Below are 53793 nucleotides of genomic sequence, written 5' to 3'. Positions count from 1 at the left end.
CTCAAGTCGGGCGTGCGCGTGCAGGCGCTCAAGGCCCGGCCCAAGGAGGGCGGCGCCGTCATCACCCTGACCGAGGGCAAGAAGCGCGAGGTGCGCTACATGATGGCCGCCATCGGCTACCCCGTCGAGCGCCTGGTGCGGGTGAAGATGGGTCCGATCCGGCTGGGCGGGCAGAAGCCGGGGACCTGGCGCGAGCTCAGCGCCTCCGAGCTGGGGGCCCTGGACCGGGCGGCCTTCGGTCCGGAGGAGGACGAACCGCCGCCGCGCTCCGCTAAGCGATAACGATTCGCATTCTCAAATCCAAGAAATCCGACCGGCATTGACGGGATTCAGCCCCCGGGACTAGAATGCCGTTGGAACGATGCGACGCCTATCCGACCTGCCCGAAGACACCCCCGCGCGCATCCGCGCGCTGCGTACGCCGCCGCTGCTCCGGCGGCGCTTGCTGGCGCTCGGGGTGCGGCCGGGGGCGGAAGTCCGCGTGGTGCGCCGGGCCCCCCTGGGCGACCCCATGGAGATCGCCGTGGGCGATACCCTGATCGCCATCCGCCACGCCGAGGCGGCGGGTGTGGAGCTGGAGGAGTAGGCGTGGGTTGTCCCGAATGCCAAGGAGCGGTGGCCACGGCCCTGCGGACCGACGGGATGCGGGTCGTCACCGTGGGCAACCCCAACACCGGCAAGACCACGCTCATCAACGCCCTCGCGGGCTCCAACCTCAAGGTGGGCAACTGGCCGGGCACCACCGTGGACCGCCTGGAGGCGCAGCTGCGGCTTCCCGGGGGCACGGTCCGCCTCGTCGACCTGCCCGGGGCGTACAGCCTGAACCCCACCACCCCGGAGGAGGCGCTGGCCGCCCGCGAGCTGCTGGCCCATCCGCCCGACGTGGTGGTCAACGTCGTGGACGCGGGCAACCTCGAGCGCAACTTGCACCTCACCCTCGAGCTGACCGAGCTGGGGCTGCCCATGGTGGTGGCCCTGAACCTCATGGACGAGGCCGAGGCCAAGGGGTACACCCTGGACCCGGCGGCGCTGGAGCGGGCGCTGGGGGTACCGGTGGTGCCGCTCGTCGCCAGCCGCGGGCGCGGCACGGACGAGCTGCTCGCGGCGCTGGAGCGGGCGCGCGTCCCCGAGCTGCGCCTGCGCTACCCCGGAGAGCTGGACCGCGCGGCGGTGCGGCTCGCCAAGCGGATCCGCCACCCCGCGGGGCGCTGGATCGCCCTCGCCCTGCTGGCGGGCGAGGAGGTGCCGATCGAGCTGGACGGCGAGCTGCTCGAGCTGGCGCGGCAGCTGCGCGGCGAGCTCGAGCGCGTCGGCATCGACCCCTACCTCGAGATCGAAAACGCCCGCTACGTGCGGGCGCACGAGCTGGCGCAGGACGCGCTGCTGGGGTCGGAGCCGCGCCTGACGCTCACCGACCGCGTGGACCGCTGGGTGCTGCACCCGCTGTTGGGCGGGCCCATCTTCCTGCTGGGCATGCTGCTGGCGTTCCGCTTCACCTTCCTCTTTTCGACGCCCTGGGTGGACTTCATCGGCGCGGTGCAGGAGGTCCTGGCCGGCTGGATCGCCGCCCTGCCGCTGCCGCCCCTCGTCGCCTCGTTCTTCGCCGACGGCCTCGTGGGCGGGGTGGGGACGGTGATCAGCTTCGCCCCGGTCCTCTTCTTCCTCTACGTGGCCCTCGCCTTCCTGGAGACGAGCGGCTTCCTTGCCCGCGCGGCCTTCATCGCCGACAAGATGATGCTGCTCGCGGGGCTGCCGGGCCGGGCCTTCATCCCGCTGATCCTCGGTTTCGGCTGCAACGTGCCGGCCGTCTACAGCACCCGTATCCTCACCGGACGCTTTGACCGCCTGCGCGTCGGGCTCGCCATCCCCTTCATGAGCTGCAGCGCGCGGCTCGTCGTCTTTACCCTCTTCGCCGCGGTCTTCTTCCCCCGGTACGCGGCCTGGGTGGTCTTCGGCCTCTACCTGCTGGGGATGGTCGTGGGCCTGCTCACCGCCTGGTTGCTGGGCCGGGCCGCGGGGCAGCCGGCGAGCAGCGGCCTCATGGAGCTGCCGCCGTACCGCCTGCCCACGATGCAGGTGGTGCTGAAGCAGGCCTGGGCCCGCACCCGCAGCTTCCTGGAGGGCGCCGGCGGTCCCATCCTGCTGGCGGTGCTCTTCGTCTGGCTGCTGCTCAACCTGCCGCCCGGCGACCTTGAGGGCAGCCTCTACGCGCGCGTGGCCGGCTGGCTGGCCCCCCTCTTCGCGCCCCTGGGCATCGGCGACTGGCGGCTCTTGGGGGCGCTCATCCCCGGCTTCGTGGCCAAGGAGGTGGTCGTGGGCACCCTCGCGGTCAGCTACCTGGGGGCCGAGCCCACCACCGCGCTGGGGTTGGCGCAGGGCCTGGGGCAGATCCTGGCCACCTTCTGGGCCTCGCTTCTCACCACGCTGGGGGCGGTGCCCGCGCTCTTCGGCCTGCCGCAGTTGGCCCCGCCGCCGCCGGACGCGCCCACCGCGTTGCAGGCGGCGCTGCGGGCGTCGGCGGCCCCGGCGGCGGCGCTGGCCTACATGGTCTACGTGCTGCTCTACACGCCCTGCGTGGCCACGGTGACCGCGCTCAAGAACGAGTTCGGGCGCTTCTGGGCCGCGGTCGCGGTGGTCTACGAGCTGATCCTCGCCTGGGTGCTGGCCTGGGGGGTCTACCGCCTGGCGCTGTTGTGGCTCGGGGGCTAGGATGCTGCGCCGGGTTCTCGACGAGCTTTCGCGTCCGCAAACGCTGGCGCAGGTGGCCGCGCGGGTCGGCGTCGAGCCGGGCGTGCTCTGGGGAATGCTCGAGACCCTCGAGCGTAAGGGGTACGTGGGGCTGGCCTACTCCGAAAGCCCGGCCTGCGGCACCGTCTGCGGCGCCTGCACCCTGCGGAACCTCTGCCCCGCTTCGGGCAGCGAAACCCCGCCGCCCACGCCGGTCTGGCGGCTGACGCCCAAGGGCCGCCGTGCCCTAGAGCAGGGGCTCTAAGGACCTCGCGAGCGCCTCGAGGGCGCCGGGCAGGTCCCAGCGGGTCTTGTCGCGCACGCCGGCCAGGTTGGAGACCGCCCGCACTTCGGCCCAGGGCAGGCCGAACCAAAGAGCCGTCTGGGCTACCGCCGCCCCCTCCATGTTCTCCACCGCCGCACCCCAGCGGCGTTCCAGCTCGGCCGCCTCTTCGTGGGTCTCGCTCACCGCGTCGCGGGTGAGAAAGGGGCGCGGGGTCAGGCCCAGCAGCGCGTGCAGCTGGGAGGTCCAGAGGGGGTCGGCGGGCAGGTGGTTGTAGTACCGCCGCGCATCCAGCTCCAGGGCCGGCATGCCCAGGGCCTCGAGCCCTCCGACGGTGCCCAGGTCGGCCTGGATCTCCTGCGCGGCCAGGACCACGTCGCCCGCGCGCAGCCCCGCCCCCGGGTAGGCGCCGGCGACGCCCACCAGCAGCACCCGGTGCACCTCCGGGTGAGCCTCCAGAAAGGCGCCCAGCGTCATCGCGGCGTTGGCCTTGCCCAGGCCCAGCTCCAGCGCCTGCCAGTCCGGCCCCACGAGCCGCTCGCGTCCGCGCCAGCTCGTCTGCTCGAGCGCGCGTTCGCGCAGAAAACCGGCCTCGCCGCGGGTGGGGTAGACGATCAGCATGGTCAGGTGTCCTGATCGCGGTAGAGCTCGAGGTTCTCGAGCATGTAGAGCGCGTCTTCCAGGGGCCATTCGCGTCCGGTGCCGTCGCGCAGCACCCCGTCGGGCCAGGCGTAGAGGCTGCACTTGGAGTTGCCGTCGAGCCGTACCGCCTTCCCCGTGCGCCGCGCTTCGTCCAGGGCGCGTTCGATGCGGTCCTTGCGTTCGTTCACCCGCTCAGGCTACCAAACCTTGAATTGCGGTGCAGCGGCCGGGGCTGGTACACTCAGTTCGGCTGACCCGAACGACGGTTGGACCAATCACCTGGAGGTGAGCAAGGATTAGAAGAAGAGGAAGGGTACCCCCACCGACCAAGACCCAGCACCGCATCAACGAACAAATCCGCGTACGGCAGGTCCGCGTAATCGACGAATCCGGCGAACAGCTCGGCATCATGGAGACCCGGCAGGCGCTCGACCTGGCGAAGCAGAAGGACCTGGACCTCGTCCTCGTCGGTCCCACCGCCAGCCCGCCGGTGGCCAAGCTGCTCGACTACGGCAAGTGGCGCTACGAGCAGCAGCAGGCCGAGAAAGAGGCCCGCAAGAAGGCCAAGCGCCAGGAGATGAAGTCGATCAAGTTCCGCGTCAAGATCGACGAGCACGACTATCAAACCAAGCTTGGCCACGTCCGCCGCTTCCTCGAGGCCGGGCACAAGGTCAAGGTGACGATCATGTTCCGCGGTCGCGAGATGGCCCACCCCGAGCTGGGCAAGAAGATCCTCGACCGCGTCGCCGAAGACCTTTCCGAGATCGCCGTCGTCGAGATGAAGCCGCTCATGGCCGGGCGCGACATGAACATGGTGCTGGCCCCCATTCCCCCGGAAAAGCGCGGCAAGGCCCGCCCCGAGCGCGAGGAGGCGGCCTCGCCCGAGAAGGACGTTCAGCCCGCCGCCGACCCCGCGCAGGAATAGCCCGACCCTTACCCGATTCCGCGGCCCCCGGGCCGCGTTTTTCTTTGCGGCGTCCACTCTGCGGCCCGGTCGCCAGGCGGCCTTATTCGAGCTCGCTGCCGTTCTTCGGATCGTCGTTTCCCCACCGCCAGACCGCCTGTATGGGCAGCGACCAAAGATGGTCGCCGAAGGGCAAAGCTTGCGGGCCCGGGTGGAGTACGAAGCCGGCGCGGAAGCGTTCGGGTGCCGACCTCTTGAGCACCCGCAGGCCGGAAAAGTCGCCAGGCCCGACTCGGCGCTTGGATTTCACTTCGATGCCCACCAGGCCTTCGGGACCTTCCAGGACAAGGTCCACTTCGCGGCCGCTTGCGTCCCGGAAATGTGCGAGACGGTACGGCTCCGTGGTCCAGCTCAGCTGCTTGGTCAACTCCATGGTCACGAAGGTCTCCAGGAGCGCGCCTTCATTGAAGACGCGGGCCAGATGGACGGCCAAGCCGGTGTCGACCATGTGGAGCTTGGGGGAACGGGTAAGCCGTTTGGTCGGGTTCGCGGCCCAGGCGGGCAGCCGGTGCACCAGGAACAGTTTTTCAAAAAGACGCAGGTACTTGTCGGTGGTGGAACGGGGTCTGCCTAGGCTGCGGCTGAGCTCGCTGATGTTGAGCAGGCTGCCCGTCCGCTCGGCCAGGAGCGCCAGCAGCGCGTGCAGCACGGCCACCTGCTCGACGCCCGAGATGTCGCGCACGTCGCGTTCCAACAGGGTGCGCACGTACCCGGCGAACCACTCCGCCCGGTCGGCGTTTTCCAGCCGGACAGCCTCGGGAAAACCGCCGCGCCGCACCCGCTCCCAAACATCCGCGCCTTCCCATTCCGGATGAGGGCGGCCCTGAAAGGCGCGTTCGAGAAATGCCTCGCGGCGTCCTTCCAGCTCCCCCTGAGAGAAAGGGTAGAGGGTCAGCACCGCCATACGGCCCACCAAAGCCTCCGCGACCCGCGGCAACGCCAGCACGTTGGCCGAACCCGTAAGCAGGTACCGACCCGGAGCGCGTTTTCGGTCCACCCGGGCCTTGATGGCCAGCAGCAGTTCGGGTGCGCGCTGCACCTCGTCGATGACCAGCGGCTCGTCCCAGCTGGTCAGGAACCCCTCGGGGTCGGCCTGCGCGGATGTCAGCAGGTCGAGATCGTCGAGCGTCACGTAGCGCATTTCCAACTCGCGCGCGAGCTTCTTGACCAGCGTGGTTTTCCCCACCTGGCGCGCCCCTTCGAGGAAGACGGCTGGGTGGGTTTTCAAAGCGCGTTTTAAGCGGTCGGACAAATGACGCGGGCGGTAGTGGGGCATATTTGCAAAATAACACGCTGCGTGGCAAATATCAACACGCGGCGTGTCAATCTGCAGACTAAGGGTGACGGGGGCGCGGCCGGTGTGTTAGACTGGCGGTTGCTGCGTCCGGGCTCTGCAAGACCCTACGGGGCGCCCGGCCGGCGGAGGAAGAAGCATGCCGAAGATGAAGACCCATAAGGGCGCCAAGGGGCGGCTGAAAGTGACCGCCCGTGGCAAAGTACTGGCTTCCAAGCCCGGCAAGCGCCACCTGAACTGGCACAAGTCGGGGAAGAAGATCCGCAGCAAGGGCAAGAAGTTCGTGCTTGCCGAGGGCGAGGCGCGCCGCATCCGCGACCTCCTGCCCTACGACTAGGAGGCGCGCCATGCCGAGAGCGAAAACGGGCGTCGTTCGTCGCCGCAAGCACAAGAAGATCCTCAAGCAGGCCAAGGGGTACTGGGGCAGCCGCTCCAAGAACATCAAGCGTGCCAAGGAGACCTTGCTCAACGCGGCCGAGCACAGCTACGCCGACCGCCGCAAGAAGAAGCGGGTCTTCCGCCGCCTCTGGATCGCGCGCATCAACGCCGCGGCGCGCCAGAACGGCCTCAGCTACTCCAAGCTGATGCACGGCCTCAAGGCTGCGGGCATCGAGATCGACCGCAAGATGCTGGCCGACATTGCCGTGCGCGACCCCGAGGGGTTCGCGGCGCTGGTGGAGCGGGCCAAGAACGCCTGAGTGCGTAGGTATCCTTACGGCGCGGCCGCGGCCGCGCCGTTTATGCTGGAGGCCATGACGCTTTCCGAGGTATCCGCCTGGCTCTGGGTCGCCTTCGTGAGCATGCTCCCGGTGGTGGAGCTGCGCGGGGCGATTCCCCTGGGGCTGGGGCTGGGGCTTTCGCCGCTGGCGGCGCTGGTCGCGGCGCTGGTGGGCAACCTGCTGGTGGTGCCGCTGTTGCTTTGGCTGGTGCCGGGAGTGGTGGCCTGGCTCGAGCGCTTCCCCGCGTTCAAGCGCTGGTGGGACCGGCTCGAGGCGCGCGTGCGCCTGAAGAGCGAGGACACCGTGCAGCGGTTCGGGGCGCTGGGGCTCTTGCTCTTCGTGGCCGTGCCCCTGCCCGGCAGCGGCGCCTGGACGGGGGCGTTGATCGCCGTGGTGCTGGGCCTCAAGAAGCGCTTCGCCGGTCCCGCGATCGCGCTGGGGGTGCTGCTCGCGGGCGTGCTGGTCACGCTGGCGGCCACCGGCGTGCTCAAGGGGCTCGAATGGATGGCCCGCTAACCGGCCTCTTGTAAACTGGACCCGCTAGGGAGGCTCGACTTGACCTGGACCTTACTTCCCCTCGCGCTGCTCGCCTACCTGATCGGCGCCGTGCCGGTCGGCTACTGGGCGGTGCGCCGGCTGTCGGGCAAGAGCCCGCGCCTCGCCTCGGTCTACAACCTGGGCTTCGAGAGCGCCGCGCGCGTGCTGGGCGCGGGGCCGGTGCTGCTCGCCTTCGGCCTGGACGTCTTCAAGGGCTTCCTCGCGGTCTACCTGGCCCGGGGGCTGGGGCTCGAGGCGGCGCTCCTCTTCGCCGTGGCCGCCTACCTGGGCCACCTCTACCCCCCGCCCTTCCTCGCCCCCGAGCGCCCCTTCCGCCCGCGCGGCGGGGCGCTGCTCGTCGGCCTGCTTGCCGGGCTCTCGGTGACCGGCTACCCCTACCTGCAGGCCTTCCTGCCGCTCGTCTTCGCCCTCGTCGTCTACGCCCTCACCGGCTACGCCTCGCTGGCCGTGGTCACGGTCGCCTTTTCGCTGGCGCTCGTGCTCATGTTCCTGCCGGCGAGCGCGACCGCCCAGGTGCTGGCCTGGGTGCTGGCGGTGCTGGTGATCTGGCGCTACAAGGAGAACCTGGGCCGCATCCTTGAGGGCACCGAACCCAAGCTGGGCGAGCCCGCGCCGCTGCCCGGCGAGGACCAGGTCGTCTGCGCCTTCATGATCCACCCCCTCACCCTCGAGGACTTCTGGCAGAGCCCCCGCTTCGCCTGGCTGCGCCCGCTGGTGCACGCCGGCCTGGTTCGTCAGGCCTGGGTCGAGCGCATCGCCGAGTACTTCCGGCCGATGAAGGTGGGCGAGATCCGCGGGGTGCGCACCAGGGATGGGCGCGAGATTCGTTGTTACCTCATCTCGGCGCCGCTCTTGCCCCACCAGATCACCGGCAAGCCCGAGCTGGCCACCCGCCGCGCCATCCAGGGCGCGCGGCTCGCCGCCGAGCTGGGGGCCACGGTCTTCGGCCTGGGGGCCTTCTGGAGCGTGGTGGGCGAGAAGGGCCTCAGGGTTCAGGAGGCCGTGCCCGAGATCCAGGTGACCAACGGCGGGGCCTACACCGCCGGCACCGTCAAGGCGGCGATCCCGCAGATCCTCGAGCGTTTCGAGCGCGAGGGCAAGCCGCTCTCGGACGTGACCGCGGCGGTGGTGGGCGCCAACGGGGTGGTGGCCTTCGGCATCGCCCGCCAGATCGCGCCGCTGGTGGGGCGGCTGATCCTGGTGGGGCGCAACCTCGAGCGCCTCGAGAAGAGCGCCGAGACGCTGCGCCGACTGGTGGCCCGCAAGGGGGCGACGACCGAGATCGTGACGACGACCGAGATCCCCGCCATCAAGGAGGCCGACCTGGTCTTCACCGCCACCTCCGACCCGGCGGCGGTCATCTTTCCCGACTTCGTCAAGCCGGGCGCCTGGATCTACGACGAGGGCGTGCCCCCCGACGTGGACCCGGCCGTTCGGCAGCTGCCCGGGGTGCGCGTCATCCCCGGCGGTGTGGTGCGCCTCCCCGGCGAGGCCGAGGTGAACCTCGACCTGCGCTTCGGCGGGCCCGACCTGGTGCCGGCCTGCCTGGCCGAGACGATGATCCTGGCCGCCGAGGAAGCCTGGGAGCGCAAGAGCCTGGGCGGGCAGACGAAGAGCGAGAACATTCAGTTCTTCGTGGACAAGGCCGCGGAGCTGGGGTTCGAGGTGGTGGACTGAGCCGTGCGGAGCCGGGCGCGCGAAACCCGCCGATTGGCGCTAAGCTGGACGTTATGAACGTTTCTCTGGAGGAGCTGGCCGCCAGGCTGACCGCGGGCGCAGAGGAGCTGCAGCTCGAGCATCTGCCGCGGCCCGGCGTGGTGCACGAGGCCGTGGAACGGCTGCGGAGCCTGCTCTTTCCGGCGGGCGGCGCGGAGACGAACGTGCTGGCGGTGCTGCGCGAGGTGCGGGCCGAGATGGTGGTCCAGGTGGGACGGGCGCTCGACTTCGCCCGCGCCCGGGCGCTGCCGCAGACCTCGCAACCCCGTCCCCGGTACGACAACCCCGAGGCGCTCGTGGACGCCTGGCTCGAGCGCCTTCCCGAGGTGCGGCGCAGGCTCGAACTGGACGCGCAGGCCGCCTACGAGGGCGACCCCGCGGCCACGAGCCCCGAGGAGGTGGCCTGCTGCTACCCGGGCTTTTTGGCCATCGCCTACCACCGCCTTGCTCACGAGCTCTACCGCCTGGGGGTGCCGCTGGTGCCCCGGGCCATCAGCGAACGCGCCCACAGCCTGACGGGAATCGACATCCACCCGGGCGCCCAGATCGGCGAGCGCTTCTTCATCGACCACGGCACCGGCATCGTAATCGGGGAGACGGCCGTACTGGGCCGGGGTGTGAGTTTGTACCAGGGTGTGACCCTGGGGGCCAAGAAGTTCGAGCTCGACGAGTACGGCAACCCCGTCAAGGGCGTGCCCCGCCACCCCATCCTGGAGGACGGGGTGATCGTCTACGCCGGGGCGACGATCCTGGGCCGGGTCACGATCGGCCGCGGCTCCGTCATCGGCGGCAACGTCTGGCTTACCGAGAGCGTGCCGCCGGGCAGCAAGATCACCCACAGCAGCGAGAAGATCTAGCGCCGCGCCCGCGTACGCCCGCGGCTTCAGAGCGTCCCGGGGGTAGAATCGGGGGCAGATGGGCGAAAAGAGGTTTCATCGGGTTTGGATCACCGGCGGCTCGAGCGGCATCGGGCGGGCCCTGGCCCGGCACTACGCCCGCCAGGGGGCGTACGTGCTGGTCTCGGGGCGCAACGTCGAGCGGCTGGAAGCGGTGGCGCGCGAAACCGGCGGCGCCGCCTACCCCCTCGACGTCACCGACGCCGAGGCGGTGGAGCGGACGGTGGCCGCCGTCTGGGAGGACACGGGCCCTCTGGACCTCGCCGTCCTGAACGCGGGCGCGGCGTTCAAGCGCGCGGGCCGCGACGACACCGCGGCGAACCTGAAAAAGCACCTTGAGGTCAACCTGCTGGGCGTGGCCTACGCCCTCGACGCCCTCAGGCCGCGCATGCGCGCCGCCGGCGGCGGTACCATCGCGCTGGTGGGCTCGCTGGCCGGCTACGCGGGGCTGCCGCGCACCAGCGGCTACGGCACCAGCAAGGCGGCGCTCGCCTACTACGCCGAGGCGCTCTGGGCCGAGCTGCAGCGCGAGAAGATCGACCTGAAGCTCATCAGTCCCGGCTTCGTGAAGACGCCGATCATCGCCGCCAACGAGTTCCCCATGCCCTTCATGCTCGAGGCCGACGCGGCCGCGCGCATCATCGCCCGTGGGCTTGCGGGCCGCGCCTTCGAGGTCGCCTTCCCGAGGCGGCTGGCCTGGCCCTTGCGCCTTTTGCGGGCGCTCCCTGCGGGCTGGCGGGTGCGCCTCTTCGCCTACGGGGAGCGCCGGATGAGGCGACGCTAGCTAAGGCGCGTAGACGACGACCTGCACGAAAGGCTTGTCGCTGCCGGCGTCGGTGGTGGTCAGCCAGTAGCCATCCTCGCTTCCGTCGCCGTTGTTGTCGGAGCTCAGGCGGATCTGGAAGCGGATGCGGCCGGCGTTCAGGTCTTCCTGGAGCCAGCCGCGTTCGTCGGCTCGCAACCAGCCGTCGTCGGGCGGGAAGACCGGCTCGCTGGCGAGGGCCGTGAGGCCGTAGTCGGCCGCGTCCAGGCGGTCGCCGTAGTCGACGTGCTCCAGGCGATAGTGAAGCGCGTCGCCGTTATTTTCTTTCTTGCTGTAGAGGTTGATCCGGGCCCGCTCCACCGACTCGACGTTCGCGGGCAGGCTGCTCAGCGGGAAGGAGAAGAAGGCGCGGACGTAGAAGTCCGATGGGCCGTCGCCCACGAAGGTGTTTGAGAGGTTGTCGTAGACGCCCCCGTTCGAGTAAACGGACCCGTCGAGCTCCGCTTCCCCCTCCAGGGTGAACCCCAGCCGGCGCATGGTGCTGAACGTCGCCTCGTAGGCCGCGGCCAGGTGGTTGCCGGCGCTGTCGGCGGCGCCGGTACCGACGCGGTAGGTGTAGCTTTGGTAGCTGGCGTCGGAACTGTAGGCGAGCGGGGCGCTGGGTACGGCCACGAGGCGCTTGCCTTCGTCGGCCCAGCTCAGCGTGACCGCCACCGGCGAACCGCCGGCGTCCTCCAGCACGAAGGCCGCTTCGGTGGCCGCCTCGTTCATCGGCTCGCTGAAGGCGACGGAGATGACGGCGTTCTTGGTGGCCCCGTGGGAGCCGTCGGCCGGGGAGCTGGAGCGCACCTCGGGCGGCGTGGTGTCGGGCGCGGTGCCGGTGCCGGCGCAGCTGGCGAGGACGAGGAGCAGTGCGGTGAAGGTGTAGGTCCAGGTGTGGTTCACGGTCGTCTCCTAACGACCGGAGCCTAGCGGCCGCACCGTCACATAACCGTCACAAGCCGTCCGGTCAGGGGCCGTAGTAGGTAAGGCGCAGCACCGGAAGGTACTCGGGGCCGATGGCTTCGGGTACTTCCTCGGCGTCCTGAGCCACGAGAAAGAGGGCGTCGGTAGAGCCGTCGTGGTCGGTCTCGGCGTCGAAGCGGAGCCGGACTTCCAGGCGACCTCGCCCTTCGTTCCAGGCGGCGATGGCCCAGTCGCTCACGCCGTAGGTGCGGTAGCTGCCGTCGGTCCAGCCGGTGCCGGCGTCGGTGATGGGGGTCGCGAGCGCCGAGACGTAGTAGTCGGTGGCGTCCAGCGCGTCACCCAGGGTTACCGGCTCGAGGCTCAACCGGCCCAGATCGGCGAAGGGGGTTCCGCTGATGTGGTGGACGAAGAAGCGCAGCTCGGCCGCCAGCACCCCGCCAGCGTCTTCGGGAAAGGCGAAGCTGAAGAAGCCACGGATGCCCGCGTCGGTGGCGCCGTCGCCAACGGAAAGGAGCGCCTGGTCGCTTACGGCGGCGGTGGGCGAGGCGCTGCCGTCGAAGGCGCGTTCTGAGGGCAGGTTGGCGGTGAGCGTGCGCATGGTGCTAAAGCTTACGCGCAGGGGCTGGGCCAGGGGGTTGCCGGAGCGGTCGCTGACCTCAGGGCCGAGCTCGAAGGCGTAGTAGAGGTAGGCGTCGGTGGGGCTGTAGAGCAGCGGCTGGACCGGTTGGATGTACACCTTCTTGCCACCGTCGGCGAAGGCGAAGGTCACTTGGTCGGGCTTCAGCCCTTCGTCGTCCGAACGGTAGGCTTCCATGACGCTGATCGGGTCGACGGGTTCGTTGAAGGTAATCGTAATCGCCTCGCCCCGTTTGAAGCCGTGGAAGCCGTCGGCGGGGTAGACCGAAACCACGGTAGGCGCGGTGGCGTCGGCGGGTTGGCTGCCGCCGCAGGCGGCGAGCAGGAGGAGTCCGAACAGCGATAAGATAGTTCGTCTTGCCAACATCAACATCACCTTTTAGGGCGCGTAGTAACCAACGGTCAGCCGTGGCGGGTGGTTCGTGTCTTCCCCGGTGGCGGGGTTGACGCTGTCTTCTGAGCCGTCGCCGTTGCTCTCGTTTTCAAAGCGCAGTCGCAGTTGCAGGTAGGCGCCGCTGGCGTCCAGCGCGTCTTTCAAGCCCTCGTCCACATCGAGGTTGACGTGGACACCACTTCCCCACGACGCCACCGTGCCCAGGATGCGGCCCGCCGCGAGGGCGTAGTCGCCCGCGTCGAGTTGATCGTCGTCCAGGTAGTCCACGGTTTCGGTGACCAGGTTGCCGAGGTTCCCGGGGCCGAAGGGAGCGCCCCGGAGCGCGGTGTTGTAGAGGTCCAGCCGGGCGAAGGCGACGTCTTCGGCGGCGACGTCGAGCCCGCTCAGGTCGAAGGCGAAGAAGCTGCGCAGGCCCTTATCGGCCACGGTGTCGCCGGTTCGGGCGGTCGTGTAGGCGCTGGGGTCGTTGGGGTCGTTGTATACGAAACCGGCTGAGGAAACCGCGCCGTCCAGCGCCGCGACCGCGTCGCGCACTTCGGTGAGGGTGCGCATCGTCGTAAAGGAGACGTCGAGGTCGCTTTCCAACGGCGTTCCCCTTTGCGAGCGTGCCCCGGTGGAGAGCAGGTAGCGGTAGCTTTGGTAGCTGCTGTCGGGGCTGTAGGCGAGCGGGTTGGCCGGCGTAATCTTGAGTCGGCGGCCGCCGTCTTCCCAGGTAAAGCTCACCGCTACCGGAGCGCCGGCCGGGCCCAGCAACTGGAAGGCGGCCTCGGTGGTGGCCGGGTCCATGGGTTCGTTGAAGGCGATGCGGAGCGACTCGTCTTTCTTGAAACCGTGGTAGCCGTCCGGAGGGTAGAAAGCGTTCACCTGGGGAGCCGGTGGTTCTTGTGTCCCACAGGCGGTGAGGAAGAGGGTGAGCAGCATCCACCAACGTATGCGCATCGTTTCATCACCTCGCCTCAGGGGTAGCGCGGTCGCGTCACAAAACCGTCACAAAACCGATTTGCGTAGACTGGAGCATGGACGTTTCCCGGTACCGGATCGAACCCGGCGCCCCCGTCGACCTCATGCGGTGGCCTACGCGCGAGGACGACGGCTTCGGCGGCGGTAAGAAAACGGCGCGCAAGCAGCTGGTCGAACTCTCGCGGCGGCTGGGTGAACTGCAAGCCCGCCTCTACGCCGAGGGCCGCCAGGCCCTCCTGATCGTGCTGCAGGGCATGGACACCGCCGGCAAGGACGGCACCATCCGCCACGTCTTCCGCGCGGTCAATCCCCAGGGGGTGCGGGTCACCACGTTCAAGAAACCGACCGCGCTCGAGCTGGCGCACGACTACCTCTGGCGGGTGCACCGGCACGCGCCGGCGCGGGGCGAGATCGGCATCTTCAACCGCAGCCACTACGAGGACGTGCTGGTGGTGCGGGTGCACGGGCTGGTGCCGCGCGAGGTGTGGGAGCGGCGCTACGACCACATCAACGCCTTCGAGCAGCTGCTGGCCGACGAGGGCACGCGCATCGTCAAGTTCTTTCTACATATCTCCAAGGAAGAGCAGAAGGAGCGGCTCGAGGCGCGGCTCGCCAACCCCGAGAAGAACTGGAAGTTCAACCCCGCCGATTTGGCGGAGCGCAAGCTCTGGGACGCCTACACCGAGGCCTACCGGGTCATGCTCGAGCGCACCTCCACCGCCGCGGCCCCCTGGTACGCGGTGCCCGCCGACCGCAAGTGGCAGCGTAACCTGATCGTGGCGCGGGTGCTCGTGGAGACGCTCGAGGCCATGGACCCGCGCTTCCCCAAGGTCGATTTCGACCCGCGGACGATCCGCGTGGACTGACCCGCTCCACGGAAATACGGGTAGTCTGGGTGTATGGGCAGCGAACGGGTCGTCACCAAGGACATCGGGCGGGTGCGCGTGCTCACCCTCTCCGACCCCGAGCGCCGCAACCCCCTTTCGGACGCACTGGCGCGGGCGTTGCACCAGGCCCTGGACGCGGCCGAGGCGGCGGAGGAGGTGCGGGCGCTGGTGATCACGGGCGCGGGCCGGGCCTTCTCGGCCGGGGCCGACCTGGACTTCCTCCGGCGGGTACGCAGCGAGTCCGCCGAGGCCAACCTGGCCCACTCGGGGCGGCTGCGCGACCTCTTCCTGCGGGTCTACACCTTCCCCAAGCCGGTGGTGGCGGCGGTGAACGGCCCCGCGGTCGCCGGCGGCGCCGGGCTGGCCACCGCCTGCGACCTGATCGTGATGGACGAGGAGGCGCGCATCGGCTACACCGAGGTGAAGATCGGCTTCGTAGCCGCGCTGGTGGGGGTGCTGCTGGTGCGCGCGGTAGGCGAGAAGCACGCCCGCGAGTTGCTGCTCACCGGCGACCTGGTGGACGCGCCGACCGCCTACCGGATGGGGCTCGCGGGCCGCGTGGCGGCGGCGGGTACCAGCGTAGACGAAGCCGTGGCCTGGGCCGGCCGCATCGCCGAGAACGCCCCCGCTTCGCTGGCGCTCACCAAGGAGCTGCTGGCTTCGTTCTACGGGATGGGGCTCGAGGACGCGCTGCGCTACGCCGCCGCCGCCGGCGCCTGGATCCGCCAGAGCGCCGACCTGGAGGAGGGGCTTGCGGCCTTCTTCGAAAAGCGCAAGCCCAGGTTCTAGGCATCCGGGCGGGCCAGCGCCTCGAGATCGAAGCGGGTCTTGATGATGGGCGAGGCCAGCGCCACCGAGGTGCGGGTGCTGCCGTAGACGCTCAACTCCTCGATGATCCGCCGCAGGTTGTCGATCGAGCGCGCCACCACGCGCACGATGAACGACGCGCCGCCGGTGACGAAGTGGCACTCCTGCACCTCGGGCGTGCGCGCGGCGTAGCGGTTCACCTCGTCGTAGTGGGCGGGGGTGGTGGTCAGCTCGATCAGGGCGATGACCGAGAAGCCCAGCGCCGCGGGGTTGATCTGGGCGCGGTAGCCCTCGATCACCCCCGCCTCCTCGAGCTTGCGCACGCGCTCGGCCACCGCGGGGGCGCTGCGCCCCACGCGGCGCGCCAACTCGCTGATCGAGATGCGGGCGTCCGCCTGCAGCTCGGTGAGGATGGCCAGGTCCACCCGGTCCAGGCGGTTTTTGTTTCGTAAAGCCATGGCCCCAGTATGGCTTACGTTCGTTAACAAATCCAGCCGGAACGCTTTGGGTTTGCCCTTCCATTCGGGAATGCGCTTGGCGTAGCCTCGAATCAAGGAGGCCCGCTATGAAGATCGGAGTACCCAAGGAGATCAAGACGCTGGAAAACCGCGTGGCCATGACGCCGGGCGGGGTCGAGAGCCTGACCAAGCGCGGGCACGAGGTCTGGGTCGAGCGGGGCGCCGGAGCGGGTTCGGGCCTCGCCGACGCCGAGTACGAGGCGGCGGGGGCGCGGCTGGTGAGCGCCGAGGAAGCCTGGAGCGCCGAGATGGTGGTCAAGGTCAAGGAGCCGCTACCCGCCGAGTACGCCTACCTGCGCCCGGATCTGATCCTCTTCACCTACCTGCACCTGGCCGCGAGCGAGGAGCTGACCCGGGCGATGCTCGAGTCGGGCGTGATCGGCATCGCCTACGAAACCGTGCAGACCGCGGACGGCGCGCTGCCGCTCCTGGTGCCGATGAGCGAGGTGGCCGGACGCATGGCCACCCAGGAGGGCGCGAAGTACCTGGAGAAGTCGTACGGCGGCCGCGGGGTGCTGCTCGGGGGCGTGCCCGGCGTGGCGCCTGCGGACGTGGTCATCCTCGGCGGCGGCACCGTGGGCATCAACGCCGCCAAGATCGCCGTGGGGATGGGCGCGCACGTGACGATCCTCGACGTCAACCACGCCCGCCTGCAGTACCTGGACGACGTCTTCGCGGGCCGCCTGACCACGCTCACCTCGACCGAGGCCAACATCAAAAAGGCGGTGCGTTATGCCGACGTGCTGATCGGCGCCGTGCTCATCCCCGGGGCCAAGGCGCCCCACCTGGTGACCCGCGAGATGCTGCCCACCATGAAGGAGGGCTCGGTGATCGTGGACGTGGCCGTGGACCAGGGCGGCTGCGTGGAGACGATCAAGCCCACCACGCATGCCGAGCCCACCTACGTGATCGACGGGGTGGTGCACTACGGCGTGGCCAACATGCCCGGCGCGGTACCGCGCACCAGCACCTTCGCCCTCACCAACCAGACGCTGCCCTACGCGATGAAGCTGGCCGAGAAGGGCGTGGCGGCGCTGGCGGAGGACCCGGCGCTCCTGAAGGGGTTGAACACCTACCACGGCAAGCTCACCTACGCCGCCGTGGCCGAGGCCTTCGGCCTGCCCTACACCCCGCCCGAGGACGCGCTGCGCAGCTGACGCCTCCCCCCTCCCGCCGCCCCGGCGCCGCGCGCGCCGGGGCGGTCCCGTTAGAGTGGGGGTATGCGCCGTACCGTGGTGGGGCTGGCGCTCGCGCTGGCCGCCTTCGCCGCGGCCGGGTCCGATCTGCCGGAGACGCCGCCCGTCCCCTGGCCCAACGGCGAGCGGCTCGTCTACGTGTTGCGCTGGAAGGGGCTGGTCGTGGGGCACCAGGCCATCGAGGCCGTACGCACCGGGAGCGGCTGGCACTACGCCGGACGGGTGCGTGGCGGCGGGCTCGCGCAGCTGGTGGGGTTCGATCTGGTTTCGGACTCGTACACCCGGCGCGACCTCTTCACCCGCCGGTTCCAGCGGGACCTGACCGTGCCCGGCGAGGGGCGGCGCGTCCTCACCGCCGTGGTGGGCCAGGAGACCGCGGTGCGCTTCGTCTGGGTCACCGGTCAGGTGTACACCTTTCGCGAGCCGCAGACCGACGTGCTGGACGATTTGTCGGTCCTGTATTATGTCAGGGTGCACCCCGAGCCGAAGCCGCTTTGGTTGATCAACTACCCCCGCCTGGTTCGGGCCCCGCTCGCGTTCTTGGGGGTACGGCGGCTCTCGTCGCCCACCGGCCGCATAGAGGCCGAGGGCTACCGTTTCGAAGGCGAGGGGGCGCAGATCGAGGTGTGGTACGGGCGCAACGAAGCGCGCTGGCCGCTGCGAATTTACTTCGGGCAGTCTTGGGGAGGACTCTCCGCCGAGCTCGTCCGGGTGGAACGCATCCGTTGAAGCGAACGGGGAAGGAGACGCCATGAAGGGGAACATCACCGTAACCGAACAGGCCCTGGCGGCCATCGTGGGGCTGGCGGCCCACGAGGTCCCGGGCGTGGTGGGCATGAGCCCGGTGGGCATCCGCGACGGCCTCAGCCGCATCCTGGGCCGCAGCGAGGCCAGCCAGGGGGTCGTCATCAAGGCCGACCCCGCCAAGCCCGGCAGCTACCAGGCCGACCTCTACGTCGTCGTGGCCTTCGGGGTCAAGGTGCCGACGGTGGTCGAGGGCATCGCCGAGCGCGCCGAGTGGGCGGCCGAGAAGCTGGCCGGGGTGAAGCTCGAGCGCGTGCACGTCCATGTCGTGGGGGTCAGCCGTGGATAAGTGGTCGCCCGAGGCGCTGGCCGACGCCTTCCGCTTCGCCACCGACTGGTTCGCCGTCTACGTCGAGGAGGTCAACGCCCTCAACGTCTATCCCGTTCCCGACGGCGACACCGGCACCAACATGCACCTCACCCTGCAGTCGGTGCGCCGCGAACTCGACCTCTGCGACAACACCAAGATGCGCGAGGTGGCGCGGGCGCTCGCCTACGGCAGCCTCCTGGGCGCGCGGGGCAACTCGGGCGTCATCCTCTCGCAGCTGCTCAAGGGCTTTTCCGAGGCGATCAAGCGCAGCCCCGCGGTGACCCCCGAACTGCTCGCCGAGGCCCTCGAGGCCGGGGCGCAGTCGGCCTACCGCGCGGTGATGAAGCCGGTCGAGGGCACGATCCTCACCGTGGCGCGGGGCGTGGCCGAGGGCGCGCAGCAGGCCGTGGAGGAGGGTGCTGCGACGATCGAAGCGGTGCTGGCGGGGGCGATCCGGCGCGGCGGCGAGCTGTTGGAACAGACCCCCGAGATGCTGCCGGTGCTGAAGACCGCGGGCGTCGTCGACGCCGGCGGCAAGGGCTACCTCTACCTCGTCGAGGGGCTCGAGGGGTTCGTGCTGGAAAAGCCCCTGCCCGAGCCCCCCAAGATCGAGAAGTACGCCCAGGAGGCCTTCGAAGAAGAAGAATACGGCTACTGCACCGAGTTCCTGATGGAGGACGTCAAGGAGCCCGTCGAGAAGATCCGCGAGCTCGTCGCCCCCTTCGGCGACTCGCTCCTCGTCGTGGGGGCCGAGGGCTACGTCAAGGGGCACATCCACACCAACGAGCCCGACGCGCTGCTGGCTACGGTGGCCCGCTACGGCAGGATGAAGCGCACCAAAGTGGAGGACATGTCCGAGCAGCACTCGGAGATCCTCTCGGCCGTGGGCGCCGCCGACGAGGCCCCGCCGCCCACCGGCCTGGTGGCCGTGGCCAGCGGTTGGGGCGTGATCAAGGCCTTCCGCGGCCTGGGGGCGCGCATCGTCGCCGGAGGGCAGACGCAGAACCCCAGCGTGCAGGACATCCTCGACGCCATCAAGAGCCTGCCCAACCCCGAGGTGATCGTGCTGCCCAACAACAAGAACGTGATCCTCGCCGCCGAGAAGGCCGCTGAGCTGGCCGAGAAGGAGGGCAAGAAGGTCTACGTCGTGCCCACCCGCACCCTGGGTCAGGGGCTGGCCGCGGCGGTGCTCTACGCCCCCGAGTCGGACGCCGCCGGGCTGACCGAGGAGATGAAGGAAGCGGCCGCGCACGCCGTCACCTTCGAGGTAACCCGCGCCAGCCGCGACGCGGTCGTCGAGGAGGTGGGCGAGGTCAGCGAGGGGCAGGTGATCGGGCTGCGCGACGGCAAGCTGACCGTGGTGGCCGACGATCCCGAAGAGGCGCTGCTCAACCTGCTCAAGCTGACGCTGGACGACGCCGACGACTACGAGATCCTCACCCTCTTCCACAGCCCCGCCGTCGAGGCCGAGCGGGTACAGGCACTGGTGCGGAAGATCGAGGCCGCCTACGAGGACCTCGACGTCGAGGTGCACGCGGGCGGGCCCGACCTGTACGACTACCTGGCGGTGCTCGAGTAAGGCCGCCGCATTTAGGTCTTCTTAATCGTTTCCAAAGGAAGGCCTTGGGACCTGCGCTAGAATGGAACAAAGGAGGGGTTCGATGAAGAAGTGGATGCTGGGGGCGTTGCTCCTGGGGTTTTTGTCCGCCTGCAACATCAACATCATCCTGCCGGGGACGCCCATCGTCGTGGACGGCCCGGCGGTCGAGTCGAACGTGCTGGGCGAGGGCGAGTCCGCCCGCTTCGAGCTGCTGGTGGGTGCGGATCCGGTGCGCATCGACGCCACCGACGTGACCAACGCCGCCGCCGGTTCGCTGCGCCTGCGCGTCTTCGACGCCAACGACGCCGTCTACGCCCAGACGGTGAGCCGGCAGTACTTCACCGCGCCGCAGCCGGAGGTGCTGGGATCGGGCGCGGTGGGGCTCGGCATCACCCCAAACGGGGTCTACTCGGTCAACCTGCCCGCGAACTTCGGCAAGGCCTACGTCGAGGTTACCAACCTGGCGGGCGACCCCACCATGGTCCGGGTCAGCGCGGTCACCCGGCAGGGCGACATCGCGAAGGACAACGCCTATAGCTTCGACGCCACCGCTACCGGCGCCCTGCTCTACCTGGGCCAGCTCGACACCTGGACCTACACCGGGACCGGTCCGGCGACGCTCGAGCTCGCCGGCGGCACCACCGTGCACGCCCGGGCCAAGGTCGTGCGCGGCATCGACACCCAGACGGTCCTCGAGCCGGGCGAGGAGTTCACCGACCTGCAAAACGGCGACTTCGTCTACGTCCAGGCGCAGGGCAGCGGCGCGCTCGCGGGCTTTTGCAACACCCTTCCGGGGTGCGCCGACGGCATCACCAGCGGCGAGTACACCCTGCAGGTGATCATCCCCTGACCTTTTCGATCACCTGCACGATCTCGGCGGCGCGTTCGGCGCCGCCTTTTTCCAGGCAGCCCGCCACGAGCTTGGGGTTTCGGGGGTCGTCCAGCGCGGCCAGGCAGCCCAGCTCGGCGTCGGAGAGCACCTCGGTGTTGACGGTGCCCAGCTCGGCGGCGCGGAGGCTGCGCCAGCGGGCCAGGGCGCGGAAGACCGCCGCGCCTGTTCGCGCCGCGGCCGCAGGAGCCGGCGCCGGCGGCCGCAGCAGCAGGTAGGCTCCGAAGGCCAGCAGCGCCAGGGCCACGAACAGCCCTCCGGGGGACTCCCAGAAGAAGACCAGCGCCCCCGCGGCGAGGAGGGCTCCGCCGCCCCAGGTCGCGAGCTCCCGCCGCTCGAGGCCGCCCCAGAGCCCCAGCCCCAGCCCCGCCCCCACCAGCTTGAGGGACTCGAGGCCGGTGGCGTCGGCGGCCAGCGCCCCCAGCGCCCAGCCGACCAGGAGGCTGCCGAGGCCCGCGGCTTCGGCCGGGGCGCCGCGCCGGGCCAGCAGCAGGAAGAGGCCGCCGCCCAGCAGGCCCCACAGCCAGCCCGGGCCCCCGGGCGGCCGCCCCACCAGGTAGAGCACCCCCAGCGCCACCAGGGCGAGTCCGAGCCAGCCGTGCCGCGACGTCTTCATGAGAATGCGCGCCTCCTCCTTAACCTAGCCGCAGTCTAGCATGGCCGGTGAGCACCGTCGGGGACGCGTCCGCCGCGGCCGGCCCGGAGGAGGACCGCGCCGAAACCGCCAAGATGAGAAAATCTGCGTCCGGCTCTTAAACAATTTATTTGTTTTTTTCTACACTTTCGTTTGGAGGTGAGGGGTATGCGGTGGATACGAACGCTGGCTCTGCTTGCGCTCGCCGTGGCGTTGCCGCTGGGCGTGCAGGCGTCGGGGCCCGAAGTGCTCGTGCTTAAGGCGACCGCGTACACCTCGTCGGTGCGCGAGACCGACTCGACCCCGTTCGTCACCGCCACCGGGGCGCGGACGCGCTTCGGCATCATCGCGGTGAGCCGCGACCTGCTCGGTTCCGACCTCCCCTACGGCTCCAAGGTCAAGATCGAGGACCTGGGCGAATGGCGCACCGGCCGCGGCAAGGGCCGTTTCGACGCCATGCTCAAGGACGTCGTCTTCGTCGTCGAGGACACCATGCACAAGCGCAAGCGGCAGCAGATCGACGTCTGGATGCCCGACCGCTCGCTCGCGCTCAAGTGGGGGGTGCGGCGGGTCCGCATCACCGTGCTCCAGCGCGGGCGGTAGAGTGAGGGCGTGCGTTTCGCCTGGTTCCTGGCCCTCAAGCACCTGACCTACCGAAAAACCCAGAGTCTGATCACGGTGCTGGGGGTGGCCGCGGGCGTGGCCGTGCTGACCACGGCGCTCTCGCTCACCAACGGCTTCACCGCGGGGTTGATCGAGGCGACCCTGCGCGCGGTGCCGCACGTGACCCTGACGGCGCTCGACCCCGAGGACGCGCCCCGCCCCGAACACCCCGAGATCGTCGCGGAAACGCCGGTGCTGATCGCCAAGGCGCTGCTCACCCGCCGCGCCGGCGAGGGGCGGCGCGCCGGCGTCGACTTCGGGACCCTGATCGGCGTGGGTCCGGGGGCGGCGCAGGTCTACCCGGGGCTGGGGCTCGAGGCGCTGTCGCCGGGCGGCGTGGTCCTCGGCTCGGCGCTGGCCCGCTCGCTCGGGGCCTGGCCCGGCGACACCGTCTACGCCCTGTCGGTCAACCAGCAGCGGCGGCCGTTCCGCGTGATCGGCCGCTTCGTGACCGGCAACTACCTGATCGACTCGGTCTTCGCCTTCGCGCCGATCGCCGACGTGCAGGCCCTGCTGGAGACGCCGGGGGCCATCGGCGGCTGGCACCTGCGCCTCGCCGACCCCGAGAAGGCTCAGGAGGTGGCGCGGGCGCTGGAGGCGGACGGCCGCTACCTGGCCCAGACCTGGCAGGACGCCAACCGCACCCTGATCGAGCAGCTCGCCCTGCAGAAAAGGGTCATCGGCATCGTCGTCTTCCTCATCGTCGTCGTGGCGGCGCTGGGCATCGCCAACGTGCTCGTCCTGGTCGTCCTCGAGAAGAAGGCGGACATCGCCATCCTGCGCGTCCTCGGCGCCGGCGCGGGCCAGGTGGCCGGGGCCTTCGCGCTCGAGGCGGTGCTGCTGGGCGGGGCCGGGGTGGTCCTGGGCGACCTGCTGGGCTGGGCGCTTTCGAGCTACTTCGCCCTGCGGCCGGTGACGATTCCCGGCGAGCTCTACTTCATCACCCAGTTGCCGGTGCAGATTCAGCCCGCCGACTTCGTCTGGGTCAGCGGGCTCGCGTTCGGGACCGTGCTTATTTCGGCGTGGTTGCCGCTTCGTCGGGCTCTAAGCGTGAAGCCGGGGCAGGTGCTGCGTTGACCCCGGGCTCGGCGGCCACCGCCTCGCGCAGGAAGGCGAGGAAGACGGCGAGCATCAGCGTGAGCACGGCGGCGAGCGCGGTGTTGAGCAGCACCCGGGGGGCGACGGGCTCCTTGGGAACGGCCGGCGGGCTGAGCACGTTCACCTGAGCGACCTGCTCGCTGAGCCGCCGCAGCTGGGCCGGGTCGCCCGCCAGGGCCTCGAGCGAGGCGATCTCGGCGTTGAGGTTGGCGAGCTGCGCCTGCTGCTTGGCGAGCTCGAGCCCCAGGTAGGCGAGCGCCGGGTTGCTGGCGCGGGCCACGTTGGGGGGGACCCCCGCGGACTCGAGCGCGGTCTGGGTGTCGGTTCCGGCGTTCACGCGCGGCACCTTGTCCAGCGAGGCCTCGAGCTCGCTGATCTGCGACTGCACCGAGGCGAGCTTGAGCCGCGACTGCGCCAGCGCGCCGGCCAGGTTGGCCCCGGCGCTTTGGAAGACGCGGTCCTTGACGTAGTCGTCGAAGGCGCTGAGCAGGTCGAGGGCGAACTGCCAGGCCTCCTCGGGGTCGCCGCCGCGCACCGTGATCGTGAGCAGGTTCTTCTTGTCGTCGAAGCGGGCCTTGGCTTCGATGGGGGCGTTGCCCACGACCCGGGCCACGTAGGGGCCCTTGGTCTCGATCTGTTTGTTGAAGCCGACCCCCAGCGCGGGGCCGGCGGGCAGGGTGCGGAAGACGTAGGCCGCCGCGGGAAAGCCGAGGTCGTTGCCGTCCTGGTTGAGCACCAGCGCCTGGGCCACGGCCTCGCTCTCGTAGGTGGGCGGCCAGAGGCTGCTCACGGCGAAGACCGCCACCGTCACGAGGACGGTCACCGCCAGGATCCAGCGGCTCTGCCGCTTGAGCATCAGGTAAAGGTCGCGCAAGCTGATTTCGTCTTCCATGCTGCGCTCAGTATAGGGCCTTTTTCGGGAGTAAAGGATGAAAAACTCGAAACGGTATAGTTAAGGATGGTAACGCCGTGACGGACGACACGCTGCAAACCCTCGACTTCGAACGCATCCGCCGGGCGCTGGCGGAGCGGGTCGCCACGCGCATGGGGGAGGACCGGGTGCGCGCCTGGGGGCCGCTGCCCACCCCCGAGGAGGCCGCGCGCTTCCGCCGGGCCACCCAGGAGGCGGTCGCGCTGGGCTACCGCCTGGGCGGGGTCTTCGACCCCCGGCCGCTGCTCGAGCGGATCCGCCGCGGCGAGCGGCCCGAGGGGGCCGAGCTGGTGGAGGCCGCGGCCACGCTGGAACGCGCCGCCGAGCTCAAGCGCGAGATCCTCGCCGCCGGCGAGGGCGAGCTGGCGCGCGTCGCCGCCGGCATCGGGGAGCACGCGCTCTTCCGCCGGCGGGTGGCCGAGTCGCTCGACGAGGCCGGCGAGGTGAAGGACGACGCCACCCCCAAGCTGAAGCGCATCCGCCGCAGCCTGAACCCCTTGCGCGAGCGCATCATCAAGCGGCTCGAGGCGGTGATGGACGCCCACCCCGAGGCCGTGCAGGAGCGCTACGTGACGCTGCGGCGCGACCGCTACGTCATCCCCGTGCGCGCCCAGCAGCAGCGCCAGATCGGGGGAATCGTGCTGGCCCAGTCCGACACCGGGGCGACCGTCTTCATGGAGCCGGCCTCGGTGGTGCCGCTGAACAACGAGCTCGCGCAGCTGCGGCTGGAGGAGGAGGCCGAGGTCCTCAAGGTGCTGGCCGAGCTGGCGGGCCTCCTCGCCGGCGACGCCGAGCTCGAGGCCACGCTCGAGGCGCTGGCCTGGCTGGACGCGGTGCGCGCCGCCGCCCTGCTGGCCGAGGACTGGGGGCTGGCGCCGGCACAGGACGGTCCGCCCGGCCGCTACCACCTCGTGGGGGCGCGCCACCCGCTGCTCGAGGACCCGGTGCCCAACGACCTGCACCTGGACGAGCGCACCCGCATCCTCCTCGTCACCGGCCCCAACATGGGGGGCAAGACCGTGCTGCTCAAGACCCTGGGCCTGGCGGTGCTCATGCATCAGGCGGGGCTGTTCGTCGCCGCCGAGGCGGCCGAGCTGGGTTGGGTGCGCCGGCTCGAGGTCGACATCGGCGACGAGCAGAGCCTCGAGGGCGGGCTCTCCACCTTCGCCGCCCACCTGAAGAAGCTCGACCGCATCCTCGGGTCCGCCGCCCCCGACGCCCTGGTGCTCGTCGACGAGCTGGGGTCGGGCACCGACCCCGAGGAAGGCGCGGCGCTGGCCCAGGCGGTGATCCTGCGGCTGCTCGAGAAGGGGGCGCGGGGCATCGTCACCACCCACCTGACGCCGCTCAAGGCGCTGGCGGGCCGGGCTGGGGGGCTCGAGAACGCCAGCATGGGGTTCGTGCTCGAAGAGTTCCGCCCCACCTTCCGCCTGCAGGTCGGCCTGCCGGGGCGCAGCTACGCGCTGGCCGTTGCCCGTCGCCTGGGGCTCGACGAGGAGGTGCTGCGCGCCGCCGAACGCTTCCTGGGCGAGGGCGGGGCGCGGGTGGAGGAGCTGCTCGAGCGCCTGGAGCGGCAGCAGACCGAGCTGGAAGCGCGTCTGGCCGCGGCCGAGCGGACGCGGCGCGAGGCCGAGACCGCCCGCGGCGAGCTGCAAGCGCGCCTCGAGGGGATCGAGCGCGAGCGCGCGGCGCTGCTCGCCGCGGCCCGCGCCGAGGTGGACCGCATGCTCGAGGAGGCCCACCGCCAGATCCGCGAGCTGCGGGCAAAGGCGCGCAAGGGCGGGTCGCAGAAGCGCGACGCCCTGCGCGAGGTGATGAAGATTCGCGAGCGCACCAAGCCGCGCCCGGCGGCGGGGACGAACCCGCTGCCGGGGCTGGAGCCGGGGATGCTCGTCGAGGTGCCCAGCTACCGCCAGAAGGGGCGGGTGGTGCGCGTCGAGGGCGAGGAGACGCTGGTGCAGATCGGCCAGGTCAAGATCCGCGTGCCCACCGCGGAGCTGCGGCCCCGCGGCGAGGGCGCGCCCCGCCCCAAGCAGGCGGTCGTCGTCGAGTCGGGGTTCGAAACCGAGCTGAACGTGCGCGGCCTGACCGCAGCCGAGGCGGTCGAGGCCGTCCACGACTTCCTTGCCGAGGCCGTGGCCACCGGCAACTCCCCGGTGCGCATCCTGCACGGCAAGGGCACCGGGGTGCTGCGCCGCGAGATCCAAAACTTCCTGCGTCATGACAAGCGCGTCGAGCGCTTCCACGACGCCATGCCGAACGAGGGCGGCCACGGCGTCACCGTGGTGCACCTGCGGGTCTGAGGCTCAGTCGACGCGCAGCTCGACCGCGGCCAGGTCCTCGCCGCCACCGCCGATCAGCCAGAGGACCGCGCGGTAGAAGCCGGGGCGCTCGTAGACGTGGCGGACGTCCAGCTGCGCGGGGCAGCCCTCCGGCCAGCTGCGCGGCGGGCTGCCGTCGCCGAAGTCCAGCGCGCAGGCGGTGGCTGCGCCGGGGGGCGCCCGCACACCCAGCCGGAAGGTGACGGCCAGCGAAGCCGCCCCCCCGTTGCGGTCGACCTCGAGCCAGGGAACGGCCCGCGGCCCCGGCTCGCAGACGACGTCGACGGGCACGACGACGGCAGGCAGCTCCGGGTCGTTGGTGTACAGGGGCAGCGCGGCCGCGAAGCGGCCGGCGGCTTCCGGGCAGTCGGCGCTGAGCCGCTGGTACCCCCATAGCCCCGCGGCGAGGGCCAGCTTGCGCGGCTGCGCCCGCACCACCCCTTCGCGGGGCGTCCAGACCCAGAGGGTGCTGGTGAGTTGGGCCGGCGTCCCGTCCGGGAAGACGCCGCCGAGGGCGGCGTTGCGGTAGCGCAGCACCCCCGTCGCCGTTCCGCCGGGCGCGCCGTGCAGCTCGAGCGCGAGCGGCAGCCCCTGGAGGTCGGGGCTCTGCACCAGGAGCCAGGGGTCCGGCGGCCGCCCCGCGTAGGGGTGCCGCGCCCCCACCGCCCCCAGGCGGTAGCGGAAGAAGACCTCGTACACCCCGCGGTCGTCCTTTTCGGGGCGCCAGACGAGCGGTCCGTCGGGTTCGTCGGTCACGGCGACGGGCTCGAGCGGCCCTGAAAAGCAGTCGGCGGGATCGTCGCAGGCCCCGCCCCGCAGCCAGACCTCCACCCGGCCGGGCTCGGGAGGGTCGGCCTCGAAGCTGAAGCGGGCCGCGGGCTCGGCGGCGGCCTCGCCCAGGTCGAGCCGCCGTACCCCGCCGGTGTCGAGGTGCCCCCAGACCCGCGGCGGTCCGGCCAGCCGCAGCGGCGCGGCTGTGGAGCCGGCGGGCGCGGGCGCGCGCACTCCGGCCACCGCGGCGAGCAGGGTCTCCAGGTCGCCGGCCTCGGCGGCGGCCTCGGGGGCCCAGCTGAGCTCCCAGTCGGGACCGCGGTAGTCGGGGTCGGCGGGGTCGAGCGGCCCCTCAAGCGCGGCCGTGAGGAGGAGGGCGTCCCCCGGCTCGGCCAGCGTTCCCTCGCCGAGCGGGGTGCCCTGGGCCCGCACCTCGCCGCTGAGCCGCAGCCGCCGCTCGAGGCGCAGCCGCAGGCGGCCGGGAGCGGCGAAGCCGATCCCGGGTTCGCCCTCCAGCTCCGGAGGGTCGACGGCCAGCGGGCCGCGGGGCGGCGCCGGGGCGGCCGTCCAGGCACGCTCGGCGTGGAAGCGGGCCCGCTGGGCGGGCCAGACCAGGCGCGCGGGCGCGGGGTCGGGGTCCAGGGCGCTTTGGGCCTCGAGCCGGGCGCGCAGCCGCAGCGAGAAGAGCAGCCACGAGAGCGGGGGCAGCCGGGTCTGCAGCCGCGCCAGGGCGCAGCCCGCTGCGCCGGCTTGGGTGTCCAGGGTGAACCCCCCGTCCTCGAGCTCGCCCGCGAGGGCCAGGCGCCAGCGCGCGGCTTCGAGCGCGCCGTCGACGACGCGCAGCTCCAAAAAGGCGCGCGCCTCGATCCGACCGCCCGCATCCGCGCCGCGTTCCAGCCCCGGACAGGGTTCGCCGGGGGCCAGGCGTTCCCCGCCGTCGGCGCCCCGGGCCAACCGCACCCCCTCACCGGCGGCGCTCAGCGTCACCGGGTAGGGGGGCAGCTCCGCTTGGTAGTCGAGGTTCCAGAAGACGTCGCTCAGCCCCGCGGGGCCCAGCTCCAGCGCCACCCGCCCCCCCTCGGTGCGGACCGCTTCGACGCGCCCCCAGACGCCGGCGCGGTCGCCGCTGAAGACGACCTGGCCCGGGCGCAGGGCCTCGGTCTCCGGGGTCCGCTCGAGGACGATCTCCGTCCAGGCGAGGGCATCGGGGTCCCAGGTCGCGCCCAGGATCCAGCCGTCCTCGAGCCGCACCGCCTCGGGCCGCAGCTCCGCCGTCACCGCCCAGGCGTAGGCTTCGGCGTCCTGCGCGCGGATCCGCAGCCGCACCGTGCCCGGTTCGTTCACCAGCGCGCGCACCCGCGCGGTCTGCGGGCCCGTCGCCTCCACGGTCACCCGGTCGGGGTCGTCGCTGCTGAACTGGACCGCGGCCTCGGGGTCGGGCCGGCCGGCGGCGTCGTAGACCACCACCGCCAGCTCGCGCTCCTCCCCGGCGCGCGTGAAGAGGAGGGCGAGGTCGCTGCGGACGCGGACGCGCGGCGCGAGGACGCCCGAACCGCGCACGTGCACCTGCACCTCCATGCGTTCGCGGGGGTTGGAGCCGCGCACGACCTCGATCCGGTCGTCCACCGGGTAGTCGGGGGCGCGGTAGCGGGCCTGCGCCCCTTCGGGGATCAGGGTCCCGTACTCGGCGGTCCAGACCAGGTCGTCGGGGTCGGCGCCGTCGGCGGTGAGGACCAGCTCCTCCCCGGGCTCGAGCGTCGCCTCCACAGGGCTGACGCGCAGCCCCGCCGGGGGGGCGGAACAGGCCGCGAACAGCCCGAGCGCCAGCAGCAGCCAAAGCCAACGTCGCAACGCCTACCTCCCGTGTAAACCGTAGTCTACGCAACCGCGCCGCGCCGCGGGTGAGGCCTCAGCGGCGCCCGCAGGCGTCGAAGAAGGTCACCGTGGCCGGCCAGTCGGAGAAGATCGCGTAGACGCCGATCTGGTTCACCAGCACGTCGAGCACCCGGTAGACGTCGCCGTCCGAGCGGATGGCCGGCCGCACGCTCCGGTAGTACCAGCCCCCGCCCCCGGTGAGCGGACCCGAGCGCTCGAGCGTCCAGGGGATCAGCTCGAGCCCCGCGGCGCGCGCCGCGCCGGCGTAGGCCGAGGGCACGATCCCGCCGTCTTCGTCCAGCGCCAGCAGCACCCATAGCGGCGGGCTCAAGAAGCGCAGCCCCTCCGCGGCCAGCGCCGCCATGCTCGGCTTCAGCCGCTCGGGATGTGCGGGGTCGAAGCCCCGCTCCCTGTAGCGGCCGTCGAGCCAGACGGCGTTCTTCGCGTATTCGGGGGCGTAGCGGCGCCAAAAACGCAAGTCTTCCAGGTCGAAGCTCTGCAGGTAGACCCGCTCGGGGGGCACGCCCAGCTCGCGGTAGTCGTCCACGATCCGCCGTCGGTAGGCCTCCAGGCTCATCCCCGGCGGCGGGTCCGCCTTCTTGAGTTCGGGGATGAAGTTGACCCCGGTGGGCTTGAGCAGCTCGATGTACCGACGGTGGCTCATCACCGTGCCCGGGGCGTAGGCCAGGGTGCGCCAGGCGGGGGCGGCGCGGTAGTAGTCTTCGGGCTTCCGGGCGGCCTCGTTGCGGCCTTCGGGCCAGCCCTCGAGCGACAAAAACTCGGCCAGGGTCAGGTCGGTGGTGCGGCAGTCGGGCTTGCGCCCGGGCCGGAAGGGCTTGCGGCACTTCGCGGCCAGCGGGGTGCTGAGGATACTGGTGGTCTCGGCCAAATCACGGTCGGAGTGGCGGCAGACGAGCGCGCCGTCCGCGGTGGGCACCGCGTCGCACTCCACGAAGCCCGCGCCCTGGCGGACCGCCGCCAGGTAGCCCTCGCGGGTGTGCTCGGGGAAGAAGAGCGCCGCACCGCGGTGACCGACGGCCAAAGGCGAGCGCGGGTAGGCCTCCGTGCGGGCGGCGCAGGCGGCCAGCCGCTGGTGGAGCGGGCCGGGCTCCAGGCGGTCGAGCAGGAAGAAGGGGCGGGGGCCCAGCTGGGCGGGCTGGGCGAGGGTCAAACCCAGGAGGAGCAGGATCCCCAGCGGCCACGGGCGCATACCCCACTCTAGCGCCAAGAAGAGGGGCGGCCCGCAGGCCGCCCGGCGGTGCCGCGGACAAAGGTTAGAAGAAGGCGACCTTGAGGACCAGCCGTTCGAAACGGTAGCTCACCGTGGCCGTTCCGCTGGCCGTGCCGGCGATGCGGGCGCCCACCGTGAGCGTGCCCGACATCAGCGTGTCGATCTGCTCGGGGCTGAGCTCCAGGCTGCCCGAGAGGGTGGTGGAGGTCTGGCTGAGGTCCACCGCGATTGGGTCGCCGACCTGCTCCGCGGCGTTCCAGAGGTCGGCTCCTGTGGGGGCCAGGTAGAAGCGCAGTTCCGCGCTTCCGCTCAGTCCGCCGTCCTGTTCGAGCACCAGGGTGTACTCGAGCCTGACCTGGTTCGGGCGCAGCGAGGGCACCTCGTAACCGCTAACCCCGTAGCCGGAGCGGTCGGGGAGCCTCAGGTCGAGGGCGCCTGCGGCGGTGACCGTCTGGGTGCCGGCGTCGGCGCCGTTCTGCTGGAGGGTGGGCATTAGGTCGATCGTGATCGGCGCCAGGCTGCAGGCGGCGAGCGTCAGGCTGAGGCCCAGGAAGAGCAGGATCCGTTTCATGCCCTCAGGCTAGGCTGCCAGGCGCGCCTGCGGTACCCCAAACTGGGTGTGCTACACTGTCCGCCGGTATGGGAGACTGGCCGACCGACTTCGTCTGGATGGACCCGGTGCCGCCGCCCGAGCGCTGGGACAAGCCCGGCATCGTAATGTTCTTCAACCTCGAGTGCCCGGGCTGCATCGCCCGCGGCATCCCCTTCCTCAAGCAGCTCGTCCGCGAGTACGGCGACCGGCTGCAGGTCCTGACGGTGCACACCGCCTACGGGCACAAGCGCTTCGAGCGCGACGAGGTCGTGCCCCAGCTCGAGTACTTCGCGCGCGACTTCGCCAAGCTGCCCTTCCCGGTGGCGCTCGACCTCACGGGCGAGCTGGCCCGGGGCTGGGGAGTGGAAGGCACGCCCCACTGGCTCGTCTTCGCGCCGGGCGGCGAGTTGCTGCGCAGCATCTACGGCTCGCAGGACAACGCGCGGATGCGGCTCGAGTACCTGATGGAAGAGCTGGCGGGCGAACCGGCGGGCGAGTAACCGCGGCCGCTCCCTTTCTCTCGGCCGCCACGCGGCCGGGTTTTACCGCGGCTTTACACCTCTCGGGCCACCCGGGCGTAGCCTGGGCCTTGGGAGGTAGCAACCGTGACCAACGCAGAGCTGCTGTCCAAGACCCTGGAAGCCGTCAGGAAGTACGACCCCAAGCCCGACGAGGCCCTGCTCGCCGCCCTGGTCAAGAACTACGCCCTGGTGATGCGGAGGCCCGATACCGCGCTCGTTTCCTGCTCCGACCCCAAGGAGCTGGCGACGGTGAAGAAGAACTTCCTGATCAAGAAGCTGGGGCTGAAGGACGGCCCCGGGCTCGACGCCGCCGTCAAGAAGGTCTGCGAGCGGATGAAGGCCGAGCGCCGCAAGTCGCGCGCGGTCTTCTACTACCTGCTGGTCAAGGACCTGGGCAGGGAACGCGTTTTCGCCTAGCCTCGCGTCCAGAGCCGACCTGCACCGAACCGGCCCCCCTCCGGTAGATTGGGGCCATGGCCTACCTTTACCTGGCCCTGGCGATCCTGGCCGAGGTGGTCGGCACCAGCGCCCTCAAGGCCGCCGAGGGTTTCGCCCGTCCGCTGCCCACCCTGATCGTGGCCCTGGGCTACGGCGCCGCCTTCTACTTCATGAGCCTGACCCTCAAGACCATTCCCCTGGGCGTCACCTACGCGGTCTGGTCGGGCGTGGGCATCGTTCTCATCACCCTCGCCGGTTGGCGGCTCTACGGTCAGGCGCCCGACGCGGCGGCGGTGGCGGGGATGGCGCTGATCGTGCTGGGCGTGGTGGTCATCTTCGCCTTCTCCAGGACCGTGCCGCACGCCTGAGCCCGGGGCTCGCGCTTGCTGCGCCCACGCGGTAGACTGTTCCGATGGACGCCCGCGCCCCGGGCGCGGCGGCCGTCTACCGCCGACGATGAACGAACGCCCTACCTTCCGCACCGAACGAGACGAACCCCCGACCGACGGGGGGGCTTGCTACGTGCCCGCGCAGGCGCCCGAGGCGGCGGTGGTGCCCGACGAGCGCAGGCCTATTCTGCTGCCCGAGCCGCCGGACGAGCTGCCCGGCAAGGGCTACCGCAAGAACCAGATCGCCAGCTGGCTTTACAAGAAGGGGGCGCGCGAGTTCGACGAGATGACCGACCTGCCGCGCCGCCTGCGCGGGGCCCTGCCCGCCGAGTGGCGCATCAGCGAGTTCGCCCTGGTGCAGGCCTTTCCTTCGGCCGACGGCTCGGTAAAGTACCTGTTCACCCTGCACGACGGCCAGCGCACCGAGGCCGTTTTCCTGCCCTACGCCGACCGCAAGACCGTCTGCATCTCCAGTCAGGTGGGCTGCCCCGCCGGCTGCAGCTTCTGCGCCACCGGCAAGATGGGCTTTGGCCGCAACCTGACGGGCCCCGAGATCCTCGACCAGATCCTGGCCGTGGCCTACCACCAGGGCCTTTCTCCCCGTGAAATTCGCAACGTGGTGCTGATGGGCATGGGCGAGCCGCTGCTCAATTACGAGAACGTCGCCTGGGCGGTGCGGCGGATGCTGAACAAGCGCGCCCTGGCCATGAGCCCCCGCCGCGTCACCCTCTCGACCGTGGGTATTCCCCGCGGCATCCGGCGCCTGGCCGCGGACGACCTGGGGGTCAAGCTGGCGCTCAGCCTGCACGCCCCCGACGACGAGACACGGAAGAAGATCATCCCCACGGCTCACCGCTACACGATCGCCGAGATCATGGACGCCGTTCGGGCCTACTTCGACCGCACCAAGCGGCGGGTGACGATCGAGTACACCATGCTGCGGGGCGTCAACGACCGCGAGGAGCAGGCCCGCGAGCTGGCCCGGATTCTGAAGGGCCTGGTGGCCCACGTCAACCTGATTCCCTTCAACCCCTGGGAGGGCGCGCCGGTGGAAGGCAGCGGCCGGAAGCGGATCCAGCGCTTCGCCCACGCACTCGAAGAGGCGGGGGTTCCGGTTTCGGTCCGCTGGAGCCGCGGCGTGGACGTGGGCGCGGCCTGTGGGCAGCTGGCGCTGAAGGAAAGCTAGGCGTCAGTCCAGGGATCGAAGACTTCCAGGCCCGGCACCCGGAAGTGGCGGGTGTTCCGGGTGACCAAGACGAGGTTGTGCGTAAGCGCACTGGCCGCCAGAAGCGCGTCCACCGCCGGCAGTGGAGCCCCATCCAGTTCCGCACGAGCCAAGAGCAACCCCCAGCGCTCGGCGACCTCCAGGTCCACTGCCAGGACGCGACCCGCGAACCAACCCTTCAAGTCGTTCTCGACCCAGGCCAGCAGCCGACGGCGCTTGCCCCCAATGGCCAGCCTCTCGATGCCCTTGGCCAGCTCGCCAAAGGTAATGACCGACAAGTACAGCGAGGTGGGTTCAGCGCGACGAACCCACCCCGCCACCCGTGCCTCGGGCTGGGGTCGCACCAGCTCGGAAATGACCGGGGTGTCGAGTAGGTAGCGCACTAGAGTTCCAGTTCGCGTGCGGGCGAGGCGTCGCGCTCAATCTCCAACCCCTCACCGACCAGCGGCGAATGCGCTAAAAAGCTGACCAAGTCTTCCCGCGGAGCCGTCAGGCGCCGGAACTCGGCTGCGGAAACCACCACCACGGCTTCACGTCCGTGCCGGGTGACGAACTGGGGACCCTCGACCTCAGCGCGGCGGGCCAGCTCACTGAACTTGTTCTTGGCGTCCTGAAGCGACCAGCTTCTCATGATGTTCCTCACCTCTACACCCAGTCTAGCCAGGCTAGCGTGTTTTGGGATGAGAAGGGGAGATCTCCACGACCGTTCGCCGGGACCAAGGTATGGACGTGGGCGCGGCCTGCGGGCAGCTGACGCTGAAGGAAGGCTAAAACCCGCCGGGCGGTATACTGGTCCAAAGGAGCCAAGATGCCCCACCCCCGCGGCAAACTCACGCTCGATGCCCTGGCCGGCCTGGTGGCCGAGGGCGAGATCGACACCGTCATCGTCGCTTTCCCCGACCTCTATGGACGCCTGATGGGCAAACGCTTCGACGCCGAGTTCTTCCTCGAGGCCGCCGCCCGCGCCGGTACCCACGCCTGCGACTACCTGCTCACCGTGGACATGGAGATGAACCCGGTGCCCGGCTACGCCTTCGCCAACTGGGAGCGCGGCTACGGCGACGTCCACCTGGTGCCCGACCTCGACACCCTGCGCCCCGCCACCTGGCACCGGACCTCCAGCAGCGCAATCGTCCTCGCCGACGTGCTGAGCACCGCGAACCACGAGCCCGTGCCCGTGGCCCCGCGCAACCTGCTGAGGGCGCAGCTGGCGCGCACCGCCGAGGCGGGGTTCGCCGTCATGGCGGCCTCCGAGCTCGAGTACTACCTCTTCGAGACCCCTTACCGTGAGTTTGCCGATCGCGGCTTCGCCGCCCTTCGGCCCGCGGGCTGGTACCTGGAGGACTACCACGTCTTCCAGGGTTCGCGCACCGAGGCCTTCCACTCCGCCGCCCGGCGCGACCTGCGCGACGCCGGCATCCCCGTCGAGAGCACCAAGGGCGAGTGGGGCCGGGGCCAGCACGAGCTCAACCTGCGCTACACCGAAGCCCTGGAGATGGCCGACCGCCACGTGCTCATGAAGGAGGCGCTCAAGGAGATCGCCGACCAGCAGGAGATGAGCGTCACCTTCATGGCCAAGCCCGCCGGTGGCCAGGCGGGCTCGAGCAGCCACATCCACATGAGCCTCTGGGCCGAGGCGCAGAACGCCTTTGCCGGCGAGCGGTCCATCGGCCGCGTCCAGGCCTCCGAGATCTTCCTGCACTTCCTCGGCGGGCTGATCCGTTTCGCCCCCGACTGGATGGTCTTCTACGCCCCCACCGTGAACAGCTACAAGCGCTACGAGGACGCCTCCTGGGCCCCCACGCGGCTGGCCTGGAGCTACGACAACCGCACTGCGGGCTTCCGGGTCGTCGGCGCGGGCGCTTCGTTGCGTGTGGAAAACCGCATCCCCGGAGCCGACACGAACCCCTACCTGGCCTACACCGCCATGCTGGCCAGCGGCCTCGCGGGCATCGAGCAGCGGATCGAGCCGCCGCCGATCTTCGAGGGCGACGTCTACGCTGCGGCCGAGCTGCCGCGGGTGCCCTACAGCCTGCGCGAGGCCGCCGACCTCTTCGAAGCCAGCGAGCTCGCCCGCCGGGTGCTGGGCGAGGAGGTGCACGCCCACTACCTGCACTTCTTCCGCACCGAGTGGAAGGCCTACGAGCAGGCGGTGACCGACTGGGACCGCAAGCGTTACTTCGAGCGGATTTAGTTATCACTGGACCCCAAAGGGGCTTTGCTGATGTAACCTCCCAACACGTTGTTCACTGGAACCCCGTACCCTGGTGCCTGTGAAGGAATGGCTTTTGGCACGAGAGGAGGGGCCCCCGCCTTCGCGGGGACAAGCCCCAGTGAACAGCCACAAGAACGCGCGACTAACGTTCGAGGGAAGACGCATCCTTGTGTCTCGTATTATCCACGAGGGCCTGCCGGTAAGGGAAGTTGCCAAGGCCCAGGGGGTGAGCCCGAGGACGGCCTACAAGTGGCTCAGGCGTTTTCGTGAAGAAGGCGAAGCAGGTCTCTACGACCGCAGTTCACGTCCCTGCCGCAGTCCAAGAAGAACCCATGAGGGTCTACGCCGCCGGGTCGTCGAGCTCCGCAGGCGCCGCTGGACCTACCACGCCATCGCTTTCAAGCTGAACCTTTCCAAGAGTACGGTGGCTCGTGTCCTCAAGGCCCGGGGGCTGAACCGCCTTTCTGTTTTGGAACCCAAGCCCCTGCCCAAGCGCTTCGAGGTAAAGGCTCCCGGCGTGCTCCTGCACCTGGACACCAAGAAGCTGGCCCGCTTCCGTAGCCCCGGGCACCGGGTGACGGGGGACAGGAGGCAGGCTTCACCAAAGGCCGGCTACGCCTTCGTCTTCGCCGCGGTGGACGCCCACAGCCGGCTGGCCTACGTGGAGACGAAGGAGAACGAGCGAAAAGAGAGCGCCGTCGCCTTTCTGCTTTCTGCCCTCCGCCACTACCGGAGGTTGGGCATCCGGGTGCAGGCGGTGATGACCGACAACGCCCGGATCTTCCAATCCAAGCGTTTCCAAAGGGTGCTCCGGTGGCTGGGCATCCGGCACAGGACCACGCCGCCCTATACGCCGAGGGTGAACGGGAAGGTGGAACGCTTCATCCGCACCCTGCTGAGTGAGTGGGCTTATGCTCACGTCTACCAGAGCTCGGAGGAGCGGGCAGCCCGCCTTCCCCGGTGGCTTCACTACTACAACTGGCACCGCCCCCACAGCAGCCTGGGCTACCAGGCGCCGATCTCACGCTTGGGGGTTAGTGTGAACAACGTGGTCGGACTACACAGCTAGAGGAGTGATATGCATCAAGGTTGAGTGTATTCAACCTTGGTATCGCAGTCGCCGTCCTACTCATAGAACCCACGAGCCAACAAGAATGCACCGTGTCGTATTTGTGATACATCAAAGTTTGGTTTTGATATGCTGTCAAAATATGTTGTGATAACCAAAATTATACGTGCCTTGAATACTTCTACCGCTATCATCCGGGGATTGTCCATCCGTAATAAGTTCCGCATTGTAATTGCGCCGGTATGGTTCAAATTTCGCGACTTGCCTCGCTGTTTTTGAGCAATACTGAAGTGATGGCAAATATAAAACCCAATGCCATTCTCAGGGTATGGCTCTATCATGATGAGACTAAGAAAGCCGAGTTGCCTGAGGGCAAGCGACATGCCCACGGCATCCTGGTTGTGCCTGAGACCTTGACTCTTGAGTGGCCGCCTGAAGATTCACCTTTGTTCGGAGAAGTTATTACACCCGCTCAACAGCTTTTACCCAGAGAGGGGTTCCTATCTCAGGTTCAGGCGATACGCACAGAGATCAAGTACGATGGCGAGCTCCACACCTCGGAGATGACGGGCAAGGAGTGGAGCAAGCGAGAAGCATACGGAAGACGGGTTCTTGACCTTTCCTGCGATTCTCTCCGGCAAAAGGGACCAAGAGGTGAGCTCCCCTACCCATTCTTTCGCTTTGGAGCACTCTTTTTTCCGCCTAACACACCGTATTTGAGGGAGTTTTATTCAGGGGACGATCCTGAGAGGAAGCTCAAATACTTCGAGACTCTCATGCGGATGGCCATCAAAGGTGTGTTGCACTACGGATACACAGGACTTGACCATGTTTTTGCCAGCGTTGAGGTGGAAGTACTTGGGTTGGTTCTGGACGGGGACGAGCACCTTCGTAGGCCCATTGACGAGATGCGCGTGATAGAGCGCCTCAAGCCAGAGCTTCGTCCCGGGTTCTCCATCGCCCCGGGGTTTGAGATCCGTGCGGTAGACTCCAATCCGAGCAGATGTGAGGCAGACATACGCGAGCGCGGGGACAGCGAGCTTCTGCAGGCGACAGACCTCCTACTCGGTGCGACCCGATTCGTTGCGGACGGAACCTACAGGGGCCTGTGCTCCCCCGTCGGTGTGGCCCCGGTGCTGCGCACGAAATTTGGCTCTCGCAATGAAAAGATGGCTCATGTATACCAGCCTTTCTGTAGCGTGTTGAGAAAGAGTGCGGAGCGACGTCAACAAAGCTTCGCATCCTGGAAGAACAGCGGCCACTACCGGAGCTTCTCAGCGAGCCAGGCTGAGCCACTGGGAGAAGGGTGGAAGTTTCCGAACATCGAGTGGGAGATCGATGAGGAAGGGCAATTGCTGATCCCGCTTTTCCCGGGATCATGAGTCGTGAATGTATCCCTGCGCCGTTCGAGTTTGTAATGAAGGTTTGCGAGGAAGCGATCGCCAATTAGGGCCACAAGCGTTACTTCGAGCGGATCTAGCTCACCAGATCACGGAAACAGGGTAGCGTTGCACGGCTTCGTCGCCGCTTATGAGCACCAGCTCCTCATGCCGTGCTTGGGCTACGAGGAGGCGGTCGAAGGGGTCTTTGTGCACGTCGGGAAGGTGGCGCACCGCCAGCGCGTGGGGCAGGGTCATGGCCAGGGGGCGAAAACCGTTGGCTTGCAGCTGGCGGGCCAGGAAGGACTCGAGGTCTTCCGGAAGCTCCAGCCGGCCGAGGCCCATCTTGATCACCATCTCCCAGACGCTGACGGCGCTCAGGTAGACCTCGCTGGCCCCGTCGGCGATGGCCTCGCGCGCGGCGGGGGAAAGGCGCGGGTCGTCGGAAATCCACCAGAGAAAGGCGTGGGTGTCGAGAAGGAGGCGACTCACGGCCCAAAGGCCTCCGCGAGGTCTGCAGGGAGCGGCGCGTCGAAGTCGTCCGCCATGCGCACGAGGCCACGGGCCGTGCCCGGGGTACGCCGGGAAGGAGTTTCCTGTACAGGCACCAGACGGGCTACGGGCTTGCCGCTGCGGGCGATTACGACCTCTTCCCCAAGGAGCACCACTTCGAGGAGCCGGGACAGATGGGTCTTGGCCATGTGCACGTTGACCTGTTTGTCCATAAAGTCAATGTAAACTAAGTTCTTAGCTAAGTCAAGTTAGTTCACGCCGTATCCGCGTGGGAGCGGGCCCGTTGCGGGTGTGGCCTGAAGGGCATGCGGCGGATCGTTCTTTGGCTTGGGCTGCTGCTGCTTGCCGCACCCCACGCGCACGCCGGGGCACCCGTGAGCCCCCGCAGCTACCAGCGCCTCCTGGGGGTCGGCGTCGACGTGGACTGGGCCAAGACGCCCCGGGGCATGCGCCTCTACCGGCGGGACGAGGCTCGGGCCTTCAAGCGGATGGGTTTCGACCACGTGCGCATCCGCGTGCGCGAGGACGCCACCCGAGCTGCTGGATCATCTGGAGCGGGTGGTGAGCGATGCCCTCGAGCTGGGCTTGCCGCCGATCGTCGCCTACCAGGCGGCCTGCTTCAAGGAAGACCCCAGCCCGCAAAACCACGACCGGGTCGTCCTGGTGGCGTGCCGTCGCCGGACGCTTCCGGGGCTATCCGCCCGAGCTTTCCTTCGACCCGATCATCGAGGTCACCGACCGGTTGAACCGCGAGCCTGGGAAGCTGCTCGACCTCTACCGCCGCACCCTGGCCGCCGTGCGCGCCAGCAACCCCACCCGCATCGTCTTCGTCTCGCCGCGGCTGCGCTCGGCGCCCGAGTACCTGCACGAGCTCGACCCCCTGTTCGAGCGTGACCCCTACCTGATGGTCGAGTGGCACTTCTACGCCGCCGGGACTTCCAAAGACAACCCCAAGAAGAAGTGGACCGGTGGCACGCCTGAGGATGAACAGCTAGTTTTCGACAAGATAGCCCTCGCCCTGGCGTGGCAGCGCGCCACCGGCCACTACATCTGGGTGGGCGCCTGGATGCCCGGCAACTACAACAAGGGCGACGACTACACCGTTCCCGAACAGGTCGCCTTCGCCACATTCGTGAGCTGCGCGCTGAGGGAGGCCGGCATCCCCTTTGCCGTCAACCAGGCCAACAAGTTTTACGACGAGGCGGCGGGGCGCTGGCGGGAGGCGATGCTGCCCATGGTCCGGGCCATCTTGCAGCCGGATTGCCATCCCTGAGCTGGACAGGTCTCCGACGCAGGGACCTCGTGCATAAGTAGGAAAACGCGCCAAACCCCCCGCTACACGATCCGACGTGGGAGCGGATTATCTGCAACGAGAAGCGGGCCCAGGAAAGAACGTCCTATTCCGCGGCGCTTCCGGCGGTTTCGAACACGCGGAGACTTCGGCACCACATGCGCAAATACAAGGCATAGAATGCAAGGCAACATATGCCTTACAATAAGAGCATGCCTACGACTACCGTAACCAGCCGCTACCAGATCACCCTCCCCGCCGAGGTGCGCAGGGCGCTGGGCATCAAACCAGGGGACGTGCTGGAGGTTGGGGTCGAGGAAGGGCGGATCGTCCTCAAGATCACCCGTCCGCCGGTGCGGGAGGTGCTCGCGCGGTTGGCCAGGGAAACTCGCGGGGAGCTCGAGACCCTTGGCGAAGCCGCAGGGACCGACGCCGCTGCCTACGTGCGCGAGCTTCGGGGGAACGACGATGACCTATGAAGTCATCAGCCTCGACACCAACGTGGTGATCGCTGCCCTGAACCGTAACGACGTCCACCACGAGGCGGCGTTGGATTTTCTCGAGGCGCGCGGCTCCGACCCCCTGGTCCTTCCGGCGGCCGTGTACGCCGAGCTCCTCGCCCTGCCCGGGGCCGGGGCGGTAAAGCAATTCATAGAACAGTACCGGCTCCGGCCGGTCTTTTCCTCGCTGGACACCCCCAGGGTCTGGGAGCTGGCCGCCGAACGCTTCGCGCGGTACGTGGAGCGCCGGAGGAGGTCGGGCGGGGGAAGACCCAGGCGGATCCTCGCGGACTTCCTGATCGGGGCACAGGCACTTGCACAAGTGGGGCAGGGGTACACTCCGGTCTTTACAACCCTGGACGCGCGGTTTTTTAGGCGGTACTTCCCCGAGCTCAATGTCCTGGACCTGGCGTAGCCTAGGGCGAAACACCCCGATTCGTCGGTGTAGCCTGAGGCGTGGAGGTGCGTATGCGACTCAAGGACAAGGTAGCCCTCATTACCGGCGCGGGCAGCGGTATCGGCAAGGAGTCGGCGTTGCTGTTTGCCCGCGAAGGCGCGGCCGTGGCCGTGGTGGATATCGACGAAACGTCGGGCGAGGCGGTGGCCGAGCAGATACGCCAGCAAGGCGGGCAGGCCATCTTCGTCAAGGCCGACGTCTCCAAGGCCGCCGACGCCGAGCGGATGGTGGCCGAGACGGAAAAGGCCTTCGGCCGGCTGAACGTGCTCTTTAACAACGCCGGGGTGATGATCTCCTCCGATGGCGACGCCATCAGCACCCCCGAGGACGTCTGGGACCTGACGCTGGCCATCAACGCCAAGGGCGTCTTCCTGGGCTGCAAGTACGGCATCCCGGCGCTCAGGCGCGCGGGCGGCGGCTCGGTGATCAACACCGCCTCCTTCGTGGCCACCCTGGGTGCGGCGACCCCTCAGGTCGCCTACACCGCCAGCAAGGGCGCGGTGCTCTCGATGACCCGCGAGCTGGCGGTCGTCCACGCGCGCGAGAACATCCGCGTCAACGCCCTTAGCCCCGGCCCCCTGCGCACCGAGCTCTTGATGAAGTTCCTCGACACCGAGGAGAAGAAGCAGCGGCGGCTGGTGCACATTCCCATGGGCCGTTTCGGCGAAGCCAGCGAGATGGCGGGGGCCGCGCTCTTTCTGGCCTCCGACGAGTCGAGCTACATGACCGGAGCCGACCTGCGCGTGGACGGCGGCATCACCGCCGCCTACGTCACGCCGGAGTAGGAGCGAGCCATGCCCAAGTTCAAGACGATCAGCCCGGTGGACGGTTCGGTCTACGTCGAGCGCGAGGTTGCGAGCGAGGCGCAGATCGAAGCCGCGCTCGAGCGGGCGGCGCGGGCCCGCGCAGGCTGGCGCGCCCTGCCGCTGGAGGAGCGCCAGGCGCTGGTGCAGCGGGCCGTGGACTACCTGGTCCAGCGCGCGGACCTGCTCGCCGAGGAGCTCACCTGGCAGATGGGCCGCCCCATCGCCCACACCCCCTTCGAGATCACCCGCGGCTTCAAGGAGCGCGCCGAATACATGATCCGCATCGCCCCCAAGGCTCTGGCCGACCTGGTACCGGAACCGCTGGAGGGGTTCACCCGCTTCATCCGGCGCGAGCCGCTGGGCACGGTGCTGGTGCTGGCGCCCTGGAACAACCCCTGGCTTACCTCGGTCAACAGCGTGGTGCCGGCGCTGGTGGCGGGGAACACGGTCATCCTCAAGATGTCCACCCAGACGCCGCTGGTGGCCGAGCGCTACCAGGAGGCCTTCGACGCCGCGGGGCTGCCGGAGGGGGTTTTCCAGTACCTGCACACCGGGCACAAAGCGGTGGCGCGGATGATCGCCGACGAACGCATCGACTTCGTGGCCTTCACCGGTTCCGTGCCGGGGGGGCACGCGGTCGTGAAGGAGGCCTCGGACCGCTTTATCGGTACGGGGCTCGAGCTCGGCGGCAAGGACCCGGCCTACGTCATGGAGGACGCCGACCTCGACTTCACGGTGGAGAACACCGTGGACGGCGCCTTCTTCAACGCCGGCCAGTCGTGCTGCGCCATCGAGCGCATCTACGTCCACGAGAAGGTCTACGACGCCTTCGTCGAGCGCTACGTCGAGCTGGTCAAGCAGTACAAGCTGGGCGACCCCACCGACCCCGAGACCACCCTGGGCCCGCTGGTGCGCACCTCGGCGGCCGACTGGGTGCGCGAGCAGATTGCGGAGGCTGTCAGCAAGGGGGCGAAGGCGCTCATCGACCCCGGCCTCTTCCCGGCGGCCAAAGCGGGCACGCCTTACCTGGCTCCGCAGGTGCTGGTGGGCGTCAACCATCAGATGAGCGTGATGACCGAAGAAACCTTCGGCCCGGTGGTGGGCATCATGAAGGTCGGCGGCGACGAGGAAGCGCTCGAGCTGATGAACGACAGCAAGTACGGCCTCACCGCCTCGCTGTGGACGCGTGACCTGGAGCGGGCCGAGCGGCTGGGGGCAAGGATCGAGACCGGAACGGTCTTCATGAACCGGGCCGACTACCTCGACCCCGCCCTGGCCTGGACCGGCGTCAAGGACACCGGCCGCGGCATCACCCTCTCGGAGCTCGGCTACCACCAGCTGACCCGGGTGAAGTCGTATCACCTGCGGCACCGTTAGCTGCGTAGGGCCACCGCCCCCGGGAGGATGCTCCCGGGGGCTGTTTACTTTGGGCATACATGGCGGCCGCATGGTGCGATTTCCTACCGGCACACTGCCCGTTCAAGAATCGCGCGTAGCGCGTATGGGCGTCGTCACTGCAGGCGATTTACAGAAACGCATATTCAATACAACAATGCCTAAAGGGGCGTTGTTGGTCCGGATCGGGAGCAAAACGCCAAGATAATCTATTAGGAACTTCTAGAGCTCGTTCTCACGGTTACTTAATTGGCTACCCTTTGCAGAAGCTTTGATTGTTACTTCTCTAAGTGAATTCGAATAAGTTTGGTATAGGTTGCCATACCACTTCTCTTGCGGAGTAGGCTACCAACGGCTGGGGGTTAGGGAGAAGGGAGGGGAATCGAGTATTGGGCCAGTACTTCTTCTTTTACCACCCAACGGTATTTTCGGTCGTCCATTCCGAAGATGGGGTGTTGGGAGCGGAGCAATATTACGTGCGGCACAAGCGCGGGATTTACCTCAAGGCTTTCCGCGAAGTCTCGATTCCGTCTCGCCAGTTCCTTTGTTAGGGTTTGCGAAAGGTGCTCACGCAAGGATTCGTCAACGGATGAGGCTCCTTCAACTTCAATAAGAATAACGAAATGAGGAGGGATTTCTCGGCGCAGCATTTTGAAGCGGTTAACCTCGGGCACCCCGGACAGAATGTCCTCAATCTGGTTGGGTTGGACGTTTGCGCCGTCGAAGCTGAGCGCGCCGTCGCTTCTACCTTCAACGATAAGGAACGGTAATCTCAGGTGGCTCTCTTCAAACAGCACCTTGAGTGCGGGCGCTTGTGAAACAACGAGCGCACGCAGTTCTTGGTAGGTAAAGACTTTACCCTCATCGTGGATGTTATACCTTACGATTGGGTGAGCTTTAAGGGGGGTCAAGTAAGTCATTACGAGTTCTCGTTCGTTTTGTTCTACTAGAATATTTAAGGGATTATATTGAAAGATCATTGGAGCTTCCCCGTACCAGCTGAGCCGGTGACGCAGCTTTTCTTCATGAAGAAGGGCTGAACGAATGGCATGGGTCAAGGGCGTTTGAACACCTAGGCCAACATTAATGTCGCTTGCGCCATATGCTGAGACCACCCGTCCGTTAATTTGCCTTTCTACTTGTTGTTGCCACCCTATACTATGAGCATCCCCGCCGGTAATCAGATCAATCCGGTAATTGTTCCAAGGAAAGTCTCTTTTGAGGATTTCAGATAGGAAAAGCGGATAGCCGGAGATAATGTACTGATATTTCGTCCCGAACGACCGTAAGGTTTGAAGAACTCCTTCAATATCGGTGCCGACGGTTTTGACCAGCATGTCGTTGCGAAGGAGCAGGGTTAGCGTGACACCGCCGCTCCAGGGCCCGCAGCTAAAGGCATTGACCAGGATGATTTCCCTCGCATCTGGCCACCAGATTTTTCGGTAAAGCCCGATGGTTTCCAATAGCGGGCCTTCTTCTTCCAGGGAGTGGACCCATTCGGTAGGTTGCCCAGAGGCCCCGCCACTCTCGTCTATCTTTCCGCGCATTGGTAGGTTGCCGTTTAGGCAGCGGTGCTCTAGTGGGTACTTGCGAATATAAGTGTCTTTATCCGTGATGGGGAGTTGGTCCCATTGCGACCATGAGATCTCCTCAACATCTTTGGGCTCCAAGCCCTGAGTTTTCAAGAACTCCCGATAGGCTGGCACTTCACGTGTCGCTTTCCGCGCAACCACCAGAGCCTTTTTTCGCTGTAAACTTGTCAAAACGGGTGCTGGGTCGAACCTTCTGAGGACTTGTAGAGCAAGATCGAGCTTCGTACTGGATTTTGCCATAGGTAGGTTCATTATATGTGGATGCACGTAATAAGGGTAGCCAATAGTCCGTTGCCAGACGAGGCAACGAGGAGTACAGCCATGTTTGACCCCGGGAGTCGCCGTCCCCGTCACCGCGAACTGTACATCCAACCATCGCCCCACCGCTACGATCCGCAAGGCCGTTCCCGGCTTCGACGCCGACCGGGTGATCCGGGTCGCGTACGGGGATCCGGGTCGCGTCACCGGCGAGGCTGACGACCCCGGCGGCTCCGCGTCATTTCAGCAAAGGCCGGAAGGTCTGCACCACCCTGCTCACCTTGGGGGCGATCACCGCCTGGCAGTAGGGGTCCTGCGGGTACTTGTCGTAGTAGCGGTGGTGCTCCGGCTCGGCGGGCCAGAAGCGCTCGAGCAGCACCACCTCGGTGACGACGCGCGGCTTGAAGAGACCCGAGAGCGCCTTGATCTTGCGCCGGGCCGCTTCTTTCTGCGCCTCGTTCTCGTACAGGATGATCGAGCGGTACTGGGGTCCCACGTCGTAGCCCTGGCGGTCCTTGGTCGTGGGGTCGTGCACCGCGAAGAAGACGTCGAGCAGTTGTTCGTAGCCGATCACTTCCGGGTCGAAGGCGACCCGCACCACCTCGGCGTGGCCGGTGGCGCCGCCGGACACCTCTTCGTAGGTCGGGTGCGGGGTGCGGCCGCCGGCGTAGCCGGGGGTGACCTCGAGCACGCCCCTCAAGGGGCGGAAGGCCGCTTCCAGACACCAGAAGCAGCCTCCGCCCAGCGTCGCAGAGGCGCTCACGCCCCCGCTTCGGCCCCGCCCTCGCCGGCGTGCGGCGTGGGCAGGTAGTCCTGCGCCTGGAAGAGGTTGATGCCGCTCTGCACCAGGTCGAGCAGCTTGCCCATTGTGGCCTCCTCCTCGATCTGCTCGTTCAGGAACCACTGCAGAAGCGGCACCGCGCGGTAGTCGTTCTCCTGGTGGGCGATGGCCATCATGGCCTCGAACTGGGTCGTGACCGTACGCTCGGCCTTGACCGCGCTGGCCACGGCTTCCACCGCGTCGGCGAAGGCCGGCTTTGCCTCCGCCGCCTGGGGGATGCGCGGGGCCACGTCGTTGTCGAGCAGGAAGTGCAGGATCTTCATCGCGTGGCCGCGTTCCTCCTCGGCCTGGCGGAAGAAGAAGTCCGCCCAGCCGTCGAGCGAGCGGTGCGCGAAGTAGACCGCGATGGCCAGGTAGTGGTTGTGGGCGCTGAGTTCGTGCCCGATCTGTTCGTTGAGGGCGTTCGAAAGGGTGCTGCTGATCATAAGGGCCTCCTCGTACGCCCGCAGTATCCGCGAATTCCAGGTGAGGATCGTTATTGAAACAGGTTATCAGCAAGCGTAGAATGCCGTCTATGAGCCCGATGGCGCTCCTCTTCCTCACCCTCTTCAACAGCATGCTCGGCCTCTCGGTGCTGTTTCCCATCGTGGCGCCGCTGGCGCGCGAGCTGGGGCTCAGCGAGTTCCAGGTCGGCACCTTCTCCACCGCCTACGCGCTGATGCAGTTTCTGCTGGCGCCCTACTGGGGGCGGCTCAGCGAGGTGAAGGGGCGCAAGCCCATCCTGCTCATGGGCATCCTCGGGTTTTCGATCTCGTTCTTCGCCTTCGCCTTCGTGGCCCAGCTGGGGCTCGCGGGCGCGCTCGGCACCGGCCTGATCTACGGCCTGATGCTCGCGGCGCGCTTGTTCGGCGGCACCTTCTCCTCGGCCACGCTGCCCACCGCCCAGGCCTACGTGGCCGACGTGACCGGCAAGGCCGACCGCACCGCGGGGATGGCCGTGATCGGCGCGGCCTTCGGGCTGGGGGTGATCTTCGGACCGGCCATCGGCGCCGCCCTCGCGGGGATCAGCCTGCTGGTGCCCGTCTACTTCTCGGCCACGCTGGCCCTCTTCAACGCGATCTTCGTCTGGTTCATGCTGCCCGAGCCCGCGCGCCACGTGCACCTGCACAAGCCGCCCTCGCTCAGCTTTCTCGACCCGCGGGTGCTGCCGCTCCTGGTCGTGGGCCTCGCCGTGAGCCTGAGCTCGGTGGCCATGGAGACCACGGTGGCCTTTTACTTCCAGGACCGCCTGGGGCTGACCCCCGAGGGCACGGCGCGGGCCGTGGGCATCGCGCTGGTGATCTACGGGCTGGTGGCCGTCTTCGTGCAGGGCTTCTTGATCCGCAAGTTCAAGTGGCCGGCGATGGGGATGCTGAAAAGCGGCATCCCCATCGCGGCCGTGGGCTTCTTGATCTTCGTCTTCGCCTCGGGCTTTTCCTGGCTCACGCTGGCGCTGGTGCTGCAGGGACTGGGCCAGGGGCTGGCGGCCCCGGCGGTGACCGCGGCCCTCAGCCTCTCGGTGGGCGAGGGGCTGCAGGGGGCGGTGGCGGGGCTCAACTCGAGCGCCCAGGCGTTGGGGCGGATGCTGGGGCCGCTGGCGGGCACCTGGCTTTACCAGAACGTCGCCCACACCGCCCCCTACGTCTTCAGCGCGGGGCTGCTGGTCGTGGCCTGGATCTTCGTGATGTGGGGGCGGGCCTCGCGGCTGCAGGTGGACGCCGGCGAATGAAGCGCCCCCGGCCGGGGGCCGGGGGCCGGAAGGTCGCGGCCGCTACTTCACGAAGGTCAGCCACTTGCGGTACTCGGGCCGCTTCCCGGTGACCGCTTCGAGGTAGACCTTGCGCAGCTGCATCGTCAGCTCGCCGGCGCTGCCGGTGCCGATGGGGCGGTGGTCGATCATCGAGACCGGGGTCACCTCGGCGGCGGTGCCGGTCATGAAGACCTCGTCGGCGGTGAAGAGGATCTCGCGGGTCACGCGGTAGGCCTCCTTGACCGCGTAGCCCAGGTCCTCGGCGATCTCGATGACCGAGTCGCGGGTGATGCCGGGCAGGTTGACCGAGTGTTCGATCGCGTGGATCACGCCGTTCTTGACGAAGAAGAGGTTCTCGCCCGAACCCTCGGCGACGTAGCCCTCCTTGTCGAGCAGAAGCGCCTCGTCGGCTCCGGCGGCCAGCGCGTCCATCTTGGCCAGGGCGCTGTTGACGTAGTTGCCACCGGCCTTGGCCTTGCCGGGCATCACGTCGCCGGGGAAGCGCCGCCAGGAGCTGGCGACCAGCTTCGCGCCCTTGCGGACGGCCTCCTCGCCCAAGTAGGCGCCCCACTCCCAGGTGGCGATCATCACGTCGGCGGGGTTGTTGGGCAGCGGGTTGACCCCCAGCGAGGTGGCTCCGAACCAGGCGAGCGGGCGGATGTAGCACGACTTCCAGCCGTTGGTGCGCACCGTCTCGACGATCGCGTTCGCAATCTGCTCCGGGGTGTAGGGGATCTCGAGGCGCAGGATCTTCGCGGAGTGGAAGAGGCGTTCGACGTGCTCCTCTAGTCGGAAGATGGCCGGACCCTCGTCGGTTTCGTAGGCGCGGATGCCCTCGAAGACGCTGGTGCCGTAGTGCAGGGCGTGGGCCAGCACGCTCACCCTGGCCTCTTCCTGCGGCACCAGCTCGCCGTTGAGCCAGATCTTGCCAGCGTGGATGCGGGTGTCACCGCCTTTTCCCATGGTGTCCTCCCCTGGCCGCGCGCGGCGGCCCTTGGTTTCAGGATACTCGGGACTAGCGCGGCTTTGCCAGGGAACGGGCGGCGGGGGAGAGGCGCGACAGCCGCTCGGCGGGGGTCGCGCCCGCGACCGGGACCCGCGCGAAGCGCTCGACGCGGTCTTGGAAGAGCGGCCCCAGCCGCGGCTCCCGGGTCACCTGGGGGGCGAGCTCCTCGATCTGCCCGCGCAGGCGCTCGGCGGCCAGCCAGCGGGCGGCGGCGAGCAGATCGCCGGCGAGCGGCTCGGCCTCGGGCTCGCGTTCGATCCGGCGGGCCGCCCGCCGCACCAGCGGGTCTTCCAAGAGCGCCGCGCAGAAGCGGCAGGGGGTCGCCTCGCCGCTGCGGCCGCAGACGGCGCAGGCGTCGCCCTCCCGCTGCAGCTGCGCCGCCAGCACCGCCCGTCCGGCGCGCTCGACCGCCTGCTGCAGCTCTTCGGGGACGGAGCGCGTCCAGCGCTCCAGCTTACGGGCCAGCTCGAGCGGCAGCGCCACAGGCTCCGGCGCGGGCGGCGGCTCGGCGACGGCCGCGGGCACCTGGGGCCGTCCGGTCACGAAGCGCACGTTCGTCACCGTGCCCTCGCCCAGCCGGGCGGCGTAGCGGCGCACGAACTCCTCGCGCTGGTAGGTGAGCTGGTGCGCCAGCGCCGCACTCTCGGCGCGCACCAGCAGCTCGCCGCGCTCGAGCCGGATCGGCTCGGTCAGCCGCGCCAGCATCTCGCCGGCGATCTCGGGCCACAGCGCCAGCACCCGCCCGCGGCGCAGCCCGGCCTCGAGCTTGTAGCGCTTCAGCAGCTGGCCCAGCAGTTCTCCGGCGCGGTTTTCGCCCACGCCCCCATGCTAGCAGGCGAGGCTAGAATGAAGGCGTGGCGCTGATTCGCATAGCCAAGGGGGACATCACCACGTTCGATGGCGACGCCATCGTCAACGCCGCCAACGACCGGCTGATCCTCGGCTCCGGCGTGGCCGGGGCGATCCGCAGCAAGGGCGGACCCGCGATCCAGGAGGAGTGCGACCGCCACGGCCCCATCCGCGTGGGCGAGGCGGCGGTCACGGGCGCGGGGCGGCTGCCGGTGAAGTACGTCATCCACGCCGCGGTGCTGGGTTCCGAGCCCGCCAGCTACGACAGCGTGCGGCGGGCCACCCGCGCCGCTTTGGAGAAGGCCCGCGAGCTGGGTCTGGCCACCGTCGCCTTTCCGCTCCTCGGCACCGGGGTGGGCGGCCTCGACGCTGGTGAGGTGGCCCGCATCATGATCGAGGAGTTCAAGCGCGCCCCCGACGACCTCGAGGTCACCCTCTACGGCTACACCGACGTGGACGTGGAGGCCATCCGCCGCGCCCTATGATCCTCACCCGGCTGCGCCAGCAGAACTTCCGCAACCTCGCGAGCCTGGAGCTGGTGCTGCCGCCGGGCCCGCTGGCGCTGGTGGGCCCCAACGCCAGCGGCAAGACCAACCTGCTCGAGGCCATCTTCCTGGCCCTCGGCGGCGAGGTGCGGGGGGCGCTGGCCGACCGGGTGCGCTTCGGCGCGCCCGAGGCGCGGCTCTTCGCCGAGGTGGAGACCCAGCTGGGGGTGGTGCGCTTCGAGCAGCGCTTCGGCCGCGGCGGCCGCGAGATCCGCCTCAACGAGGCCCCCGCGAGTCTGCGCGAACTCTCCGAGTACGCCGGGGCGGTCTGGATCCGCCCCGAGGACATCGCCCTGGTGCGCGGCGGTCCCGAAGAACGCCGCCGCTGGCTGGATCTGGCGCTGATGCGCTTCTCGCCCCGCTACCGGGCGCTGCTCTCGGCCTACGAGAAGACGCTGCGCCAGCGCAACGCCGCCCTGCGGACGAGCCCCCGCGGCCTGGGGGTCTGGAACGAGCGGCTGGCCGGCTACGGCGAGCAGGTGCTCCACTGGCGCCGGCGCATCCTCGAGCGCCTGGCCCCGCTGGCGGCCGCGGCCTACCGCGAGCTCGACGCCGCGCCGCTGGAGCTTGAGCTGCGTGAGACCGCCCCACCCGAACGGCTCGCCGAGGTGCTGGAGGCCAACCTGCAGGAAGAGCTGGAACGCGGCGTCACCCTGGCGGGGCCCCACCGCGACGACGTGCGGCTGCTGCTGGGCAGCCTCGACGCGGTCAAGTTCGCGAGCCGCGGCGAGGCGCGCAGCGTGGCCCTGGCGCTGCGCCTGGCCGAGCACCGGCTGCTGGCCGAGCACCACGGCGAGCCGCCGCTGCTTTTGGTCGACGACTTCGCGGCCGAGCTCGATGCCCGCCGCCAGGCGGCGCTGCTGGCCTACGCCGCCCAGCTGCCGCAGGCGGTGCTCAGCGGCACCCACGCCCCGGAGGGCTGGACCCGGACGCTGCGCATCGAGGCCGGGGTCTGGAACCTGGAAGCCTAGCCCGCGCGCGGCGCGGAGACGTTCACGTTCACGCCCAGCTCCGCCAGCGCTCGCCGAATCCCGGCGGCGTCGATGCCGGCTCGGGCGTGCAGGCTTTCGACCTTGCCCTGATCGGTGAAGCGGTCGGGCAGGCCGAGGCGGCGCACCTCGGGGCGGAGGCCCAGCTCCTCCAGGGCCTCGAGCACCGCGGCGCCGAAGCCGCCGGCGAGCTGGTGGTCCTCGACGGTCACGAGCGCGCGACCGGCCGCCAGCTCGGCCAGGGTTTCGCGGTCGAGCGGCTTGAGGAAGCGGGCGTTCACCACCCCCACGCGGGGGTCGGCGGCGGCCGCCTCCAGGGCGTAGCCGAGCGTCTTGCCGAAGGCGAGCAGGTAGACCTCGCTACCGGGCTTGAGCACCTCCCAGCGGCCCCAGGCGCACTCGGGCCAGGCCCCCTCGGGGGCGGGCTCCACCGCCCCGCGCGGCCAGCGCAGCGCCACCGGCCCGTTTTGCTCGAGCGCGGCCGCGAGCATGGCCCGCAGCTCGAGGGCGTCCTTGGGGGCGGCGATCTGCATTCCCGGCACCGTGCGTAAAAAGGCGAGGTCGAAGACGCCGTGGTGGGTGGGGCCGTCGGCGCCCACCAGCCCGGCGCGGTCGATGGCGAAGACGACGTTCAGCTTCTCGATGGCCACGTCGTGGATCACTTGGTCCACGGCCCGCTGCAGGAAGGTCGAGTAGATGGCCACCACCGGCTTCATCCCCGCCAGCGCCAGGCCGGCGGCGGTGGTCACGGCCACGTCCTCGGCGATGCCCACGTCGAGGTAGCGGTCGGGCCAGGTCTGGGCGTAGCGCACCAGCCCCGAACCCTCGCGCATCGCCGGCGTGAGCACGACCAGCTTCTCCTCGCGCTCGGCCAGTTCGGTGACCGCGTCGCCGAAGGCGAGCGACCAGGTGTGGCTGCCCTTCTTTTTCTGCGGTGCGTCAGGATTGAAGGGGCTGGCCCCGTGCCAGTGGGTGGGGTCCTCCTCGGCCACCTTGTACCCCTTGCCCTTCTTGGTGACGATGTGCAGCAGGGTGGGGCCGGAAAGGTCCTTCAGCTTTTCCAGCAGGTAGACGAGCCCCTTCAGGTCGTGCCCGTCCACCGGGCCGACGTAGCGGAGGTTCCAGGCGTAGAAGGGGTTTTCCTGGTGGAGGATCATCTTGGTGGCTTCCTTGGCGCGGTCGGCCAGCTCGAAGAGCCGCGGCGAGATGCGCTCGAGGAAGCCCTTGCCCAGCTTCTCGGCGTCCTGCACCCACTTCTGCACCTGCAGCGTCTTGAAGTAGCCCGCGAGCGCGCCCACGTTGGGGCTGATCGACATCTCGTTGTCGTTGAGTACGATGAGCATGTCTTTGCCCATCTCGCCGATCTTGTTGAGCGCGGCCAGGGCCATGCCCCCGGTGAGGGCGCCGTCGCCGATGACGGCCACGATCTTGTGATCCTGCCCCTGGAGGTCGCGCGCCACCGCCATGCCCAGGGCGTTGGCCAGGCTGGTGGAGGCGTGACCTACGGTGATGGCGTCGTGTTCCGACTCGCTCACCTTGGTGAAGCCCGAGAGCCCGCCTTCCTGACGCAGGGTGTGAAAGCGGTCCTGGCGGCCGGTGAGCAGCTTGTGGGCGTAGGCCTGGTGGCCCACGTCGAAGAGGATGCGGTCGCGTGGCGAGTCGAAGACGCGGTGCAGCGCCACGATCAGCTCCACCGCCCCCAGGCTGCTGGCCAGGTGGCCGCCGGTCTCGGCGGTGACGCGGATGATCTCGCTGCGCAGCTCCTCGACGAGCTCGTGGAGTTCTTCCTCGGACAGCGTCTTCAGGTCCTCGGGACCGCGGATACGGCTAAGCAGCATCGCCCCTCCTAGAAGTTCTTCTCGATGAGGACCAGGCCCTCGCGGGTGCGCACCTCGCCCACGTGGGGCACGAACCAGATCTCCTGCACGGTCTGGTTGCCCTTCTCGTCGGTCACGGTCAGTTCGATCACGAAGGCCTCGAACAACCCCGCGGGCACCTCGACCCGGCTCTTGCCCTTGACCTCGTAGCTGTACTCGAGTTGCAGAGTGGCCTGCTCCTGTGCGCCGGTCGGCAGCAGGAAGACGCTTTGGGTCACGGTGCGCCCGCCCCAGCGGTACCCCGGACGCAGCAGCTCTTCGGGCGGGTACTCAAGCATCGGGGGGTCGAAGGAGACCCGCGTCAGGGTGATCTGCTCCTTGAAGCCCAGCAGCTCCACCCCCGCCTCGCTAAAGCGGCGGAAGTAGACGCGCTCCTGGCCGCGCCCCACGAACCGCATCTGGGTGGCGGGCTCCTGGTCCCACTGTCCCGGGCCCAGCACGCTCAGCTTGAAGCTGGGGTAGTCGGGAGGGTCGGTCTGGGGTAGGTAGACCCAGTAGAGCCCGATGTTGTGGGGGTAGAACTCCACGGGTCCCTGCTCCCGGGCGAAGGGTTCCGGGGCGGGGGTCTGGGTTTGCGGCGTGCAGGCGGCCACCAGCACGAGCAGGGCCAGCACGAAGGTAAGGCGCTTCATCGGCATCAGTTTACCCCTTCTTTTTCTTTGGGCGATTCGAGGGCCTTCTGCAGGCCCAGCCGGGTTTGGCTCAGCCGGGCCGCGGTCGCGGGGAGGTCCAGGGGTTCGCGCGCCCAAAGCTCGGCGGCCAGGCGCTCAAGCAGGGCCGCTCCGGACTCGAGCTGCGCCTCCATCTCCGCGAGGCGCCCCTCCATCCGCCTGCGCGCAAGCGCGTCCAGGTCGCGCGCCGCGAGAAAGCGGCGCAGCTCGCGGGCCTTGGCGTCGAGGCGCTCCAGGGCCGCGGTCAGCCTCCGGGCCTCGTCGAGCAGCGCCTTCTCTTCCGGCCGCAGCCGCCGGCCGCGGCGCAGCACCTCGCCGAGGGCGCGCCGCACCCGCCGCACGAAGCGGGCGTCGGGGTTCGGGGCCGTCGCCTGCAGCAAGAGCAGGACGAGCGCCGCGAGGAGCGCCAGGAGGAAGAGCCAGCGGAGCAGGACCACCCTCCTATTCTGCCACCTTTCCAGGCGCGCGTGGGCGCCCCGCCCCCCTTGACTCCCCCTCCCCCCTTTGATATCTTGAGTCTTGCGCCCAGTAAGGACCACGGTCCTCTACCCGGCGCACGGATCTTGAAAGGTGGCGTGACGTAAGTACCGTCC

Annotated in this window: 60 protein-coding genes (1 of these 60 only partly in view); 36 read left to right on the top strand and 24 right to left on the bottom strand. The window is 69.0% G+C overall.

Annotated elements, in window-relative coordinates:
• The 4 genes from HNQ05_RS11270 to HNQ05_RS11255 form a co-directional block, all read left to right on the top strand.
• Positions 1–282 carry the 3' portion of a pseudouridine synthase gene (locus tag HNQ05_RS11270; protein WP_183677821.1) on the top strand. 471 nt of this gene lie to the left of the window's left edge, so 282 of the gene's 753 nt are visible here — the last part of the coding sequence; the start codon falls outside the window, past its left edge; it ends in the stop codon at positions 280–282.
• A gap of 79 nt (positions 283–361) precedes the next feature.
• Positions 362–586 (top strand): FeoA family protein, encoded by a 225-nt coding sequence (locus HNQ05_RS11265; protein ID WP_013458632.1) that lies wholly within the window; start codon positions 362–364, stop codon positions 584–586.
• Between the two features lie 29 nt (positions 587–615).
• A complete protein-coding gene (gene feoB, locus HNQ05_RS11260; protein WP_311539072.1) occupies positions 616–2709 on the top strand; it encodes a ferrous iron transport protein B in 2094 nt (697 codons plus the stop codon).
• A gap of 1 nt (position 2710) precedes the next feature.
• On the top strand, positions 2711–2992 hold the full coding sequence (locus tag HNQ05_RS11255) for a winged helix DNA-binding protein (RefSeq protein WP_147148397.1): 282 nt from the start codon (positions 2711–2713) through the stop codon (positions 2990–2992).
• Here HNQ05_RS11255 and mqnB read toward each other — a convergent pair.
• Together mqnB and HNQ05_RS11245 are read right to left on the bottom strand one after the other, a co-directional pair.
• Positions 2975–3631 (bottom strand): futalosine hydrolase, encoded by a 657-nt coding sequence (gene mqnB / locus HNQ05_RS11250; RefSeq protein ID WP_147148399.1) that lies wholly within the window; start codon positions 3629–3631, stop codon positions 2975–2977. The two genes, HNQ05_RS11255 and mqnB, sit on opposite strands and share 18 nt — an antisense overlap.
• A 2-nt stretch (positions 3632–3633) precedes the next feature.
• Positions 3634–3840, bottom strand: coding sequence for a hypothetical protein (locus HNQ05_RS11245; RefSeq protein WP_147148401.1), 207 nt, complete (start codon positions 3838–3840; stop codon positions 3634–3636).
• Positions 3841–3947: 107 nt separating this feature from the next.
• On the opposite strand from HNQ05_RS11245, the gene infC reads away from it, so the two are divergent.
• A complete protein-coding gene (gene infC / locus HNQ05_RS11240; protein WP_147148403.1) occupies positions 3948–4577 on the top strand; it encodes a translation initiation factor IF-3 in 630 nt (209 codons plus the stop codon).
• Positions 4578–4659: 82 nt separating this feature from the next.
• Here infC and HNQ05_RS11235 read toward each other — a convergent pair whose 3' ends face one another.
• On the bottom strand, positions 4660–5844 hold the full coding sequence (locus HNQ05_RS11235) for an ATP-binding protein (RefSeq protein ID WP_246104131.1): 1185 nt from the start codon (positions 5842–5844) through the stop codon (positions 4660–4662).
• 205 nt (positions 5845–6049) lie between these two features.
• Here HNQ05_RS11235 and rpmI point away from each other — a divergent pair, with 205 nt between their 5' ends.
• Genes rpmI through HNQ05_RS11205 form a run of 6 tightly spaced genes read left to right on the top strand, consistent with a single transcriptional unit; the run spans position 6050 to position 10583 of the window.
• Positions 6050–6247 (top strand): 50S ribosomal protein L35, encoded by a 198-nt coding sequence (gene rpmI, locus HNQ05_RS11230; protein WP_147148408.1) that lies wholly within the window; start codon positions 6050–6052, stop codon positions 6245–6247.
• A gap of 10 nt (positions 6248–6257) precedes the next feature.
• Entirely contained in the window at positions 6258–6608 is a 351-nt protein-coding gene (gene rplT, locus HNQ05_RS11225) for a 50S ribosomal protein L20 (protein WP_147148410.1), read from the top strand.
• A 54-nt stretch (positions 6609–6662) separates the two neighbouring features.
• Positions 6663–7145 (top strand): COG2426 family protein, encoded by a 483-nt coding sequence (locus tag HNQ05_RS11220; protein ID WP_147148412.1) that lies wholly within the window; start codon positions 6663–6665, stop codon positions 7143–7145.
• 39 nt (positions 7146–7184) lie between these two features.
• Entirely contained in the window at positions 7185–8864 is a 1680-nt protein-coding gene (locus HNQ05_RS11215) for a glycerol-3-phosphate acyltransferase (RefSeq protein ID WP_147148414.1), read from the top strand.
• A gap of 53 nt (positions 8865–8917) precedes the next feature.
• Entirely contained in the window at positions 8918–9760 is an 843-nt protein-coding gene (gene epsC, locus HNQ05_RS11210; protein WP_147148416.1) for a serine O-acetyltransferase EpsC, read from the top strand.
• A 58-nt stretch (positions 9761–9818) separates the two neighbouring features.
• Complete coding sequence (locus tag HNQ05_RS11205; protein ID WP_147148418.1) at positions 9819–10583, top strand: SDR family NAD(P)-dependent oxidoreductase; 765 nt, start codon at positions 9819–9821, stop codon at positions 10581–10583.
• Here HNQ05_RS11205 and HNQ05_RS11200 read toward each other — a convergent pair whose 3' ends face one another.
• The 3 genes from HNQ05_RS11200 to HNQ05_RS11190 all read right to left on the bottom strand — a co-directional run bounded on the left by HNQ05_RS11200 (position 10584) and on the right by HNQ05_RS11190 (position 13497).
• Complete coding sequence (locus HNQ05_RS11200; RefSeq protein ID WP_147148420.1) at positions 10584–11507, bottom strand: Ig-like domain-containing domain; 924 nt, start codon at positions 11505–11507, stop codon at positions 10584–10586.
• Positions 11508–11571: 64 nt separating this feature from the next.
• Positions 11572–12528, bottom strand: a complete 957-nt coding sequence (locus tag HNQ05_RS11195) for an Ig-like domain-containing domain (RefSeq protein ID WP_183677819.1) — start codon at positions 12526–12528, stop codon at positions 11572–11574.
• A 15-nt stretch (positions 12529–12543) separates the two neighbouring features.
• On the bottom strand, positions 12544–13497 hold the full coding sequence (locus tag HNQ05_RS11190; RefSeq protein ID WP_147148425.1) for an Ig-like domain-containing domain: 954 nt from the start codon (positions 13495–13497) through the stop codon (positions 12544–12546).
• Positions 13498–13574: 77 nt separating this feature from the next.
• Here HNQ05_RS11190 and HNQ05_RS11185 point away from each other — a divergent pair, with 77 nt between their 5' ends.
• Positions 13575–14384 carry a polyphosphate kinase 2 family protein gene (locus tag HNQ05_RS11185; RefSeq protein ID WP_147148427.1) on the top strand — a complete coding sequence of 270 codons (810 nt, stop codon included), beginning with the start codon at positions 13575–13577 and terminating at the stop codon, positions 14382–14384.
• A 33-nt stretch (positions 14385–14417) separates the two neighbouring features.
• Entirely contained in the window at positions 14418–15194 is a 777-nt protein-coding gene (locus HNQ05_RS11180) for an enoyl-CoA hydratase/isomerase family protein (RefSeq protein WP_147148429.1), read from the top strand.
• Here the strand turns inward: HNQ05_RS11180 and HNQ05_RS11175 are convergent.
• The gene (locus HNQ05_RS11175) at positions 15191–15670 is read right to left on the bottom strand and encodes an Lrp/AsnC family transcriptional regulator (protein ID WP_147148431.1); all 480 of its coding nucleotides are present in this window, start codon (positions 15668–15670) and stop codon (positions 15191–15193) included. The genes HNQ05_RS11180 and HNQ05_RS11175 overlap by 4 nt on opposite strands.
• A 107-nt stretch (positions 15671–15777) precedes the next feature.
• On the opposite strand from HNQ05_RS11175, the gene ald reads away from it, so the two are divergent.
• From ald to HNQ05_RS11150, 5 genes are all read left to right on the top strand, one after another.
• Positions 15778–16887 (top strand): alanine dehydrogenase, encoded by a 1110-nt coding sequence (gene ald, locus HNQ05_RS11170; protein ID WP_147148433.1) that lies wholly within the window; start codon positions 15778–15780, stop codon positions 16885–16887.
• Between the two features lie 63 nt (positions 16888–16950).
• On the top strand, positions 16951–17655 hold the full coding sequence (locus HNQ05_RS11165; protein WP_147148435.1) for a DUF3108 domain-containing protein: 705 nt from the start codon (positions 16951–16953) through the stop codon (positions 17653–17655).
• A 22-nt stretch (positions 17656–17677) separates the two neighbouring features.
• Entirely contained in the window at positions 17678–18019 is a 342-nt protein-coding gene (locus tag HNQ05_RS11160) for an Asp23/Gls24 family envelope stress response protein (protein ID WP_147148437.1), read from the top strand.
• A complete protein-coding gene (locus HNQ05_RS11155; RefSeq protein WP_147148439.1) occupies positions 18012–19619 on the top strand; it encodes a fatty acid kinase ATP-binding subunit FakA in 1608 nt (535 codons plus the stop codon). The genes HNQ05_RS11160 and HNQ05_RS11155 overlap by 8 nt, the downstream gene beginning before the upstream one ends.
• A gap of 82 nt (positions 19620–19701) precedes the next feature.
• Positions 19702–20490 carry a hypothetical protein gene (locus HNQ05_RS11150; protein WP_147148441.1) on the top strand — a complete coding sequence of 263 codons (789 nt, stop codon included), beginning with the start codon at positions 19702–19704 and terminating at the stop codon, positions 20488–20490.
• Here the strand turns inward: HNQ05_RS11150 and HNQ05_RS11145 are convergent.
• Positions 20480–21145, bottom strand: coding sequence for a hypothetical protein (locus HNQ05_RS11145; protein ID WP_147148443.1), 666 nt, complete (start codon positions 21143–21145; stop codon positions 20480–20482). The two genes, HNQ05_RS11150 and HNQ05_RS11145, sit on opposite strands and share 11 nt — an antisense overlap.
• A 186-nt stretch (positions 21146–21331) precedes the next feature.
• On the opposite strand from HNQ05_RS11145, the gene HNQ05_RS11140 reads away from it, so the two are divergent.
• Both HNQ05_RS11140 and HNQ05_RS11135 read left to right on the top strand, forming a co-directional pair.
• On the top strand, positions 21332–21766 hold the full coding sequence (locus HNQ05_RS11140) for a 3D domain-containing protein (protein ID WP_147148445.1): 435 nt from the start codon (positions 21332–21334) through the stop codon (positions 21764–21766).
• Between the two features lie 9 nt (positions 21767–21775).
• Complete coding sequence (locus tag HNQ05_RS11135) at positions 21776–22903, top strand: FtsX-like permease family protein (RefSeq protein WP_147148447.1); 1128 nt, start codon at positions 21776–21778, stop codon at positions 22901–22903.
• On the opposite strand, the gene HNQ05_RS11130 is transcribed toward HNQ05_RS11135, so the two are convergent.
• Positions 22839–23816, bottom strand: a complete 978-nt coding sequence (locus HNQ05_RS11130; RefSeq protein WP_147148449.1) for a Wzz/FepE/Etk N-terminal domain-containing protein — start codon at positions 23814–23816, stop codon at positions 22839–22841. The genes HNQ05_RS11135 and HNQ05_RS11130 overlap by 65 nt on opposite strands.
• A 77-nt stretch (positions 23817–23893) precedes the next feature.
• Here HNQ05_RS11130 and HNQ05_RS11125 point away from each other — a divergent pair, with 77 nt between their 5' ends.
• Entirely contained in the window at positions 23894–26158 is a 2265-nt protein-coding gene (locus HNQ05_RS11125) for an endonuclease MutS2 (protein WP_147148451.1), read from the top strand.
• 3 nt (positions 26159–26161) lie between these two features.
• Here HNQ05_RS11125 and HNQ05_RS11120 read toward each other — a convergent pair whose 3' ends face one another.
• The 3 genes from HNQ05_RS11120 to HNQ05_RS11110 form a co-directional block, all read right to left on the bottom strand.
• Positions 26162–28798, bottom strand: a complete 2637-nt coding sequence (locus HNQ05_RS11120) for a hypothetical protein (RefSeq protein ID WP_147148453.1) — start codon at positions 28796–28798, stop codon at positions 26162–26164.
• Positions 28799–28856: 58 nt separating this feature from the next.
• Entirely contained in the window at positions 28857–30032 is a 1176-nt protein-coding gene (locus HNQ05_RS11115; RefSeq protein WP_147148455.1) for a glycerophosphodiester phosphodiesterase family protein, read from the bottom strand.
• A 64-nt stretch (positions 30033–30096) separates the two neighbouring features.
• On the bottom strand, positions 30097–30624 hold the full coding sequence (locus HNQ05_RS11110) for a lipoprotein (RefSeq protein WP_147148457.1): 528 nt from the start codon (positions 30622–30624) through the stop codon (positions 30097–30099).
• Positions 30625–30692: 68 nt separating this feature from the next.
• On the opposite strand from HNQ05_RS11110, the gene HNQ05_RS11105 reads away from it, so the two are divergent.
• The 4 genes from HNQ05_RS11105 (at position 30693) to rlmN (ending at position 33179) form a co-directional block, all read left to right on the top strand.
• Complete coding sequence (locus HNQ05_RS11105; protein ID WP_147148458.1) at positions 30693–31145, top strand: TlpA family protein disulfide reductase; 453 nt, start codon at positions 30693–30695, stop codon at positions 31143–31145.
• A 105-nt stretch (positions 31146–31250) separates the two neighbouring features.
• Positions 31251–31583 carry a DUF2853 family protein gene (locus tag HNQ05_RS11100; protein ID WP_221266985.1) on the top strand — a complete coding sequence of 111 codons (333 nt, stop codon included), beginning with the start codon at positions 31251–31253 and terminating at the stop codon, positions 31581–31583.
• Positions 31584–31639: 56 nt separating this feature from the next.
• Entirely contained in the window at positions 31640–31972 is a 333-nt protein-coding gene (locus HNQ05_RS11095; protein WP_147148460.1) for a DMT family transporter, read from the top strand.
• Positions 31973–32060: 88 nt separating this feature from the next.
• On the top strand, positions 32061–33179 hold the full coding sequence (gene rlmN / locus HNQ05_RS11090) for a dual-specificity RNA methyltransferase RlmN (protein WP_147148462.1): 1119 nt from the start codon (positions 32061–32063) through the stop codon (positions 33177–33179).
• Here the strand turns inward: rlmN and HNQ05_RS11085 are convergent.
• Entirely contained in the window at positions 33176–33601 is a 426-nt protein-coding gene (locus HNQ05_RS11085; protein WP_147148464.1) for a type II toxin-antitoxin system VapC family toxin, read from the bottom strand. The genes rlmN and HNQ05_RS11085 overlap by 4 nt on opposite strands.
• Positions 33601–33861 carry a type II toxin-antitoxin system Phd/YefM family antitoxin gene (locus HNQ05_RS11080; protein ID WP_221266984.1) on the bottom strand — a complete coding sequence of 87 codons (261 nt, stop codon included), beginning with the start codon at positions 33859–33861 and terminating at the stop codon, positions 33601–33603. Before HNQ05_RS11080 ends, HNQ05_RS11085 begins: the two co-directional genes overlap by 1 nt.
• Before the next feature lie 165 nt (positions 33862–34026).
• Here HNQ05_RS11080 and HNQ05_RS11075 point away from each other — a divergent pair, with 165 nt between their 5' ends.
• The 3 genes from HNQ05_RS11075 (at position 34027) to HNQ05_RS11065 (ending at position 37884) form a co-directional block, all read left to right on the top strand.
• A complete protein-coding gene (locus tag HNQ05_RS11075) occupies positions 34027–35412 on the top strand; it encodes a glutamine synthetase family protein (protein WP_147148466.1) in 1386 nt (461 codons plus the stop codon).
• A gap of 139 nt (positions 35413–35551) precedes the next feature.
• Positions 35552–36502 carry an IS481 family transposase gene (locus HNQ05_RS11070; protein ID WP_147148468.1) on the top strand — a complete coding sequence of 317 codons (951 nt, stop codon included), beginning with the start codon at positions 35552–35554 and terminating at the stop codon, positions 36500–36502.
• A 242-nt stretch (positions 36503–36744) separates the two neighbouring features.
• Positions 36745–37884, top strand: a complete 1140-nt coding sequence (locus HNQ05_RS11065) for a hypothetical protein (RefSeq protein ID WP_147148470.1) — start codon at positions 36745–36747, stop codon at positions 37882–37884.
• A gap of 99 nt (positions 37885–37983) precedes the next feature.
• Here HNQ05_RS11065 and HNQ05_RS11060 read toward each other — a convergent pair whose 3' ends face one another.
• Positions 37984–38373: a type II toxin-antitoxin system VapC family toxin gene (locus HNQ05_RS11060; protein WP_147148472.1), complete on the bottom strand. Its 390-nt coding sequence runs from the start codon at positions 38371–38373 to the stop codon at positions 37984–37986.
• Positions 38370–38606, bottom strand: coding sequence for a type II toxin-antitoxin system Phd/YefM family antitoxin (locus HNQ05_RS11055; RefSeq protein ID WP_147148474.1), 237 nt, complete (start codon positions 38604–38606; stop codon positions 38370–38372). Before HNQ05_RS11055 ends, HNQ05_RS11060 begins: the two co-directional genes overlap by 4 nt.
• A 356-nt stretch (positions 38607–38962) precedes the next feature.
• On the opposite strand from HNQ05_RS11055, the gene HNQ05_RS11050 reads away from it, so the two are divergent.
• The 5 genes from HNQ05_RS11050 (at position 38963) to HNQ05_RS11030 (ending at position 42825) form a co-directional block, all read left to right on the top strand.
• Positions 38963–39667 (top strand): cellulase family glycosylhydrolase, encoded by a 705-nt coding sequence (locus tag HNQ05_RS11050; protein ID WP_147148476.1) that lies wholly within the window; start codon positions 38963–38965, stop codon positions 39665–39667.
• A gap of 230 nt (positions 39668–39897) precedes the next feature.
• Positions 39898–40164, top strand: a complete 267-nt coding sequence (locus HNQ05_RS11045; protein ID WP_147148478.1) for an AbrB/MazE/SpoVT family DNA-binding domain-containing protein — start codon at positions 39898–39900, stop codon at positions 40162–40164.
• On the top strand, positions 40154–40600 hold the full coding sequence (locus HNQ05_RS11040; RefSeq protein WP_147148480.1) for a PIN domain-containing protein: 447 nt from the start codon (positions 40154–40156) through the stop codon (positions 40598–40600). Before HNQ05_RS11045 ends, HNQ05_RS11040 begins: the two co-directional genes overlap by 11 nt.
• Positions 40601–40653: 53 nt before the next feature.
• Positions 40654–41427 (top strand): glucose 1-dehydrogenase, encoded by a 774-nt coding sequence (locus HNQ05_RS11035; protein WP_147148482.1) that lies wholly within the window; start codon positions 40654–40656, stop codon positions 41425–41427.
• A gap of 9 nt (positions 41428–41436) precedes the next feature.
• Positions 41437–42825: an aldehyde dehydrogenase family protein gene (locus HNQ05_RS11030; protein WP_147148484.1), complete on the top strand. Its 1389-nt coding sequence runs from the start codon at positions 41437–41439 to the stop codon at positions 42823–42825.
• 380 nt (positions 42826–43205) lie between these two features.
• On the opposite strand, the gene HNQ05_RS11025 is transcribed toward HNQ05_RS11030, so the two are convergent.
• The 3 genes from HNQ05_RS11025 to HNQ05_RS11015 form a co-directional block, all read right to left on the bottom strand.
• A complete protein-coding gene (locus tag HNQ05_RS11025; protein WP_147148486.1) occupies positions 43206–44675 on the bottom strand; it encodes a phenylacetate--CoA ligase family protein in 1470 nt (489 codons plus the stop codon).
• A 256-nt stretch (positions 44676–44931) separates the two neighbouring features.
• Positions 44932–45456, bottom strand: a complete 525-nt coding sequence (gene msrA, locus HNQ05_RS11020) for a peptide-methionine (S)-S-oxide reductase MsrA (RefSeq protein WP_147148488.1) — start codon at positions 45454–45456, stop codon at positions 44932–44934.
• Positions 45453–45959 carry a ferritin gene (locus tag HNQ05_RS11015; RefSeq protein ID WP_147148490.1) on the bottom strand — a complete coding sequence of 169 codons (507 nt, stop codon included), beginning with the start codon at positions 45957–45959 and terminating at the stop codon, positions 45453–45455. Before HNQ05_RS11015 ends, msrA begins: the two co-directional genes overlap by 4 nt.
• 89 nt (positions 45960–46048) lie before the next feature.
• Between HNQ05_RS11015 and HNQ05_RS11010 the strand changes: the two genes are divergently transcribed.
• Positions 46049–47242, top strand: a complete 1194-nt coding sequence (locus HNQ05_RS11010; RefSeq protein WP_147148492.1) for an MFS transporter — start codon at positions 46049–46051, stop codon at positions 47240–47242.
• Positions 47243–47284: 42 nt separating this feature from the next.
• Here HNQ05_RS11010 and HNQ05_RS11005 read toward each other — a convergent pair whose 3' ends face one another.
• Together HNQ05_RS11005 and HNQ05_RS11000 are read right to left on the bottom strand one after the other, a co-directional pair.
• Positions 47285–48226, bottom strand: a complete 942-nt coding sequence (locus HNQ05_RS11005; protein ID WP_147148494.1) for a branched-chain amino acid transaminase — start codon at positions 48224–48226, stop codon at positions 47285–47287.
• Positions 48227–48278: 52 nt separating this feature from the next.
• Positions 48279–49088 carry a DciA family protein gene (locus HNQ05_RS11000; RefSeq protein ID WP_147148496.1) on the bottom strand — a complete coding sequence of 270 codons (810 nt, stop codon included), beginning with the start codon at positions 49086–49088 and terminating at the stop codon, positions 48279–48281.
• A 35-nt stretch (positions 49089–49123) separates the two neighbouring features.
• On the opposite strand from HNQ05_RS11000, the gene HNQ05_RS10995 reads away from it, so the two are divergent.
• Both HNQ05_RS10995 and recF read left to right on the top strand, forming a co-directional pair.
• Entirely contained in the window at positions 49124–49603 is a 480-nt protein-coding gene (locus HNQ05_RS10995; protein ID WP_147148498.1) for a macro domain-containing protein, read from the top strand.
• Positions 49600–50634, top strand: coding sequence for a DNA replication/repair protein RecF (gene recF, locus HNQ05_RS10990; protein WP_147148500.1), 1035 nt, complete (start codon positions 49600–49602; stop codon positions 50632–50634). The genes HNQ05_RS10995 and recF overlap by 4 nt, the downstream gene beginning before the upstream one ends.
• Here recF and dxs read toward each other — a convergent pair.
• The 3 genes from dxs to HNQ05_RS10975 are packed head-to-tail and all read right to left on the bottom strand — an operon-like array spanning position 50631 to position 53637.
• Positions 50631–52490: a 1-deoxy-D-xylulose-5-phosphate synthase gene (dxs, locus tag HNQ05_RS10985; RefSeq protein ID WP_147148502.1), complete on the bottom strand. Its 1860-nt coding sequence runs from the start codon at positions 52488–52490 to the stop codon at positions 50631–50633. The genes recF and dxs overlap by 4 nt on opposite strands.
• Before the next feature lie 8 nt (positions 52491–52498).
• The gene (locus HNQ05_RS10980) at positions 52499–53161 is read right to left on the bottom strand and encodes a hypothetical protein (RefSeq protein ID WP_246104132.1); all 663 of its coding nucleotides are present in this window, start codon (positions 53159–53161) and stop codon (positions 52499–52501) included.
• A 5-nt stretch (positions 53162–53166) separates the two neighbouring features.
• Positions 53167–53637 carry a hypothetical protein gene (locus HNQ05_RS10975; RefSeq protein ID WP_147148506.1) on the bottom strand — a complete coding sequence of 157 codons (471 nt, stop codon included), beginning with the start codon at positions 53635–53637 and terminating at the stop codon, positions 53167–53169.
• Positions 53638–53793 lie beyond the last annotated feature (156 nt).

The organism is Oceanithermus desulfurans, assembly GCF_014201675.1.
Lineage (GTDB): Bacteria > Deinococcota > Deinococci > Deinococcales > Marinithermaceae > Oceanithermus > Oceanithermus desulfurans.
This window is presented reverse-complemented; position numbering and strand designations above follow the sequence as displayed.

Bases quoted from the DNA above. Each gene is read 5' to 3' on its own strand.
- HNQ05_RS11265 (WP_013458632.1), top strand. From the start codon at position 362: ATGCGACGCCTATCCGACCTGCCCGAAGACACCCCCGCGCGCATCCGC.
- HNQ05_RS11255 (WP_147148397.1), top strand. From the start codon at position 2,711: ATGCTGCGCCGGGTTCTCGACGAGCTTTCGCGTCCGCAAACGCTGGCG.
- mqnB (WP_147148399.1), bottom strand. From the start codon at position 3,631: ATGCTGATCGTCTACCCCACCCGCGGCGAGGCCGGTTTTCTGCGCGAA.
- rpmI (WP_147148408.1), top strand. From the start codon at position 6,050: ATGCCGAAGATGAAGACCCATAAGGGCGCCAAGGGGCGGCTGAAAGTG.
- rplT (WP_147148410.1), top strand. From the start codon at position 6,258: ATGCCGAGAGCGAAAACGGGCGTCGTTCGTCGCCGCAAGCACAAGAAG.
- HNQ05_RS11220 (WP_147148412.1), top strand. From the start codon at position 6,663: ATGACGCTTTCCGAGGTATCCGCCTGGCTCTGGGTCGCCTTCGTGAGC.
- epsC (WP_147148416.1), top strand. From the start codon at position 8,918: ATGAACGTTTCTCTGGAGGAGCTGGCCGCCAGGCTGACCGCGGGCGCA.
- HNQ05_RS11205 (WP_147148418.1), top strand. From the start codon at position 9,819: ATGGGCGAAAAGAGGTTTCATCGGGTTTGGATCACCGGCGGCTCGAGC.
- HNQ05_RS11190 (WP_147148425.1), bottom strand. From the start codon at position 13,497: ATGCGCATACGTTGGTGGATGCTGCTCACCCTCTTCCTCACCGCCTGT.
- HNQ05_RS11185 (WP_147148427.1), top strand. From the start codon at position 13,575: ATGGACGTTTCCCGGTACCGGATCGAACCCGGCGCCCCCGTCGACCTC.
- HNQ05_RS11180 (WP_147148429.1), top strand. From the start codon at position 14,418: ATGGGCAGCGAACGGGTCGTCACCAAGGACATCGGGCGGGTGCGCGTG.
- HNQ05_RS11175 (WP_147148431.1), bottom strand. From the start codon at position 15,670: ATGGCTTTACGAAACAAAAACCGCCTGGACCGGGTGGACCTGGCCATC.
- ald (WP_147148433.1), top strand. From the start codon at position 15,778: ATGAAGATCGGAGTACCCAAGGAGATCAAGACGCTGGAAAACCGCGTG.
- HNQ05_RS11165 (WP_147148435.1), top strand. From the start codon at position 16,951: ATGCGCCGTACCGTGGTGGGGCTGGCGCTCGCGCTGGCCGCCTTCGCC.
- HNQ05_RS11160 (WP_147148437.1), top strand. From the start codon at position 17,678: ATGAAGGGGAACATCACCGTAACCGAACAGGCCCTGGCGGCCATCGTG.
- HNQ05_RS11150 (WP_147148441.1), top strand. From the start codon at position 19,702: ATGAAGAAGTGGATGCTGGGGGCGTTGCTCCTGGGGTTTTTGTCCGCC.
- HNQ05_RS11145 (WP_147148443.1), bottom strand. From the start codon at position 21,145: ATGAAGACGTCGCGGCACGGCTGGCTCGGACTCGCCCTGGTGGCGCTG.
- HNQ05_RS11140 (WP_147148445.1), top strand. From the start codon at position 21,332: ATGCGGTGGATACGAACGCTGGCTCTGCTTGCGCTCGCCGTGGCGTTG.
- HNQ05_RS11130 (WP_147148449.1), bottom strand. From the start codon at position 23,816: ATGGAAGACGAAATCAGCTTGCGCGACCTTTACCTGATGCTCAAGCGG.
- HNQ05_RS11115 (WP_147148455.1), bottom strand. From the start codon at position 30,032: ATGCGCCCGTGGCCGCTGGGGATCCTGCTCCTCCTGGGTTTGACCCTC.
- HNQ05_RS11110 (WP_147148457.1), bottom strand. From the start codon at position 30,624: ATGAAACGGATCCTGCTCTTCCTGGGCCTCAGCCTGACGCTCGCCGCC.
- HNQ05_RS11105 (WP_147148458.1), top strand. From the start codon at position 30,693: ATGGGAGACTGGCCGACCGACTTCGTCTGGATGGACCCGGTGCCGCCG.
- HNQ05_RS11095 (WP_147148460.1), top strand. From the start codon at position 31,640: ATGGCCTACCTTTACCTGGCCCTGGCGATCCTGGCCGAGGTGGTCGGC.
- rlmN (WP_147148462.1), top strand. From the start codon at position 32,061: ATGAACGAACGCCCTACCTTCCGCACCGAACGAGACGAACCCCCGACC.
- HNQ05_RS11075 (WP_147148466.1), top strand. From the start codon at position 34,027: ATGCCCCACCCCCGCGGCAAACTCACGCTCGATGCCCTGGCCGGCCTG.
- HNQ05_RS11065 (WP_147148470.1), top strand. From the start codon at position 36,745: ATGGTTCAAATTTCGCGACTTGCCTCGCTGTTTTTGAGCAATACTGAA.
- HNQ05_RS11055 (WP_147148474.1), bottom strand. From the start codon at position 38,606: ATGGACAAACAGGTCAACGTGCACATGGCCAAGACCCATCTGTCCCGG.
- HNQ05_RS11050 (WP_147148476.1), top strand. From the start codon at position 38,963: ATGCCCTCGAGCTGGGCTTGCCGCCGATCGTCGCCTACCAGGCGGCCT.
- HNQ05_RS11045 (WP_147148478.1), top strand. From the start codon at position 39,898: ATGCCTACGACTACCGTAACCAGCCGCTACCAGATCACCCTCCCCGCC.
- HNQ05_RS11040 (WP_147148480.1), top strand. From the start codon at position 40,154: ATGACCTATGAAGTCATCAGCCTCGACACCAACGTGGTGATCGCTGCC.
- HNQ05_RS11035 (WP_147148482.1), top strand. From the start codon at position 40,654: ATGCGACTCAAGGACAAGGTAGCCCTCATTACCGGCGCGGGCAGCGGT.
- HNQ05_RS11030 (WP_147148484.1), top strand. From the start codon at position 41,437: ATGCCCAAGTTCAAGACGATCAGCCCGGTGGACGGTTCGGTCTACGTC.
- HNQ05_RS11025 (WP_147148486.1), bottom strand. From the start codon at position 44,675: ATGGCAAAATCCAGTACGAAGCTCGATCTTGCTCTACAAGTCCTCAGA.
- HNQ05_RS11015 (WP_147148490.1), bottom strand. From the start codon at position 45,959: ATGATCAGCAGCACCCTTTCGAACGCCCTCAACGAACAGATCGGGCAC.
- HNQ05_RS11010 (WP_147148492.1), top strand. From the start codon at position 46,049: ATGAGCCCGATGGCGCTCCTCTTCCTCACCCTCTTCAACAGCATGCTC.
- HNQ05_RS11005 (WP_147148494.1), bottom strand. From the start codon at position 48,226: ATGGGAAAAGGCGGTGACACCCGCATCCACGCTGGCAAGATCTGGCTC.
- recF (WP_147148500.1), top strand. From the start codon at position 49,600: ATGATCCTCACCCGGCTGCGCCAGCAGAACTTCCGCAACCTCGCGAGC.
- dxs (WP_147148502.1), bottom strand. From the start codon at position 52,490: ATGCTGCTTAGCCGTATCCGCGGTCCCGAGGACCTGAAGACGCTGTCC.
- HNQ05_RS10980 (WP_246104132.1), bottom strand. From the start codon at position 53,161: ATGAAGCGCCTTACCTTCGTGCTGGCCCTGCTCGTGCTGGTGGCCGCC.